Here is a 56,629-nt window from a genome sequence, read left to right on the forward strand (position 1 = left end):
CGGATGGCTTCCAGTGCCACCTTTGCCTTGAACTCCGCAGAATAGCGCTTTCGTTTTGTCATCTCAGGTCGGTCCTTCGTCAGTCGCTAAAGCTTAGCAACTGGTCCGAATTCTTGCGACCACCTCTGTCCGACACGCCCTTGTTTCACTTCGGGCCGGTGCGGGACCAGTCGCTCTTGGATGGTCTGACACACCCATTGGTCGGCAGTCGCGACGCCAAGCTGTGCCTACTGACTGGCCCTTTCGATGACGAGATTGAAAGCGCTGACATCTATGAACCATTATTACAGGAAATGCGGGGCAATGCAGTCGATATGGTCTGCGCCAACCCTGACTTGGTCGTGAAAAGCGGTCAGCGCATGGTGATCTGTGCGGGATCAATTGCGCAGCTATACGCAAAAATTGGCGGCAAAGTCACCTATGCAGGCAAGCCAGAAGCACCAATTTATCAAGCGGCCATAACGCAGATGACCATCGCTGCGGGGCGAACGCTGTCAAAAAGTCGCATACTTGTTGTGGGTGATGGCTTGCCGACAGATATCAAAGGGGCTGCCCAAAACGGGTTTGCCGCGTACTTTGTTGCGGGGGGCATTCATGCCATCGACATGGGTGACATGAAAACCCCCGAGACGTTAGCGCGTACTTATGGCCTGATTAGACATCAGTTTGCCGACCTCAAACTTGCCGGTATTTGCGACCATCTGCACTGGAATTGAACGAAGAAGCTAGAACCGCGATCACTCTTGCTAGCCGTAGTCGCAAGAGGTTTCACCTTGTTCACTTCGGTCGCAATGTGACGAAACCCGCCGTTGGTGCAACAGGAGCGAATTCACACCTCGTCCGCTGACCGACGTTTCAATTGCTAAGACGCCGCCAAATCAACGAATGGCGGCAAAACGAAAGCTGTAGTGCGGCGTTGAGACCGTTGTAGAAAGGCCGGAGAGGGCGGTTCATGCAGTGAAAGCCGTGGCCAGTCCGGATGCACACGCTGCATTGCGGAAGGCGGCAGTAAGCCCAAACCAAGCCACCGGATGCTGCGGTTCTGACTAACTTCCGCTATGCAGAAACAGTTCGAATGCGCACCTTGCTGTCGCTGGTTCGCTCTTCGTGTAAACCTAGAAACAATGATCGTGCACTTCAGATGATCGCAGACCTCGCTCTGTGACGCCTGTTGAAACGCCCGCGCAATTGTTTCGCACAAACGCAGATCACCAATACATCTGCGGGCCAACTCCTCTACGTCACTCCGGCGTCTAGCAAGCGTATGCATGTAGTATCGGCATTGATCTCAACGCGAGCACCGTAGGGGAGGGTCAGGATCGGATCCGTATGTCCAATGTCGAGGTCCGCAAGGACGGGCATGTCGGACAGTCCGGCTTCGGCCAGCCCGCGACGCACCGCAGCTTTCTGCGCCTTGCGTTCAAGATCGGTCATGCGTCCACCTGGGCGCGCAAGCAGGATTGCAGAGAGGCGATGGAGGATGCCCTGCGCTGCGTAGTTGCGCAACCAGCGTAGCACGAGAGACGCATCCGGCGCTTCCTCGGAGGTCTCGTAAAACAGGACCGCACCATCCCAGGCATGGAGGGGCGGCCACCAGGGCGTGCCCTTGAGCATCTCCATCACCTCCGCACAGCCACCGAGCAATCGCCCCGTGATTACCCCGTTTCCTTGCAATACCTCCAATCCTGTGGAGGGGATGCGCGTGCGCGGCCGCTTTTGCGAAGTCGCATCCTGCCATTGGCATGCTTCGACGGTCCATCCTACGGAGTTCGTCGGCAGAAGCCCGATCGGCTCGGGGTCGAAAGTGGCTCGTTCGAAGGAGGTGGCTGCCAATTCGGTCATGCCCGCGTTCTCTGCAAAGCCGGACATGATCGTCGGCCCATGGAAGCTGCCCAGCCCGGCCCGAAGGCAGGCGAAATGCAAAACCGTCACGTCCGAATATCCAATGAACACCTTCGGGTTGGATCGGATCACGTCCAAATCGAGATGCGGCAGCAACCGGATCGCGTCGTCTCCGCCGATACTGGCTACGATCCCACGAATGCTTGGGTCGGCAAAAGCCTGCATGAGGTCGGCCGCACGTGCTTCGGGATGGCAGTCGAGCCAGTCGGCATCGTGATGAGTATGGGGCATATCCACCACCTCCAGACCGAACCTCTTAGTCAGATAGGCCTTTCCGGCCTCGAAACGCTGTGGAAAGCACGACGGTCCACCCCAGCACGGGGTCACTGCCGCAAGCCGATCTCCCCACCTCAGACGCGGCGGGCGCACGAGTGTCATAGGCCAGCAGTCCCGAAGTTGGTGCAGGTCGCTCATAAGTCCTCCGATAGCTTGGGAACGTTTTGCTGTTCCAGCGAGTAGGCTCGTAAAGCAACTATATGCTCGGTCGGCAAAGCGGACCAGTAAACTGGGTCGCAGAACGGCAGTAAGGTCCGCAGCCCGACGATTAAGCCGCGTTGGTTTGGCTTGATCCGGCATGGTCTGGCACGCAGAGAAGTCCGCGCGGTCGCGTTCACGCCGATCCGTCAGGGCGACGGTCCCCTGTTGCCGGAGTTGCTGGCCCAAATCCCGCCCGACGAGCCGATCAAGACCGTAGCGGCGGATGGCGCTTACGATACGCAGCGATGCCATGGCGCGATCATCGAGCGCGGTGCCGAGGTGTTCGGGCGTTCCTTCGGACCGGTGGCCGTCATGCCCTCACTGCCCATCCGCCGCAATGGGCGGGCCTGAATAGAGAACTGCCCTGCGGCCAGCGCAGGAAACGCGATCCTGCGCGCCATCCAACGGTGGGGGCGGGCGCTTTGGACGAAATGGGCGAGAGACCATGTCCGAATCAGGGGCGAGGCTAAGATAAAAGGCTTGAAGCTGTCCGGCGAAAGGATCATGTCACGAGACCCCGACCGCCAAACCGCCGAAACCCAGATCCGTATCGCACTCATGAACCGCTTCTCGGCCCTCGGCAGGGCCGAGATCGCAGCCGTCGTCTGAACTCAGGCGGGAATGGGGGTGCTTAAGTCAAAGCCCGCATGGCGCAACATCGCCGTTTCGACATCTTCGATCCGCTCAATGGTGAAGATCAGCAGACAGCAAATCAATGCTTACGTCAGTGTCCAGCTTTCGAGGATCACCTCACCTCTGGCAAGACCAGCGCCGTTCACAACTGACACCGGGGGAAATATGAAGTAGGTTCGTGAAACGGCCTCAAAAGCTCTAATGTAACGAGACACTGTTGAATGAATACTTCTTCTAAGGCCCACGATTTTCAGGATGATATCGACGCGATTGGGCGCAGCACAGTTATTCCGACCCTACTTGAGACGATCGTGCTTGCGACGGGCATGGGTTTTGCGGCTGTGGCACGGGTGACGGAAGCCCGCTGGGTAACATGCAGGGCTGTTGATACGATCTCATTCGGTTTAACGCCGGGCGATGAGCTTGATGTCGAGAGCACGCTTTGCCACGAGGTTCGGCAATATGATCGGGAGATCGTAATCGATGATGTGAACAGCGATCCGATCTACGTCAACCATCATTGCCCCGCTCGCTACGGATTCCGCGGCTATATCTCTGTCCCGATCCGACGCGCGGACGGATCGTTCTTTGGTACGCTCTGTGCCATCGATCCTCAACCTCACAAGCTTACGGATGAGCGGGTCTTGGGAATGTTTCGTCTGTTTTCCAAGATGATCGGAGAAATTTTGGATGCCGATGAAATCCTTGCAGAGAGCAAGGGAGCGCTGTCGCACGAGCGCGACCTTGCTGAGGTGCAGGAGCAGTTCATTGCCATTTTGGCACATGATCTACGCAACCCTGTCAGTGCGCTGGCCTCTGGACTGCGGATGATAGAGCGCCGGGATATTGACGCTGCGACGGTTGAGCTTGTTGGTTTCATGCGCGCCTCTGTCAACCGGATGGGGCTTCTGATCGAAAACCTTCTGGATCAGGCACGTAAACGCAGCGGTGGCGGAATCGTCATTGAGCGAAGCCAAGCCGAGGACTTGGGGACATCTTTGGCGCAGATTGCGACCGAGCTTCAGGCCATAACGCCAGAGCAACCGATCAAAATGACCATTGAGTTGCCAACTCCGGTGCTCTGCGATGCCGCACGCATATCGCAGTTGTTTTCCAATCTGTTGGGAAATGCAGTCACCCACGGTGCTTCAGGAAAACCCATTAAGGTTGCAGCCCGACTTGTCGATGGTGACTTCGTTCTGACTGTGGCCAACAGCGGTGACGCCATACCCGAAGATCTCCTTCCGACGATATTCATGCCATTCGAGAGCACAAGCAACCGTCCCAGCCGCGAGGGGCTTGGGCTTGGGCTTTTCATCGCTATGGAAATCGCGAAGGGACACGGGGGGACGCTGTCAGTGGCGTCGAATGATGTCGAAACCGCATTCACCTTCCGGATGCCTAATCCACCCAGCAGCGCCGCAGATAAATAGCCCATTCGGGGAGTGTCATGACACGCCCTCTGACAATGGACGTTGGCATCCATGTCTCCAATGGCTGGCTATGCCGTGTTCGACGCTTCGGCTGACAAAGGGCTGCACGATCCATGACTGAGCGCTTCGCCCGGATGCGGCGCAGCGCTGTATCCGGTGTTTGGCCAGCTTAAGCCAAACACCAGATATTAACCGCACAGTGTCGGACGGAACGACGTCCAAAAATGGCGGGGACGTCGTTATGGAATTCATCATTTTAAACTGTTGCAGCGTCGTGCATTCCCAATCCGAAGGTGCCGACACCCCTCGTTAAGGTGCCAGCGGCATTACGATTTAAAATCGTCTTTATTCGGCGCCCACAGAGAAGTTGTCCGGGAAGTCTTTGGTCAACTCCCTCAGTGCGTCAGAGTCTAATTTGGTTGCGCCCTCGGGGATCGCGATTGCCAATTCATCTGGATCAACGGTGTTGCGCCAGTTGTTGATTTGAACTGTGTATCGCGGTTCGAGCGCCACGTCCCGTGTTGACAAAACATAGCGACACGGCCTCGGCATCTCGCCCTGTGCGATCCAGATTTGAATATCAAGTTCGGAATTGCGCAGCACAATATGATCACAGTTCTGACCGCCGATCACACCGACGCCAAAATTCTCCACGTCGGTTACACCCTCCATCAACGTACTTACCGGATCTTCCATCAGCAAGTTCGCTGCCGGAAACACCAGGTCATAGTCCGTGTGCAGGGTCTCGATCATCGTTCTGATCGTACCCTCAATGGGAAGTTGCGAATAGATGTTTGCCTGGCGGCCAATCAGCGTGACGGTCTCGCCGTCAAAGCCCATCTCGATATCGGCAAACCCGCCTCGGCGTGCCGCCCTGATGTGTCCGGGACGGTCAACGGCGACTGTTCCGGAACTTGTCAAACTAATGATCCGTCCTTCAATGGTGATAACGTCCAGTGTCGAGTCGAAGTCGAAGGCAAAGTTTTGTTGCTCTGTCATGTAGTCGGACATCGCAGCGAGGATCGCTTTCGCATCCGTTTCGTCAGCCGAAACCGGACTTGCCAGTGCCGAAACGACAAGCGCGCCAACCAGAGCAGCACGGCCCTTGCCATCGTGGTTTTTCGTTCGCATCAGATTGGATTCCATTCGTTCTTCCATTAGCCGGAACAGAGTTTCAGAAAACACGTCGTGTGTGCTGCCTAAGGCATATAATCATTCACTGATTTTCGGAACCGTATTCTACGTTCTGCCGACATTGATTTCGGGCGATTGTGATGGTTCAGGCTCCGTGAGGGGGCCCGTTTTATGGGCACCCTGTTTGGCTCGCTCAAGGCGCTGTACAATCGATGAAGGCGAAGGTGCCCCATGGGGGGGGCTCGCTAGGATCATGGTGTCGTGGCCGCGGGCCCCGAGCATAGGACCCATAATTCGTCGAACATAATCGACGCAACAGATCTCAAGGTCCACTGAAGGGCGCCCGGCTTGCGGCAGAAAACGAAACGGCATGCGGTCACCGGGGCGTGAGCGGTGATAAGCAGCCTGCCATTGGCCGATCGGCTTCTGGGAATTCGAGGATAGAATGCGGATTGGCGCCGCGTGGTAACCCGGTGTGATGGATGTCCAAAGGACGTCCTGTCCACAATCGCCCTTGCAGAAACTGTCCTGTTTTGACTCTAAATCAATGAGCCGTGAGCCTGCGGTAAATCCATGAATAGACCGGCTGGAGGGCAGGTCAGCAGACATGACGCGACCAGAGACTTGGCTCTCTATGCGTCATTTCGGAAGGTGAAACCCAACGAGGAAATCTAAGAGGAGCGGATTATGACATCCCGTGGGGAACTTTTGGACAAGCTGGATGTCGAACGCAATTTTCCCACTCTTAACGGACGTTCGCCACGTGCAAGAAGAAGGCTGCGGCTGTTTTCGCGGCCGACGAGGCCGTCGTTCGCGTCAGGAAGCGAACCCAACGGTGTCGATCTATTCGGCAGCCGAATATCTCGCGGACGCTTCCAACATATCCGGGCCAGCCCCGAGCGCGCAGGTGGTACCGCGTCGTGGAGGGGTCTTATGACCAGCACAGGAGGGTTTGAACGCATACCACGCCCGACTTTAAGGGTGTGGTATGCGTTCAAGGGTGAGGGGAGGCTGGCCTACGACGATTTGTTTTTGGCTTTCTTGCCGGTCGCAGCCCCGGAATGCTGGCCAGCCGCGCCATTCAGCGCTTGGTAGAAAGGCGCTTTTTGAGCCGGGTTTGCACCTGGCCGCTTAACTTTTGGTTTTTTAGATTTCGGCATGTGGGTATCCCATAAAGATTTCGGATAGCCATAGAGGGTCTTTGGTCGAATAGATACTGGGCAATCTGCATTTCGCAGCCCAAGGACACACGAAGAAGATATTGCCCGTCGACCGGCCCAGTTGGACATTCGCGCTCTGTCACAAGCCCGGCAGGACAGGAACTTAGCTTTGACGGCTGCTACGCGCCGATCGTAACTGACGCAAAATTTCGGTCATTGGCATGCTTCCAGCGGTCGTTCTGGGCGATGGGTGGAGAGCCTGAATGCACGCATCAATCTTGTCGATGCCCGTGCAAGATGTCGTGTTGTGCGCTGCGGCGCGAAAAATGGCACCGCAGCGTGACGTTATCTGCCTTACGGCGTGACGATGTTGAACCAGAATTCGAATCCGTCAAGCAAACCAACGAATTCTTCAACCTTGCCAGAGTCGCCGTCGACCGTGACAGAGCCATCGGTCATTGCATCCATCAACGTGGTTTGACCCAGATTGACATTATCAAGCACCGCACGGTCCATGGTGACAGTGGCGTCAACAGTGTCGGCTTGGTTGCCGATCGTGTAGTTCATCACGCCATTGGTCACCGTCAACGAGAATTGCTCGTCAACGTCGGGCATCACGAAGTTGAGGGCAATTTCCTTGCCAGCAGCTTCGGGATGGTTGAGGCGAACCGCCAGATAATCCAGATAGATATCGAGTGGCAGGCCGCGCACAACATCGGCTGATCCGGTGTCAGGTGTTGCGGCTTTTACCACGCCGTCCCGCAGTTCCTTCGCACCCGAGAGGTAGAAGTTGCGCCACGGACCGCTTTCCGCCTGATAACCCAACTGGGTCAGCGTGTCGGCCAACAGACCTTTCGCGGCTTGGTTGTCCGGATCGGCGAAGACCAGATGGTTCAGCGCCGTCGCAACCCAACGGTATTCGCCAGCATCAAAATCTGCTTGGGCTTTTTCTAGAACCGCATCGGCGCCGCCAGCATATTCAACGAACTTGATGCCTTCTTCGACGGGGGGAAGTTCATCCAGTTCCGAGGGGTTGCCCGAGAACCAGCCAAAATACAGTTGGTACTGGGCTTTTGCGTTGTGGCTAACCGACCCGTAATAGCCGCGGTTGTAGAAATGCTGGGCCAAACTGTCGGGCAGGGTCAGTTGCTCGGAGATTTCGATCATCGTCTCGCCTTTATTAGCAAGGCGCAGGGTTTCGTCATGGATATAGCGGTAGAGGTCGCGCTGACCTTTCCACAGTTCCACGATGTTCTCATTGTCCCAGGTCGGCCAATGGTGGCTGCCGAAGCTGACCTCGACATCGTCGCCCCAACGGTTGATGACATCGTTGATATACTTGGCGAACTTGTCACCGCTCCGGACTTTTGCGCCGCGCAGCGTGTAGAGGTTGTGCAAGGTGTGGTTGATTTCCTCAGCCTGCATCAACGCCTTAAACTTGGGGATGTAGAACATCAGTTCCGCAGGCGCTTCGGCGCCCGGGGTGTTGAGGAACGTCATGTCGATGCCGTCAACCGCCATCTCGGTGGGCGATTCCGAGATCGTCACGGTCGGTTCCACGATGGTCACGGTTCCAGCGGCGGTCGTTGTGCCCAGCCCGGACCCCAGCGATCCTTCTGGGCCTTTTTCGATGACGTTGCCGTACATAAAGGACGCCCGGCGGCTCATCGTATTCCCGGCAATCAGGTTTTCGCTAACGGCTTCTTCAAAGAACCCTTCTGGCGCGATGATCGGCACATTGCGCTCGGCGATTTCTTCGGGGGTGATGATGCCTTTGACACCGCCGAAATGGTCGACGTGGCTATGGGTGAAGATCACGGCGCTGACCGGCAGGTCTTCGACGTTTTCGCGCAGCAGTTTTAGGCCGGTGGCGGCGGTTTCATTCGCCGTCAGCGGGTCGATCACGATCCAGCCGGTGTCGCCCCGAATGAAGCTCATCACCGCAAGGTCGAACCCACGGACTTGGTAGATGCCGCCGGGGACAACTTCGAACAGGCCGTTCACCGCGTTCAAACGGCTCTGGCGCCACAGGCTGGGATTGGCTGTGTCGGGCGCGTCACCTTCCAGAAAGTCGAACTGGGCTGTGTCATAGACGACAGTGCCGTCCGGCAATGTGATCTCTGCCTCATCCAGCGTTGCGATCAATCCCCGCGTCGCATTTTCGAAATCGGTTTCATCTTCGAAGGGCAGATAGTCCTTCAGCGCTTGGTTTGCGGCGATCGTCGCCTTGCTGGCGTCCTGTGCGTAAGCGGGAAGAGCCGCTGCAAGCACGCCGGTCAAGATCAAAGCTGTGTGTCGCATCTCGAGTCCTTTGAGATTTCTGCGGAAGACAAGGCTCTTCCGCTCGAGGGCGATTTTACAGTAAGTTAACCTGAAAAACTCCATCACCTGATTGGTTAGAGCCATTTTATCTGTAGGAATTTGATTACGTGTCAGTCAGAACTCGGAATGAAGCCATCGCCGTCGCCACGTCCTCAGGTTGGTTCTCTACGCGGTCGCAGCACACGCGCGACCGGCTATCAAATATTGCAAAGCTTCACGTCTTTGATGCAGGACAAAGCATTTACCGCTTCGGCGACCCGGCCAACGGGATTTTCGGGCTTGTGTCTGGCTCGTTCGAAATCATGATCCCACGGGCCGACGGCATGGATATCACGATTTACAAAGCAGACCCAGGTTACTGGATCGGGGACCTTGCCCAGTTTTCTGGCGAGACAAGGCTGGTCTCGCTTGTTGCAGCTGAACTCACCCAAGTTTTGCACTTACCACAACCCGAATTGGTCCAATTGTTGGCCGAGGATCCGCGCCTTTATGCCGATTTCTATGAGCTTAGCCACGTCAACGTGGCACTTGGCCTGCGTCTGATCGCCAACCTGGCTATCGCCCCATCCGATGCGCGAATTGCGGCCCACCTTGCGATGCATGACAAAACCCGCGCGGATGGGGCTTACGAAGTGCAGCTGTCGCAAACCAAACTTGCCGAGCTCGTGGCGCTTTCCGTCCCGACTGTAGAACGGGTTCTGCGACGCCTGCAAAAGGAGGGGATCTTAGAGCTTGGCTACGGACGCATCCGTGTCATCGACCGCTTGGCGCTTCTTGGTCTCATTGATGGCAAGCGCGAACAGTAACCCTGAGTCATTGCTCCAACGATTTGATGAAGCGCTTTGGCGCAACCCACCCCGATACGTGGGCGCCGTTCCCACGTGTCGGGGTGGCCCGTCCTGCTAGATGTCGCGCGGCGTCGTCGCCCGCAGCGCCGGAAGGCCGACGCCGGTGGATTCAAACCCGCCGTCTGCGGCCACGACTTGCCCGGTCACATAGCTGGCTTTTTCACTGGCCAGAAAGGCGATGACTTCCGCGATCTCTTGCTCGGACCCGTACCGGTTCAGCGGGATCGCATCGTGGTATGCGGCGCGGATCTCGGGTGAGTGGACCGCGAGGGCGAGCTTGGTGTTCACCGGGCCGGGGCAAACGCAGTTGGCCCGAATGCCCAACTCGCCCAGTTCGGCGGCCTGCTGTTTGGTCAGATGGATCACCGCCGCCTTGGACGTGCCATAGGCAATCCGCAGGGTGGAGGCCCGCAGCCCTGAGATCGAGGCGATGTTTACAATTGCGCCGCCCTGACGGGACAGCAGCGGCAGGCAGGCTTGGCTCATCAGGAACACACCGTCCAGATTGACATCCATGACCCGCCGCCAGCGGGCAAAATCGGTGTCTGCCATCGGGCCGAAGTCGGCGATGCCGGCGTTGTTCACCAGAATGTCCAACCGCCCCATGGTCTGGGTGATCTTGTCGACGGTCTGGGCAACCTCTTGCGGACGAGAGATGTCGCAAGTGACGGCCATTGCGCCGGGCAGGGCGCTGGCGGCAAGTTCAAGTTCTGGTCCATCGGCGTCCAGCATTACGACCCGGCGTCCTTCGCCGTGAAACAGCTTGGCGGTCGCAAGTCCGATGCCGCGCGCGGCTCCGGTGACAAGGGCAACGGTGTCGTTCATTTCAGGAACCTCGGCAAAAACAGGGACAGGCTGGGCAACGCCGCGACGACGGCGAGGCCGATCAGGCTAACCAGCAAAAAGGGAACAGCGGCCCGTGCAATCCGTTCGATGGGCAGCCGGGTGACATTGGCGGCGACGTAAAGATTGATCCCCACGGGCGGCGTGATCAGACCGATGGCAAGGTTGACCATGACCAGCACCCCAAACCAGACCGGATCCCATCCCAGTTCGCGCACCACCGGCATAAAGATCGGCAGCGAGATGAACATCACGGTCACCGGGTCCATGAACATGCCGGCGATCAACAAGATCAGCATGATCACCAGCAGGATAACGGCGGAATTGTCGCTCAGGCCCAGAAGCTGGCCGGAATACTGGCCAACCAGATCCTCGACGGTGACAACCCAGCCAAACAGGCTGGCATAGGCCACCACCAGCATTACCACTGCCGATGATGCCGCCGCATCGGACAGGGAATCGTAAAGCCCGCGCCACGTCAGGGTGCGATAGGCAAAGGCCCCCACTGCCAGGGCGTAAACCGTCGCGACCAGTGCGGCTTCGGTTGGGGTGAAAATGCCGGAATAGATGCCGCCCAAGATCAATACTGGGGTCATCAAGCCCCAGAACGACTCGCGGAAGGTGCGGCCCAGATCGCGCCAGTAGCCCGCGCTTTCAGGGGCCGGGGACAGGTCGTCAAGGGCGTCGCGCCCCTTGGCTTTGATGAAGGGTAGGACCACCAGCATCAACAAGCCCATGAACAGGCCCGGGAAAATCGCGGCGGTGAACAGCGCGGAAATCGATGTTTCTGCGATCACGCCATAGATCACCAGACCGATGGAGGGGGGGATGACGATTGAGAATGCGGCGCCGGTACAGACAAGGGCGGCGGCGGCGGCGCGGGGATAGCCGTCTTCCTCCATGCCCTTGATGATCATTGGGCCGATTGCGGCGACAGAGGCAGGGCCCGAGCCGGATACCGCGCCCCAGAACAGGCAGACGACCGTGCCGACCACGCCCATGCCGCCGGGCAGGTTGCCGATCAGGACGCGAAAGAACCGGACCATGCGCTCTGCGATGCCCAGCGATCCCATCAGGGTGCCGGCCAGAATGAAGAAGGGAATGGCCAGCAGGGCATATTTGCCGATGCCAGTGGCGATCAGGTCACCGGCCAGTTCAAAGCCGAAGCCGATGCGCCACATGGCGTACATGGCCGACAGGCCAAGCGCGAAGGCGACCGGCACCCGCAGAGCGATGAACAGGAAAAAGACAACAATCATCTGGGTACCGGCGCCCATGCCGAAAAGCTCAGACATTGGGGGTGGCCGGTGGCGCAGTGCGGGCCGATTGAATATGTTCGGCGGCATGCTGAAGGTAGCGGATGATCACCAAGGCAAATCCGAACGGCAGGGCCACCTGATACCACCATGCTGGCACACCAAGCGCATAGCTGCGCATGCCACTGGTCATCAGGTTCATGAGCGACGCCCAAGAAAACCAAGCCGAGGCGGCCAGCAGGCCGATGCTCAGCAACACCGACAGTAGATACACCATCTGGGCCAGCGGTTTGGGCAAGGATTCCTGTACCAATGTCACCGCCAGATGTTCGCCGCGTCGCGCGGCAATGGCGGCTCCGAAGACGGTCAGCAGAAGAAAGCCATAGGTCAACAGTTCTTCCGTCGCGGCGAAAGAAAAATTCGTGCCATAGCGGACCACGACATTCGCAAAGCCAAGAAGCGTCATGGCGAGAAACAGCACCGCACAGACGATTTTTTCAAATTCCCGCAGAATAAACCGCAAGGTGTTCTCCTCTCGTATAGGCGCGGCCCCTCCCAAGGGCCGCGCCGACAGGCTTTAGCTGCCGTTGCCGGTTTCGTCGATGGCTTTGCGGAAGGCCCCAACTATATCTTCTCCGACTTTGTCGGCCCAAACGTCAAAGGCGGGCTGTGTGGCGTCGCGGAACGCCTGCAGTTCTGCCTCGGACGGTTCATAGACCTCCATGCCCTGTTCGCGCAGGAAGGCGACGCCCTCTGCGGTGCCTTCGCGCGTGATCTCGCGCTGATAGGCCATGGCTTCTTCGGCCGCTTCGCGCATCTGGGCTTGAGTCTCGGGATCAAGTGCATCCCACCGCTTTGTCGACACGCCTAGGAAAATCGGGTCATAGGAGTAATGCCATGTGGTCAGGTATTTTTGGACCTCATAGACCTGCTGCGGAATGATCACGGCCCCGATCGGGTTTTCCTGACCATCTACCACGCCTTGTTGCAGGGCGGTCATCGTCTCGCCCCATTGCATCTGCTGGGGGTTGGCACCAAGGGCGTTCATCACGTCGATATACATCGGACCCGCGACCCGCATGTTCAGACCTTGCATGTCGTCGGGCGACATGATCGGGCGGACATTGTTGGTGACTTCACGGAAGCCGTTTTCGCCCCAAGCCAGGACTTCGATGCCCTTGTCGCGCAGGATCTCTTCCAGCAGTTCAGCAGGTGCGCCTTGGGTCGTGGCGTCGACCTGATCGTATCCGGCATAAAGGTAGGGCAGAGAGAAGACCGCCATCTCAGGCACCAGCGGTGTCACGTTGATCGCCGAGGTCACCACCAGATCAAGCGCGCCGCGCCCCACCATTTCGGCCTGACGCATCTGATCGCCGCCCGCCAGCTGGGCGTTCGGGAACACGCGGACATCGTAGGCACCGCCGGTTTTATCCGACAGTAACTCGCCAAACTTTTCAGCGCCTTGTTGCCACGTGGTCGTATCGCCAGTGTTGTGCGACAGGCGTAGCGTCTCTGCTAGGGCCGCGCCCGACAGCATTGTTGACACCAGGAGCCCGGCCAGTCCGGCCTTCATAACTTTATTCACATCAAATCCTCCCTTAAGACGGCACGATGTGGAACAGACATTGGCGCAGAGGGCAAGATATTTCTTGCAATACAGCCGTAAATGCGCAGTTTTCGTGAGACCGCTGAATGGCGCTGCGAAAAGGTGGAATTATTGGTCCATATTGTGAAAGGCCATGACGACATGCCGCAGGCCAGCGGAACGCAGGCCGTGGATCGCGCGCTGGCGCTTTTGAAGATCGCCGGACGCGCCGGGGCAAAGGGCGTGTCACTGACCGGGTTAATCCAGCAGACGGGGCTGGGCAAGCCGACGGTGCGGCGGCTGATGCTGGCGCTCATGCGGAGCGGGCTGATCGAACAGGATACCGAGAGCCGACTCTATTACCTTGGCGAAGAAAGTTACGTGCTTGGGACGCAGGCCACAGCGCGGCACGGATTGCTGGAGGTTGCCGCTGACGCAGTGGTTCGACTGGCGCGGCGCAGTGGCGACACGGCGTTCGTGAATATGCGGCGCGGCGCGTCGGCGGTCTGTCTGCACCGCGAGGAAGGGGCCTTTCCGATCCGGACCCACGCCTTGACGGCGGGGGCGCAGCACCCGTTGGGGGTTGGTGCGGGATCGCTGGCAATCCTTGCCGCGCTGCCCGATGCCGAGGTCGAAACGGTCCTAGCCGACAATGCAAGCCAGCTTGCCACAGATTTTCCCGAGATCACGCCAGAGGTCCTGCGCCGCGAAGTTGCCACTTCCCGGGCCCGAGGGTTCGCGTTGAACCCCGGCCGGGTGGTGCCCGGCAGTTGGGGGGTGGGCGTTGCGTTGCGCCGCGCGGATGGCACCGTAGTCGGGGGGCTGTCCCTCGCGGCGATCGAAAGCCGGATGCAGCCGCCCCGCGATGCGGAACTGGCCGCTATATTGCACCATGAGGCGCGGGAAATTGAGACACGACTGGCGCGGCGCCTGACGCACGCCCCATCTGAGGAGGAAACGACATGACCGATCCCCACATCGTAGGCTGGGCACACAGCACCTTTGGCCGCAGCGATGCCGCCGATACAGAGGCATTGATGGCAGAGGTCACCGGACCGGCGCTGGACCATGCCGGAGTGTCGCCTGAAGACGTGGATGGGATCTTCGTCGGCGTCTACAATAACGGCTTCTCGGATCAGGACTTTCAGGGCGCGCTTGTCGGCATGGGCAATGACGGTCTGGCCCGGGTGCCAGCCACGCGGTTCGAGAACGCATGCGCAACCGGGTCTGCGGCCCTGCACGGCGCGATGGATTTCATCGCGAGCGGCCGGGGCAAGATCGCGCTGGTTGTCGGGGCCGAGAAGATGACTGCGACCCCGGGTGCCGAGGTGGGCGAGATCCTACTTAGCGCGTCCTACCGGAAAGAGGAAGGCGGCGTTGGTGGCGGCTTTGCCGGTCTGTTTGGCACCATTGCTGCGAATTATTTTCAGAAGTACGGCGACCGTTCGGAAGAACTGGCCATGATCGCCGCCAAGAACCATCACAATGGCATGGCCAACCCATTTGCCCATATGCGCCGTGATTTTGACGTGACGTTTTGCAATACCATCTCGGACAAGAACCCGTATGTGGCCGGGCCGTTGCGCCGTACGGATTGCTCGCTCGTCTCAGACGGGGCGGCGGCGCTGGTGTTGGCGGCACCCGAGGTGGCCGCAGACCTGCACCGGGCGATTGCCTTTCGCGCCCGCAGCCACACCAATGAACCTTTGGCGCTGTCCCGCCGTGACATGACCCGTTTCGATGGCGCCCGGCGTGCATGGGACGCCGCCTATGCGGCGGCAGGGGTGGGCGTGACTGATCTGAGCTTGGTGGAAACGCATGATTGTTTCACCATCGCTGAATTGCTGGAATATGAGGCGATGGGGCTGGCCGAACCGGGCCAAGGCGGGCGCGCGATCCGCGAGGGCTGGACGGCCAAGGGCGGGCGACTGCCAGTGAACCCCTCGGGTGGGCTGAAATCCAAGGGGCATCCCATCGGGGCAACAGGCGTGTCGATGCATGTCATGGCAGCGATGCAACTGATGAATGAGGCCGGCGAGATGCAAATCCCCGGCGCGACGCTTGCCGGTGTCTTCAATATGGGCGGGGCGGCTGTTGCCAATTACGCCTCGATCCTCGAGCGGGTGTCGTGATGCGCCCTGTATCCACTCGGGTGATGAACCTATCGCATTTCTTGACCCAAAGCGCACGGCGGCACCCTGACGAGATCGGTTTGGTCTGGGGCGAGGCGCAATGGACCTGGGCCCAGATGGAGGCGCGGTCGACCGCCTTTGCCGCAGCCCTCCGCGACAAGTACGGGATGGAAAAGGGGGACCGACTGCTCGTCCAGTCCAGCAACTGCAATCAGATGTTCGAGGCCGCCTTTGCCTGCTGGAAACTGGGCTGCGTCTGGGTGCCTGCGAATTTTCGCCAGACACCAGACGAAGTGGCGTGGCTTGCCCGGTCATCTGGCGCGAAGGGTCTTTTGGTCGGGGCCGAGTTCGCGGACCACATCGCCGCCTGCGCCGATGCCGACACGATCGCCTTTACCGTCACCATCGGGGGCGAGGGGGCGGATGACTATGATGCGCTGGTCGCCGCTCACGGCGGGGTGCAAGTAGAGCCAGCAACGGTCGACCGCGATGATCCAGCTTGGTTTTTCTTCACTTCTGGTACGACAGGCAAGCCGAAGGCCGCGGTTCTGACTCATGGCCAGATGGCTTTTGTCGTGACCAACCACCTGTGCGATTTGATGCCGGGCACCGGGCCGTCGGATGCTTCGATCGTGGTCGCGCCGTTGTCGCACGGCGCAGGGATTCACCAATTGTCGCAGGTCGCTCACGGGGTGAAAACCATCCTACCCGGCGGGACGCGCTTTGATCCTGACGACATCTGGCGCCTTGTCGAGACATGGCGGGTGACCAACGTCTTCACCGTGCCTACCATCGTCAAACTGCTGGTCGAGCACGAGGCCGTCCATGCCTATGACCATTCCAGCCTGCGCTATGTGATTTATGCGGGCGCGCCGATGTACCGGGCCGATCAGGTCCGGGCGCTGGATATCCTTGGCCCTGTGCTGGTGCAATATTTCGGTCTGGGCGAAGTGACGGGCAATATCACCGTCCTGCCCCCGGCGCATCATTCGGCCGAGGATGACGCCATGCGGATCGGCACCTGCGGCTTTGCCCGCACCGGGATGCAGGTTCAGGTTCAAGACGCGACGGGCCGGGACTGCGCCCCCGGGGAAACCGGTGAGGTCGCGGTGATCGGGCCGGCGGTCTTCGCGGGCTATTTTAACAACCCGGAGGCAAACGCCAAAAGCTTTCGCGATGGTTGGTTCCTGACCGGCGATCTGGGGCATTTCGACAGCGAGGGGTTTCTGTACCTGACCGGGCGCGCGTCGGACATGTACATTTCGGGCGGATCCAACATCTACCCGCGCGAGATCGAAGAGAAAATCCTGCTGCATCCCGACATTTCCGAAACGGCGGTTCTGGGTGTGCCGGACCCTATTTGGGGCGAGGTCGGCGTGGCCGTCTGTGTTGCTCGTGGGGCGGTCCCGGACACCGAAGCCGTGCTAGAGTGGCTCAGCACGCGATTGCCGCGCTACAAAATGCCAAAGACGGTAGTGTTTTGGTCCGAAATGCCAAAATCCGGATATGGCAAGATCACCAAGAAGATCATCCGGGCCGAATTGGTGGCGCGGGGGGATATCCCGGATGTCTGATCCGCGCCGGATCACCCATCCCGGCCCGCCCGCAGCAGTGCGGTTCTGTGCGGTGCCCTGTCGTGCGACGCCGCAAAAGGCAACCTTCCGGGCCGGCGCATCGCTGCTGGAGGCGATGGTGGAAGCCGGGGGCGCGGATGCCGCTTGGTTTGATCTGTCAGGCGTCACTGTCCGTCACTTGGCCTTTGTCCGTCCAGCCCCCGCCCCGGGCGACGGTCATGCGGCGTGGTACAGTGCCACGACGACGCTTGAGGATGCCCGGATCATTCGGGCCGGGGCGCATCTGGGTCGCCGCAATGGCCTTCCGTTCGCCCATGTTCACGGCATTTGGTCCGACAAGGCGGGGCAGATGCATATGGGGCATTTGCTGTCAGACGTGACGATCATTGGCCAGACCGTCGATGTGGACGTGCAGGTGCTGGACGGCGCGCGCATGGAAAGTGCAGATGACCCTGAGACCGGGTTTTGCCTGTTTCGTCCGGTCAGCACGGGCATGATCACCACCCCCAATGCGGTCCTTGCGACCGCGCGGCCCAACCAAACGATTGAGCCCGCCATTGCAAACATCGCCCGTGACGCCGGCATCGCAAGCGCCACGATCAAAGGCATTGGAAGCCTTGTGAGGACGGAATTCTCGGACCGGGATGGGATCGAAAGTTATGCGACAGAGGTTTTGCTGACCGCAGGCCACCTGTCAATCAGCGGGGTTGATTTGACCGCGGCCTCAGTCGGCTTTGATGGTCGTTATGCGGACGGCCAACTTGCCCGGGGGAAGAACACGATCTGCGTCACCTTCGAGCTTTTGCTCAATTATAACTAGGCGTGAGGCTTTGAAACGGCCTTGCGGAATGTGCCCGGCTCCGTCCCTTCGCGGATAGCATCCAAGGCACCGATCCCTTAAACTTCGCCAAATAGCGGTTCCGTTTCATCATCTCAGGGCAGGCCTTCCTCTGTCGCGAGGCCTTTGCAACAGGCGCGAATTCCTGCGACCACCTCTATCATTTCAGCCAGTATCGCGTATGGGGAAGTCCTGTTCGTAGGAGAGAGATCGATGGAACCGTCACAGAGCGTACCAGAACTGGTCACTGCAGCACAGGCCAGTGCAAAAGCGTCCCTAGATCGGGTGTCTGAGAGCCTCCGACTGATGGACGGCTCGACCGCTCAACAAGACGATCTTCGCGAGGCCACTGCTGCGATTGAAGCCGCGGCCGTTGATATCTTCTCAGTTTTTGAAGCGCGGATGCAGCACCACTTTAAGCGCGGTCCGTTCTCACGAAAATTGACTGCAATGTTGAAGCAATCTGGAAAGACTGATTTAGCAAAACGCGTCCACCACTATTATTTGTTGGTCAACGTTCTGAAGCATGGAAAAGGCGCGAGTTATCGCGAGTTACTCAATGCTCCGAACTGCCCATTTATTGTGACGCAGTCGGATGATCCTGCTGCCACTGAAGCAGGGTCCAGCGTGGCCTTGGTTGATGTGACCGTGCCGGGATTTTTTGACGGGCTGACGGCGACAATTCTTGAGGCCTATGAATTTCTCGAAGCGAACTAGCGGTCCTTAGCCCCATTGAAAGGCTGACGCGCGGGCATCTTCCAAAATGGTCGGCATTGCGCACGGCACGGGCGCGTCTGACACCTCCGCCGCGCCGTTCACGCGGGCCTGACAATGTCGTCATGTTGGGCACCCTGCGCTGGTCTCGGGCACATACTGCGATAGGGTGTGCGAGGTGTCCAACAGGAGTGTCCCATGCGCCTTGCAATTTTACTTGCCGCCACTGTCGGCCTGACCAGTGCAGCGACCGCAGGGCCGGTCAGCTTTGCGGAAGGCTGGAAAGAGCAGAAACTGTCGCTGTTCAGCTCCAACGACTACACGTTTGGACAAAATCTGTCTTTGGTTTCGGACGGGGCCGTGTCGATCGCCTGGACCCGGTTGGGTCGGGCTGATTGGGGCGCGTCCGGTGCGTCATGGCGGTGGACAGTAGACCAGTCCGTTCCGGCGACCAACCTTGCGCTGAAAGGGGGGGACGACCGAAATATTTCGGTGTATTTTGTCTTTGTGGCACAAGAGGCGGCGCCGGGTCTTGAGGGTGCCAATATCCGCAGCCTTCTGGGCAACGACAAGGTTCGGATCATCCAATACGCTTGGGGCGGCAGCCATCCGCGCGGGCAAGTCATGCCGTCGCCCTACGGACCCTCCGGCCAAGGTGTGACGATTGCCCTACGGCCAGCGGGCACGGGCACATATGATGAACGGGTCGACCTTGTCGCGGACTACGCCCGTGCGTTTGGGGGGGAGAGAGGCGCGCTTGTCGGCTTGGCGGTGTCTGGCGATAGCGATGATACAAACTCTGTGATCAGAGCCGCGATCGGAAACCTAAATCTGCAATAGCCGATCGTTTTTTTGGGGGGGCCAATATTGGCGGCCCGATAGATCAGGCGGTAAGGCACGTGCTTCCATCCACTGAAATTTCCCTCAGATCGGGCGCTGAATCTGGTCCGAGGTGCGGCTGAACGCAGCGTGGCGTCCCAGCCCCGGTCCCATTTGGCAGCGACCATCTGTTGACAGGTCTTTCGTCAAAAGCAGGGCGGGGCGGTGTCCTTCGGCTTGCAGGCGGGCTGAGGGGGCGCTAAAGCGGCGGCATATTCACGGATCTGACGAACGGAGAGTGCTGATGTCGATTGATACCGACACCGCGGCCCGGGTGGCCAAACTGGCCCGGATCAGGGTGGAAGACCAAGATCTCCCCGCGCTGGCCAACGAATTCAACGGCATTCTCGGGTTTATCGAGCAACTTGCCGAGGTTGACGTTGATGGGGTCGAACCGATGACGTCGGTGACGCCGATGCGTCTGAAGCGGCGCGATGACGTGGTCACCGATGGCGACCAACAACCTGCAGTTCTGGCCAATGCCCCGGATGCGCGGGAAGGATTTTTCGCAGTGCCGAAGGTGGTTGAGTGATGTCTGAACTGTCCAAACTGACCCTTGCCGACGCCCGTGACCGGTTGCGCGCCAAAGACGTGACGTCGGCAGAACTGACCGAAGCCTGTTTGACTGAGATCAGCGGCGCAGGCGCCCTGAATGCGGTGGTGCATACCACGGCCGAGATCGCCCGCGCTCAGGCTGCTGCTGCTGATGCGCGGCTTGCGGCTGGAGACGCGCCAGCCATGTGCGGCATTCCCATCGGCATCAAGGACCTGTTTTGTACCAAAGGTGTGGCCAGTCAGGCCGCCTCGGCCATTCTGGACGGGTTCAAGCCGGAATATGAATCGACCGTGACGAGCCAACTTTGGTCTGCCGGTGCTGTGATGCTGGGCAAGCTGAACATGGATGAGTTTGCCATGGGCTCCAGCAACGAGCATTCCGTCTATGGTGCGGCGATCAACCCGTGGCGGCGCGATGGCGATGAAACCCGCCTGACGCCGGGCGGCTCGTCCGGGGGATCGGCCTCGGCCGTGGCGGCGGACTTGTGTCTGGCGGCGACGGGCACCGATACCGGTGGCTCGATCCGGCAACCGGCGGCCTTCACCGGCATCACCGGTTTGAAGCCAACCTATGGCCGTTGTTCCCGTTGGGGCATCATCGCTTACGCCTCCTCGCTGGATCAGGCCGGGCCGATGACCAAGACCGTCCGCGATGCGGCGATCATGCTGGGGGCGATGGCGGGCCATGACCCCAAGGACAGCACCAGTGCCGATCTGGCCGTGCCGGATTTTGAAGCTGCGCTGACCGGCGATATTCGCGGCCAGAAGATTGGCATTCCGCGCGAGTACCGGGTGGAGGGGCTGAACCCCGAGATCGACAAGCTTTGGGCGGACGGAGCCGAGATGCTGCGCGATGCGGGGGCTGAGATCGTTGATATCTCATTGCCGCATACCAAATACGCGCTGCCGGCTTATTACGTGATTGCTCCGGCTGAAGCGTCGTCCAATCTGGCGCGCTATGACGGGGTGCGGTTTGGCCACCGCGCCAAGCTGGCGCATGGCGATGGCATCACCGAGATGTATGAGAAGACCCGCGCCGAAGGTTTCGGCAGCGAGGTGCAGCGGCGGATTATGGTCGGCACCTATGTGCTGTCGGCAGGGTTCTACGATGCCTATTACAATCGGGCGCGGAAAGTTCGGACACTGATCAAGCGCGACTTCGAGACGGTGTTTGCCGACGGGATCGACGCGATTCTGGCTCCGGCGACGCCATCGGCGGCCTTTGGGCTGGGCGAAATGAGCGATAGCGACCCGGTGCAAATGTATCTGAACGATGTCTTTACCGTCACGCTGAACTTAGCCGGGTTGCCGGGCATCAGCGTGCCCACCGGCATCGACAGCACCGGCCTTCCCTTGGGGCTGCAACTGATCGGCCAGCCGTGGCAAGAGGGCGCGTTGCTGAATCAAGCGCTTGTTTTGGAACAGGCGGCTGGCTTTTCCGGCAAACCGGCGCGATGGTGGTAGCCAAGACAGGGTCGGAACGGAGACAGATATGCGATTGATGTGGGCATTGGCTGCGGCCGGACTAGTGGCGGGATGCAGTGGGTCGGTTCCGGATTCGGGAAGTCCGGTTTTTCTGGAGCCGGTCTCGCCCGAGGCCCGCGCCCAACGTGATGTGCTACTTCAAGGCGGCGGTGCGTCATCCGGGACCGTCGGCTTGCAGCCGTCCTCTGTTCCCAGTGAGGCCGCGGTCAATCCTGCGGCTCAGACCGCAGGCGTCAGTCCGGCCCAAACCGCTGGTGTCAGCCCGGTTCAGACCACAACACTGACGTCCACGGCGACGGCGGCATCGACCGCGGCGCCCAGTTCATATCAGGTCGTGTCGCCCAAGCCGGTGCCAAGCCGGCCGTCAGGCAGTGCCCCCAGCGTGGCAGGATATGCCCTAGAGACCACCCATGCGCCGGGGACCACGGTCTATCAGCGCAACGCCAGCTCAACGGAACGCAGCGACCGAGCTTGCGCCCGCTATGCGTCTGACGATCTGGCACAAGCCGCGTTTCTACAAACCGGCGGTCCGGCAGAGGATGGGCAGGGGCTGGATCCCGATGGCGACGGATTTGCCTGTGCTTGGGATCCCGAGCGGTTTCGTCAGGCCATTAAGTGACACGCGAAGGGGCGGTTTGGCATCCGTCACCGAATTTTGGGCCGCGGCGGCAAGCCGTCAGGCCGGATCTGATTGTCATCCATTACACCGCCATGGCCAGCGCCGAGGCTGCGCTGGCGCGCCTGTGTTCTGATGCGCATGAGGTTTCGGCCCATTTCCTGATTGGCCGCGATGGCACCCTGTGGCAGTTGGTCGATGATGACCAACGGGCTTGGCATGCTGGGGCCGGGTCGTGGGGGGCGGTGACGGACGTAAATTCGCGCTCCATCGGGATCGAGTTGGATAATTCCGGTCAAACTCCGTTCTCGGCGCCGTTGATGGCGCGGCTCGAACCACTGCTGGCCGGGCTGATGTCAGACTGGCGCATTCCGCCCGAGCGGGTGATTGGCCATTCAGATATGGCGCCAACGCGAAAATTTGACCCCGGTGCGCGATTCGATTGGCGCCGTTTGGCACGGCAAGGGGTGTCGATTTGGCCCGAGTTGGGTCACGGCGATGCCGGGCAGGCGGACTTCCCCACCATGGCGGCCGCGTTTGGATACCCAATGGCGGCCTCACAGGCGTGCCTGACGGCGTTCCGGTCGCGCTTTCGCCCTTGGGCGTGTGGACCCGAAGATGCCGTGGACAGGGCGCTGATCACGGCGCTGGCGCGGCGCTATCCCGTTGACGGCGGCGGCGCGAGCGCCTAGATGGCCCTCATGTGCGGATGGCTGGGTGACTGCGGGCGGTAACGTCCGAGGAAAGTCCGGACTCCATGAAGAAACGGTGCCGGGTAATGCCCGGCCGGGGCAACCCGAGGGAAAGCGCCACAGAAAACAAACCGCCAGCGGCGGGTCGGCGTCAGTCGATACCACCGCGGGTCAGGGTGAAACGGTGGGGTAAGAGCCCACCGCGGGACTGGCAACAGAACCGGCACGGCAAGCCCCACCGGGAGCAATGCCAAATAGGGACCTTGCGTTTGCCCTTAGGGGCGGCAGGCATCTTCAGCCCAGAGGTCCGGGTTGGCAGCTAGAGCGCGTCGGCAACGGCGGGCCAAGATGAATGGTCATCCAAGGGGGCAACCCCGGGACAAAATCCGGCTTACAGGCCATCCGCACAATTTTCCCAGCAAATTTCCGCCACGGCGGGACGCAATTGGGCTGTGCTACGCGCGAATCGTGCTACCAATTCGACGGGTCCGTCCTGAGGCCTTCGGAAGGGAGATACTCAATGAGTTTCATGAAGACACTTGCCACTTTGGCTGCTGGAGTCGCTGCGGCAAAGGGCATGGACAAGTACAAGCAGATGGGCGGGATGTCCGGCATGCAAGAGATGTTCAAAGGTATGAGCGGCCCGGGTGGCGCAGGCGGTATGACTGACCAGATCGGCCAGATGGCCGAGAAGCTGGGAATCCCCGGCGGAAGCAAAGCCGTCTCTGATATGTTGGCCTCCTTCGGTTTGGGCGGTGCGTCCACAGGCGGGACGTCCCAGCAGGCCGGGGCAGCCGGATTGGGCGGCTTGATGTCCGCGATGACCGGCGCCGCAGCGGCCGGTGGGCAGCAGGCTGATAACCTTTTGGACGGTCTATTCAAGAATACGCCGGTGTCCATGGCGGCCGAAGACAATGCCAAGCTGATGATCCGGGCGATGATTCAGGCGGCCAAGGCCGATGGCGAGATCGACAAAGACGAGCAGGCTAAGATTCTAGAGGCTCTGAAAGACGCGCCCGCCGATGAAGTTGCCTATGTCAAAGCGCAACTGGCAGCGCCGGTGGATGTGATGGCGCTGGCCAAGGATGCAACCGGGGCGGCGAAGGCCCAAGTCTATTCCACCTCGCTTTTGGCCATTAAGGTCGATAGCCCGGTCGAGGTTGCCTATCTCAAGCAACTTTCGCAGGCTTTGGGTCTGAGTGATGAGGCTCGCAATCAGGTGCACGCCGCCATGGGGCTGCCGCCGCTGCCAGCTTAATTCTACAGATACACCGCTGACGTTTCTTATCCTCTTGACACCCGCGCCCTAATCCTTAAAACGCGGGCTTCAAGGATTTTTACGGGTGGTCTTTCCGCCCGGTTGAGGAGCACGACTATGGCGAAGCCTACCACAATCAAGATCCGCCTGAACTCGACCGCGGGAACCGGCCATTTCTATGTGACCAAGAAAAACGCCCGCACGATGACCGAGAAGATGGCGGTTAAGAAATATGACCCCGTTGTGCGCAAGCACGTGGAGTATAAGGAAGGCAAGATTAAGTAAATCTTGCTGATCCAACGATCTTAAAAGGCCGCGCAATTTGCGCGGCCTTTTTCGTTGGTCAATGGCAGTGTGGCTTATGGTTTTCGGAAACGCGGCAGGGGGTCTTTCGGAACCCCTCGGGCGCGTCATTGCGGACGCTGCACCCGAGAGTGGATGGAAGGGGCGGTCGCCCTGTGCTGGTCGGTCAGAGGGCAGGGCGGCGCCAGAGCGGCCCGCCGCATCGATCAGGCGACGGCAGGGCCGTTTTAGCGCCCGGTCATAAGTCCCATGTGCAGCGGTGCGGCCCCGCGGGTCTCTGCAACGAAAAAGGCCAGCCCGAAGGCTGGCCTGATCCAAGGTCTTTGGCGTCGCGATTAGTTGCGGTTGCCCATAAATTGCAGCAAGAACATGAACATGTTCAGGAAATCGAGGTAGAGGCTAAGCGCGCCCATGATCGCCGATTTCCCGAGCCATTCCTGATCGCCCGTCGCAGCCATCTGCAGGTAGGTGTTCTTGATCTTCTGGGTGTCATACGCGGTCAGACCAGCAAAGATCAGCACGCCGATCACCGAGATCGCGAAAGACATGGCCGAAGACGCCACGAACATATTGATGATCATCGCGACGAACAGGCCAACCAGACCCATCATCAGGAAGGTCCCCATCGCGCTGAGGTCTTTCTTGGTCGTGTAGCCGTACAGGCTGAGCGACGCGAAAGCGATCGAGGTCACGACGAATGTTGTCACGATCGACATGCCGGTGAAGACAAGGAAGATCGAACTGATCGACAGGCCCATGACGGCGGCAAACGCATAGAACACGGTCTGCGCGGTCGCAGCCGACATCCGGTTGATACCGGCGCTAAAGCCAAACACGAAGGCCAGCGGCGCGAACATGATCACCCATTTCAGCGGCGACATATAGAGCGCAGCGCCAAGGCTGGTCAGATAGGTGTCCGCGCCCATCTGCGCGACGGCACCGGTCGGATCACTGGTGACCGCAAGCCCGGACACCGCCCAAGAGACCAGCGCGGTGATCAGCATGCCGATCGACATGGTCGCGTAGACTTTGTTCATGTAAGCGCGAAGGCCTACGTCGATTTGCGCTGTCCGGGTGCCTGCACCTGCGCCAGCCCGGATCGTTTGAAAATCAGCCATTAATTCCCTCCTGAACATTCCTATGAACGGAGCACAAAACGGCACCGTACTTGTCTTTGAATATCGGGAACCAGACCGCCTTTTTCAAGCAAGTGTTGTCGGAAATTAGATGAATTTACACGATTCTGCATGGTTTTTGGTGCCTTGCGTGGCGGGGTGTCTCAGAAGTGACCGCTCCCGTCAGCAGATGCGCCCTGAATCGTTTGGTTTTTGCGGGGCAAAGCATGCGGTCCATGGGCGATAAAGCCCGGGGTTTGCGCCAGCATGTTGTGGTTGCGGCGCGGACGGTCCGCAGGTGGGCTGCGCTCTTGTGCCCGAGTGGCAGCGAAAGTGGCACGGGCGGCATCTGTAAACCCTTTCTTTTTTGTGATGTCACGACTATCACCAATTGGAAATGGTGATACCTTCTTTGCCTTGGTCTGAAAGGCAACGGCGTGTGACATGAGACGATAGGACCGGTGATATGGTGCGTGCCCTTGATTTAACTGCCCTAAAATCCTTTGTGGCCGTTGCCGATGCCGGTGGGGTCACCCGGGCGGCGAATCTGCTCAATCTGACGCAATCGGCGGTCTCTATGCAGATGAAGCGTCTGGAAGATTCGTTGGGTGTGGCGCTGCTCGACCGCACGGCGCGGACGGTCAGCCTGACCACGGCAGGCGAGCTTTTGCTGAGCTATGGCCGCCGGATGCTGGAAATGAACGATGAAATCGTCAGCCGTCTGACCGATACCCATTTTGAAGGAGAATTGGTTCTGGGCGTGCCACATGACCTGGTCTTTCCGCACATCCCGGCGATCATGCAGCGGTTTAACGCCGAATTTCCGCGCATGCGGGTGCAACTTTTGTCGTCCTACACCCGGTTCTTAAAGGAAAAGTACGCGCGTCGGGAATGCGACGTGATTCTGACCACGGAAGAAACCTATGGTGAGGATGGCGAGACGCTGACGCATTTGCCGCTGGTCTGGGTGGGAGCGCCGGGCGGATCGGCGTGGAAGACCCGGCCGTTGCGTTTGGCGTTTGAGAAAGCCTGCATTTTCCGTGCGCCGGTTCAGGCGGCGTTGGATAAGGCTGGAATCGGCTGGGAAATTGCGGTCGAATCGGATTCTACCCGCACCATTGAGGTCAGCGTCTCGGCCGATCTGGCGGTTACCGCCATGATTGCGGGTATGGCCGCCACGTATCTCGAAGAGATCCCTGTTAAACACCATCTTCCGACGCTGCCGACCCGCCAAATCAACCTCTATGTGTCGCGGCGGGACAAATCGCTGCCGCGGGACCGGATGGCTGACCTGTTGCGTCAGGCCTATACCTCGGCGGGTCAGTCCTTGGGGCGGGTGGCCTGAAGCGAAACCACCACCTTGCCGGTGGAGCGGCGCGTGCGCAGCATCTCCATTGCCTCAGCAGCACGGTCCAGAGGCAACACCGCGTGAATCTGCGGCGACAATGCCCCGTCCTGATACCAAGCCAAAAGGGTGGTCAGGCTGTCCGTCACGACCTCAGGCGCGAAGGCGAGATAGCCGCCCCAGTAAAGCCCATGCACTGTGATGTTTTTGACCAGAATGTAATTTGCCGGGATTTGTGGGATTTGCCCGGCGGCAAACCCGATGACCAGATACCGCGCCCCGGGATTGCAGGCGCGCAACGCGGTGCTGAACAACGGATCGCCAACGGCGTCATAGACAACGTCGACACCGCCGAGCGCCTTTAAGGCGGTGCGCAAATCCGTGCGGTCGCTGTCCAGAACCTCGTCGGCCCCGGCAGCCTTGGCGATCTCTAGCTTGGACGCGCCGCGGGCGCAGGCGATCACGCGCGCGCCCATCTTGTGCCCGATTTCGACCGCGGTCAGGCCAACGCCGCCAGCGGCCCCCAATACCAGCAGGGTCTCACCGGGCAACAGAGCGGCGCGATGCGCCAGCGCAAGGTGTGAGGTGCCATAGGCAATCTGAAACGCTGCGCCATGCTCATAGCTCATGTTTGGCGGCAGGGTGACGCAGCGGTCGGCGGGTACTGTGGCGTATTCTGCCAAGCCGCCATGTCCGGCCACGACCGCCACCCGGGTGCCGGGTGCCGGACCCGAGACTGCGGAACCCCCTTTCGTCACTTCGCCCGCGAATTCCATTCCCAAGGTAAACGGGACCGGCGGTTTTTCCTGATAGGTCCCCTGAACCATCAGTAAATCTGCGAAATTCAAGCCGCAGGCGGCGACCCGAATTTGCACCTCATGGGGGGCGGGCTCGGGTCGGGGGCGCGTGACCAGTTGCGGGGGACTGCCGATTTTGTCCAATTCGAACGCGCGCATGATGGTCCCTCTTTGTCCTCACTGATCTCAGTATAGCCTCTGGGAGACTATGGAAAAGGCTGCATGCTGGACCGGCGTTAAAGACGTTGTGCCGCGCAGCATGATTGTCGGGCGTGACATTGCGTCGGCTCAGCTTTAGCGTCCGGGCCAAACCAATCAGACGGATCATGGTATGACTGAACAGGATGTGCAGGCTCAAAGCTTGCGGCGCACGGCGTATCGGCTTGCGGATGTGGCGCGCCGAATTTCGCTGGAATATTTCCGAAACCCGGCGCTGGTCGCAGATAACAAGGCGGTTGGCGGCTTCGATCCGGTCACACAAGCGGATCGCGCCTGCGAACTGGCCATGCGTGAGGTTCTGGCGGCAGACCGGCCCGACGATGCAATTGAGGGCGAAGAATTCGGCCCCAAGTCAGGGACGTCGGGGTTGCGCTGGGTGCTGGACCCAATTGACGGAACACGGGGGTTTCTTTCCGGCACGCCGACATGGGGCGTGCTGATTGCGGTTTGCGATGACACGGGTCCAATATTCGGTGTGATTGATCAGCCTTATATCGGCGAGCGCTTTGAGGGGGGCTTCGGCGGTGCACGTCTCAGCCGCGGCGCGGTCGAGACACCTTTGCGCACCCGAAACACCCAGAATTTGGCAGATGCGATCCTGTTTTCGACCTTTCCCGAAGTGGGCACCAAAGACGAAGGGGCCGCCTTTGCCACAGTTGCCCGGGCAGTCAAGTTGACGCGCTATGGCATGGATTGTTACGCCTATGGGCTGATGGCTTTGGGACAGATCGATCTGGTCATTGAGGCCGGGTTGCAGCCCTATGATGTGCTGGCCCCGATCGCGGTGGTTGAAGCCGCGGGGGGGATTGTTACCGACTGGCAGGGTCGACCGGCCCATGGTGGTGGGCGGGTACTTGCCGCGGCAAATCCGGCGATCCATACGCAGGCGCTGGCCATGTTGTCGACCTGCCCAGAGGCCGCAGCATGAGCGATTTGCTGATCCGGCGTGCACGCTGCGTTGTGACGATGGATGATGCGCGGCGCGAGCTTTCCGATGCCGATATCCTGTGCCGGGACGGCGTCATCGTCGCCATCGGGCAGGGGTTAGAGGCGGGGACCGCGCAGGTGGTGTCTGCCGAAGGCTGTCTGGTCACGCCGGGGTTGATCAACACCCATCACCATCTGTTCCAGACCCTGACCCGGGTCGTCCCGGCCGGGCAGGACGCATTGTTGTTCGGCTGGTTGAAGACTCTCTATCCGATCTGGGCACGGTTTGGGCCTGATGAAATCCGGACCTCGGCCCTGATTGGGCTGGCCGAATTGGCCTTGAGCGGCTGCTCGTTAACGTCTGATCACCTGTATCTCTTTCCAAATGGCGCGCGTTTGGATGACAGCATCGATGCGGCGCAGCAGATCGGTGTTCGGCTGCTGGCGACGCGGGGTGCCATGAGCATCGGCGAATCTGACGGTGGGTTGCCCCCGGACAGTCTGGTCGAGGCGGAATCCGCCATCCTGAACGACTGTATCCGGGTGATCGACCGCTATCATGATGCGGCACCGGGGGCGATGATCCAAGTCGGGGTGGCGCCCTGTTCGCCGTTTTCGGTCAGTCGCGAGTTGATGCGCGATGCGGCGATGCTGGCGCGGGATAAGGGCGTGCGGTTGCACACGCACTTGGCCGAGAACGACGAAGATATTGCGTATAGCCTTGCCAATTTCGGCTGCCGTCCCGGCCAATATGCCGAGGATCTGGGCTGGACCGGCGATGACGTCTGGCACGCGCATTGCGTTAAACTGGACGCGCATGAGATCGACTTGTTCGCCCGCAGTCGCACCGGTGTGGCCCATTGCCCCTGTTCGAATTGTCGGCTGGGGTCGGGCATTGCGCCGGTTCGCGCCATGCGAGACGCCGGCGTTCGGGTCGGTCTGGGCGTGGATGGATCGGCCAGCAACGATTCCGGCAACCTGTTGTCCGAGGCGCGGCAGGCGATGTTGCTGCAACGGGTGGCCAATGGCGCCGATGCGATGTCGGTGCGGGAAACTCTTGAGATCGCCACGCGGGGTGGCGCTGAGGTTTTGGGGCGGCAGGATTTGGGGCAGCTCAGTCTGGGGATGAGGGCCGATATCGCGGTCTGGGACATGACCGGCATTGAGGCGGCGGGGGCGTGGGACCCGGTGGCAGCCTTGCTGCTGTCCGGGCCGCTGCGGGTCCGCGATCTCTTTGTCGAGGGGCGCGCTGTGGTTTCCGGCGGTCAGCTTATGACGCTGGATCTTGCCCGCACGATTTCCGACCAAAACCGGCTAGTTGCCCGGTTAATGGACAACTAATCTCCGCGAAAGGCGGTTTTTGGGATTTCACGTCGATACCCCAAAACCGCCAGACGACACTGGTGTTAGCTGGACCAAGTCCGAACCGGGCCGGAATCCATATGTACGAAATTGGATTTGTAGTACCGTCCGACACCGCCGGCAGACACGGCCGCTGCGGCCTTGGCCATTTGCGACACGCTGCGATTCTTCAGGCGTAAATCGGCGGCTTGGCCGTTCATGTGCAGCGATTTTTTCGCAACCCGGCTTGAGTTGCCGCGCAACATCGCATTGGTATGCGGCGTGCGGTACCCGGACAGAAGCAGATAGGGCTCGTCCACTTCCAAAAGCTTATGCGATGCGGCCATAATGTCGATGGCCCGGGGGTCGATGGCGATGGCCTTGTTCTCGCGCCAGTCGCGCATGAAATAGTTCACCTCGGCCAGCGCATCTTTCACATATTTGCCGTCGACCCAGTAAATCAGGTCAAGCGATTCTCCGGTTCGGCCGGAATACATGTTGATGCGTCGGATATCTCCTGCACCGCGAAGGAACCCGAATGCGTTGGCATACGTTGGGACTGCAACAACGGCGCTTGCCGCGAATGCCCCAAGAATGCCACGGCGTCGTAGGTCTGGCTGCCCCGCCTGACTTGAACGTTTCATATCCTGACTGCCTCTTTTATTGGCTGAGTTTCCAGCCTTTATTAAGTTTCTGTCCCACCGCATCTTCCGTCGCACAAGATCCGTATTCCGCCAACGAGTATACTGGGCCGCCGCCGCGAGAGTGGAAACTCGGCAAGAATTTGCCTATATGCTGCTTAAAATTGAGGCATTCGGTAACCATCTTTCGTTACCATCTTTCGTTGCAGATTTGAAACAGGGCGGTTTCGATCGTCACGTTGGCATTTTGTTTGCAGTACAAAGCTAAGAAGGAGTGAGACTACGGTGTTTGTGTGCCGACATTTCAAGGGACGACCATGACTGCATTGTTTCCGAAAACCAGCATATTTCGTATCGTTGCGGCGTTTGTTTTAAGCCTTTCTTCGATGCCGGCGTTTGCCCAAGGTGCCGATGTGGCGCTGCGACAGGCGATTGCCGCTGAAGTGTCCTCCGATCCCGTCTTGACAACATTTTATGAGGGGCGCGGCTATGCGCCGTTCTGGGTCGGTGACGCCCCGGTCGATGAGGTCAGGCTGCGGGAACTCATGATCGCATTGGACGGTGCTGGCTATCACGGTCTTCCGGTCGCTGCATATGACCCCGGCCGCTTGAGCAATATGGTGCGGTCGGCGCGCACAGTTGCGGACCAAGGCCGGGCCGATGCGATCCTCAGTCGGGCGTTTTTGGATTATGCGCAGGATGTCCAAAGTGGTGTTCTGAACCCGGTCCGGGTCAATGACGAAATCAAAAGAACCGCTCCCCGACGCGATCCACTGACCACCCTCACGGCCTTTGAAAGCAGCGTCCCAAGCGCGTTTCTCAAGGCATTGCCGCCGCAATCGGCCAATTACGCCCGATTGATGGCTGACAAAATTCGTCTTGAGCGGCTCATTGATGCTGGCGGCTGGGGGGAAACTGTTCCCGGAACCAAGATGGAATATGGCCAATCCGGCCCGCAGATCGTTGCGCTGCGCAATCGTTTGATTGCTATGGGCTATGCAAACCGAAGCCCCTCGGCCAGTTTTGACGATGCCTTGCGCAGCGCGGTTGCGGCATTCCAGGGCGATCATGGGTTGTTGCAGGATGGGGTGGTCGGCCCCGGCACGCTGGGCGAATTGAACACAAGCGCCGAAGCGCGGTTGCAGCAGGTCATCGTCGCGATGGAGCGGGAACGGTGGATGAATTTCCCGTTGGGGGACCGGTACATCTGGGTGAATATCCCCGATTTCCATGTTCGAATTATCGATAACGGGCGCACGACCTTTGAAACCCGCTCTGTTGTTGGGCAAAACCAATCGACGCACCGCACCCCTGAATTTTCGGATGTGATGGAATATATTGTCGTCAATCCAACGTGGAATGTGCCTCGCTCAATTACGACACGGGAATACCTGCCGATGCTGCAGGCCAATCCGAACGCGGTGTCGCATTTGCAACTGCTCGATACTAACGGCACCCCGGTGGATCGGACGTCCATCGATTTTACCAGCTACACTGCGCGGACCTTTCCGTTTCGCCTGAAAGAGCCACCAAGTGATGGAAACGCCTTGGGCAAGGTCAAGTTCATGTTTCCAAACGCGAACAATATCTATCTGCATGACACCCCGTCCAAATCCCTATTTGCCCGTGAACAGCGCGCCTATAGCCACGGGTGTATCCGGCTTGGGGACCCGATGGATTTTGCCCATGCGCTGCTGGCGCGCCAGAGCGATAAACCCGAGGCGTTGATGCAGGCCAAGTTGAACACCAACCGCGAAACGGTGGTTAACCTTGAGCAATCGGTGCCAGTGCATCTGGTCTATCAGACCGCATTCACCCAAGCGAAAGGGCCGATTCAATTCCGTCGCGACGTCTATGGCCGCGATCAGCAGATCTTTGATGCCCTTGCACGCGCCGGGGTTTCCCTTCGTGCCGTCGGAGGGTAAACCTTCGACGATCTATGCGTCGCATGCGGGGACCCGATGACCTTTAGTCTGAACGAGATTGCCACGGCTCTTGGAGCCCGGATTGAGGGCGACGGCAGCTTGCGTATTTCTGGCGCGTCCGAGCCGGCATCGGCTGGCGCGCAGGACCTTGCCTTGGCGATGGACCCAAAATACGCTGCGCGCCTGTCCGAAGGCGCCGCGCGGGCTGCCATCCTTTGGGACGGGGCTGACTGGAAATCCTATGGATTGGCGGCAGCGGTGTTCGTGCCGCGCCCCCGCTATGCCATGGCGGGTGTAACCACCTTGCTTGATCCGGGTCCGGAGATCGCCCCGGGGGTCCATCCGACTGCGTATGTCGATCCAAGCGCGGTGCTTGGTGAGGGTGTTGCCATCGGTCCGAACGCCGTCATCGGTGCGCGTGTGAGGCTGGGGAAGGGGGTGCGGATCGGGCCGCTTACTTCGGTTGCTGAGGATGCGGTTCTGGGCGACGCGGTGCTGCTCTATGCTGGTGTTCGGGTCGGGGCACGGGTGCGGCTGGGCAACCGGGTGATTTTGCAGCCGGGCGCGGTGATCGGCGCGGACGGGTTTTCCTTTGTGACGCCTGAAAAATCCCGCGTCGAAGGGGTGCGCGAAAGTCTTGGCGCAGAGAAGGCCAATTTGGCGCAATCTTGGACCCGAATTCATTCTCTGGGCACGGTCGAGATCGGTGATGACGTGGAAATCGGCGCGAACTCCACCGTAGATCGCGGCACGATCCGCGCAACCACAATCGGTCGCGGGACCAAACTCGATAACCTCGTGCAGATCGGCCATAACGTCCAGATCGGCGAAGATTGCCTTTTGTGTGGTCTTGTCGGCGTCGCCGGATCGACGCGGATCGGGAACCGTGTGGTGCTTGCGGGACAATGCGGTGTGAATGACAATATATTCATCGGAGACGATGTCGTGGCGGGCGGCGGGACGAAAATTTTCACAAACGCCCCGGCTGGGCGGGTTCTTTTGGGCTATCCGGCAGTGAAAATGGCGACGCATATCGAATCCTACAAAGCGCTGCGCCGATTGCCGCGCTTGTTCCGAGAGGTTGCTGCTTTGCAAAAAGCGGTTTTAAAAGGTGACCAAACCAACTAAGGGACCACTGGATGCGGTCCGAGGGTGCAGGCATGAGCGTTAAGACCAAAGTGATGGAGATCATTGCCGAACAGGCAGTTCTTGATGTGAAGGACGTGACTCCGGAAAAAACCCTTCAGGAACTGGGGATCGACAGTCTGGGACTGGTCGAAAGCATCTTCGCAATCGAAGAAGCGTTCGACATTCAGGTGCCTTTCAACGCGAACGACCCGCACGCGGGTGAGTTTGACGTGTCCTCCGTGGCTTCTGTTGTTCAGGCGGTTGAAAACCTGGTTGCAGCACAATCGCAATGAAGCGGGTTGTCATCACCGGTCAGGGCAGCATCAATGCACTTGGCAATACTGTTCCCGAAACCCTTGAGGCTATGCGCGAAGGTCGGTGCGGCATCGGCCCGCTGGATATTCGCGATGTCGACCGTCTGTCGATCCAGATTGGCGGACAAGTTCGCGGCTACGATCCCGAGGCGCGCTTCAACCGACAGCAGATCGCATTGTACGACCGGTTCACGCAATTTACTTTGCTGGCGGCGGAAGAGGCGATCACCCAGTCTGGTTTGACCTTTGCGGGTGAATTGGCGGCGACCTCGGGCGTCGTGCTGGGCACCGCCGGTGGCGGGGTTAACACGTGGGATGACAATTACCGGACCGTCTATGAAGACGGAAAAAACCGGGTGCATCCCTTCGTCGTGCCTAAACTCATGAACAACGCGGCGGCCAGCCACGTCTCCATGCGGTATAATCTCAAAGGGCCGAGTTTTACTGTCGCCACCGCCTGTTCGTCATCCAATCATGCGATGGGCCAGGCCTTTCAACTGATCCGCTGCGGTGCGGCGAAGGCGATGGTGACGGGCGGGTCGGAATCGATGCTGTGCTTTGGCGGGATCAAGGCTTGGGAAGGGCTGCGCGTGATGTCGCGTGATGCCTGCCGCCCATTTTCCGCCAATCGCAACGGCATGGTTCAAGGGGAAGGCGCGGCCCTGTTCGTGTTCGAGGAATACGAGCATGCCCGGGCGCGCGGTGCAGATATTCTGGCCGAAGTGATCGGCTTTGCCATGACGTCGGATGCGTCCGACATCGTGATGCCGTCCAAGCAAGGCGCGGCGCGGGCCATTCAAGGGGCGGTGACGGACGCGCGGATTCCGCTGGATGCCGTTGGCTATATCAACGCGCACGGCACCGGAACCGCGGCGAATGACAAAACCGAATGCGCGGCGGTGGCCGATGTGTTTGGTGCTCATGCGGATCGGTTGATGATCTCGTCCACGAAATCGATGCACGGTCACGTCATAGGTGGCACCGGCGCGATTGAGCTTTTGGCCTGTATTATGGCGGTGCGGGATGGGGTCATTGCCCCCACCATTGGCTATGAAGAGCCCGACCCGGAATGTGCGCTGGACGTTGTTCCCAACACTGCACGCGATGCCCATGTTGAGGTCTGTCTGTCCAACGCTTTCGCGTTTGGCGGGTTGAATGCTGTTCTGGCGCTGAAACGTATCTGAGAGACGCGCCTGCCATTGGCAAGGCGCGCCCCATTTGGGTTATTTCGACAGCGAATTGAAGCCTGCGGTAAACCCCGCCAGTGAGACGTTCACGGTCACTTGTTGGTTCGGCGCAGCAACGGGCACGATTGTGATTTTCGCTTCTTTACCGCCCCGGAATGCAGCCAGTTCTTCTGCCGATAGCCCGATTTGCGCCACGCAGCCGATCTGGCTGCAGAACGTGTAAGGATAGACGCGTGCTTCAGCCCCATCGATGGACAAGGTCAGGTTGCGCGTCAGTAGCGTTTCCAGCGGGGTGATGATGGATGCGCCCGCGGCGATACCGGGCCGGTCCAATGGGAAAATGTTGATTTCGGCGGTGCGGGTGCCTTGCGCGTCCATCAATGTCTGGTGAATCTCGCACGGGTCAGGGGCATCGTCGACGCGAATGCAGCGATTGACCCAGTCGGTGAAGCTGTCGCCGCCATAGGTCTCGCCCGGCTGGACGTCATCACGGCTGCGCGGACCGGCGGCCACAGGGGCCTCGGCGGGGGCTGCGGCAGGTTGATCTACCGGCGCGGCGTCAGGGGTGGTGTCTTGTGCAGAGGCCGGCAGCGCGACGGCGCAGAGAATACCGGATAGCAAAAGGGCGGCAGGCAAACGTGACATGCAAGGGGCTCCCAAAGGTTCTTGTCTGTTGCTCGGGTACCACGTTGCCGTCGGGCTGTCAGGTCGAAAGATTTGGGGGTTTCAAATGAAATAAAGGGCCCCGATGAGGCCCTTTATCCCTTAGTTTTCCCTGTCGGACTGGCCGACTTATCGTTGACGCGAACGCTAATGTGACTCGATTGAACGGTCAACAGCGGAATTGTGCCGAAAGGCATCGCGCAGAAAAAGACCGCGCCTTTCAGCGCGGCCAGTCAACAGGGAGGAACGATCCCAGCGCACGAGACGCTATGGATCCTGCTGTGATCATGGCAAAAATAGGTTAACGATCGATGTGCGGCGCTGATGACCTGTTGGTCAGGTCCGGGTGGTGCTTGAAACCGGAGACAGCTTGATCTGGGTGATCCGGTTGTTTTCTCGTGCGACTACCTCAAATCGGAAGCCGTGGAAGATAAAGACCTGCCCAACCACCGGGATCATCTGCGCTTCGTGGATGACAAGGCCCGCAACCGTGTTGGCTTCGTTGTCGGGCAAAGACCACTCTCGCGCACGGTTGACGTCGCGGATCGTCATCGCGCCATCCACGAGGTACTTACCGTCGGGGGCGCGTTCGATGAAATCTTCAACACTGGTGTCAAATTCATCGGTGATTTCGCCGACAATCTCTTCAAGGATATCTTCGAGGGTAATCAGCCCCTGCAAATCGCCATACTCATCCACCACCAAGGCAAAATGGGTATGCCGTTTCAGGAATTGCCGCATTTGATCGTCGAGGGTTGTGGTTTCGGGTACGAAATACGGCTTTCGCGCCACCGCCATCAGATCGAAATCCCGCAACTGATCGCCTGTGGCGCCTGACTGCTCCCGTTCTTCATGTACAGCGCGCAGAAGATCTTTGGCATGGATGACGCCGATGATATTCTCGGGATCGTCCTTGAACACTGGCAGACGCGTGTGGGGCGACTGCAATGCTTGGGCCAGTATCTTTTCCGGCGACAACGCCGCATCGATCATTTCAATGTTAGACCGATGCCGCATGATTTCTTCGACGGTCCGTTCGCGCAGGTCCAACGCCCCCAGAAGGCGATCGCGGTCTTCCTTTTCGACGATGCCTTCGGAATGTCCAAGGGTCAGGGTGCCGACAATTTCTTCGCGCACCGACAGGATTTGGCTGTCGGGGTCCACATGCAGACCAAAGAGCCGCAGCATGCCGCGCACCACGAACCGCACCATCCCGACCACCGGCGACAACACGGCAACTACGACGCTGATCAGCGGCGCCGACAGGGAGGCCGCCTTTTCGGGGCTTGAAATGGCATAGGTCTTCGGCAGGACTTCGGACAGAACCAGCACGAGGATTGTCATGACCAATGTGGCAATCGCAACGCCGGAATCGCCAAAAACCCGGGTAAACAACGCGGTGGCAAGCGATGTTGCCATGATATTGGCCAAATTGTTGCCCAAAAGGATGCTGCCGATCAACCGTTCTGTGTCTTCGGTCAGCTTCAAAGCAACACCGGCCCCGCGGGATCCGTTATCGGCCATCGTGCGCAATTTTCCGCGCGAGGCTGCGGTTAGTCCGGTTTCAGACCCGGAAAAGAATCCCGAGCAGACAAGCAGCAGCACAATTACGGTTGCCGTGCCCCAGAATGCCAGATCCAGCTCTGCCACGATGAACTCCATTCTGCTTTTGTTTGTACAATCCAAGCTATGTTATGAAGGCGCGGACAGGGCACTGCAAGGGAGGCGCGCATGAAACAGCGTTGGATCGATTTGGGCGATTTGGGCGCACGCGCTTTGGTTTTTGGCGGCGCGTGTTCCAATTTTCAGGCCACGCAGGCGCTTTATCGGTGCGCGGCGGAATTGGGGTTTACGCCGTCTCAGATTATTTGCACCGGCGATACAGTCGCCTATTGTGCTGACCCGGTGGCAACCGTGGGTTTGATCCGGCAATCTGGTGGGCCGGTGATTGCTGGCAATTGCGAGCGTCAGCTTGCGGACGGGGCCGGAACCTGCGGATGCGGGTTTGCGCCGGGATCGACCTGTGACCGGCTATCGATGGGCTGGTTCGCTCATGCGGATCGCTTGATCGACGCGGATACCCGCGACTGGATGGCGGCGCTGCCTGAATTTTTGGTGATGACGGTTGGCGGGCGGCGCTGTGCCGTGCTGCATGGCGGCGCGACTGACATCAGCCGATTTTTGTGGCCTGATAGTTGTGATCAAGATTTTATGTGCGAAATAGACGCTATTCGCGCGTTGGTTGGGCCAGTGGATACGGTTCTTGCTGGCCATAGCGGTGTCGCGTTCCACCGGCGGGTTGAGGGGATTGACTGGATCAATGCCGGGGCGATTGGCATTCCGCCGCATGACGGGGGCCCCGACACGCGATACGCAAGTATCAGCGCCGACGGCCCGGTCTTTCACCGACTGTCCTATGATGCACGAATTGCGGCTATGGCGATGACGGATGCGGGTTTGACGCAGGGCTATGAAGCCACACTTATGTCAGGAATTTGGCCCAGTGAAGAGGTCTTGCCCGCGTCGTTGCATAGGGATGCAACAATTCAGAGAATTTGGTGTTAAAATTGCCGTTTTGTTCAAGAATTTTATTGCTTGAGCGGGGCGCGTGCGTAGTATCGACAGACGATATAAGCATCGGCCGGTAATGAGCCGATCACAAAAATCTGGGAGGATACTACCACATGGATCGACGTTCATTCTTACGGAATTCGGCGCTTGGCGGATCGGCCGCTGCGGCGTCAGCATTGGCGGCTCCGGCCTATGCGCAAGGTTCGGCAAAAACGCTGACCATGGTCACCACGTGGCCGCGCGGTTTGGCAGGCGTTTGGGATTCCGTAGAACGGTTTTCGGACAATGTTGCTGGAATTACCGGCGGTTCGCTAATCATTGACGCCAAGGGTGCCGGCGAACTGGTCGGCGCGTTGGAATCCTTCGATGCCGTGGCGTCGGGTCAGGCCGACATCTATCACGGGGCGGATTACTACTGGGTCAACCAAAGCCCGGCATGGGCGTTTTTCACCGCAGTTCCCTTCGGGATGACCGCGCCAGAGCTAATGACGTGGTATTACGGCCAAGGCGGTATGGCCAAGCACCATGAACTGGGCGAGATTTTCGGAATTCGCCCATTCCTCGCGGGTCAAACTGGTGCTCAGGGTGGCGGATGGTTCCGAAAGGAAATCAACTCTCCAGAGGATTTCCAAGGTCTTAAGTTCCGGATGCCCGGCCTTGGCGGCAAAGCCATGGGCGAATTGGGCGCATCGGTTCAAAACCTTCCCGGCGGTGAGATTTACCAAGCCCTTGCCAGCGGCGCGCTTGACGGCACCGAATGGATCGGGCCGTGGTCGGACGAACGCCTTGGCCTTCAGGAAGTGTGTAAATACTACTATCCTGCCGGTTTCCATGAACCGGGCGCGGGCCTGTCGGTCGGCTGTAACTTGGATGTTTTCAGCGGTCTGTCGCCCGAACATCAAAAAGCGATCGAGATCGCAGCTGCAGAGGCGCATCAGCACAACTATGCCCTGTTCATTGCGAATAACGGCCCTGCAATGAAGCGGCTGGTGGCAGGCGGAACCAAAGTTCAGGAATTCTCGCCTGAGATTTGGGACGCGTTTGGGGCGGCCTCAGTGTCGGTCCTGCAAAGCTTCATGGATGACGAGATTTTCGCTGACGTCTTTGAAAGCGCCATGAACGGCATGACTGAATCGTCGGACTGGATGCAGAAATCCGACAGCCTCTACACCTTACAACGCAACCGCGTTCTCGCGGCCATGTGATAGCACCACTGGTCCCGGTTTTTCCGGGACCAGTGGTATGTGGATTATCCGTGTCGCGATGGGTGCGACGCGGTTAATTCCCTATCGGTGTGCGGACGAAAGGACCTCCGATGTTCGACGGTATCCTGTGGATTCTGACTCAATTTGTCATGGCCTTCTACAATTTCGCCTATGCGGTCCTGCATCCGGGTCTCTGGTTAAATTGGGGGAATCCTGAGGCCATCATGAGGTTTGCCTATTACGGCGGCTCGGTTCAGCTTTTCTTTGTCTTCTTCGCGTTCTTTGTCGTTCTGACAGTCGTTGGATTGTGGCGAAGACAGGTGCTTTGGGGCTTCGTTCGCTGCGGGGAATGGTTCGGAAATTCAGTCGGCCGCGCGGCAGCTTGGGTCGGGCTGGTGATGGTGCTGCAACAGACCATCATCGTATTTCTGCAGCGGGTGTTTCTGGTTTCAGAGATTTCGGTAGGCCCGTTCGGAAAGGTGTTTACCAAGGATCTCAGTTGGTTCAGCGAAGAACTTAAACTCTACAATGCCGCGATCGTGGCTCTGTGCTGCGCCTATACCTTTATTCAGGGCGGCCACGTTCGGGTTGATCTGGTCTATGGCGCGGTGTCGCGGCGGGCAAAGAAGATCATCGATATGGTGGGGTGTTTGGTGTTCATGATCCCCGTGCTGGTACTGACCTGGCTTTACGCCTGGTTCTTCCTGTGGCGGCACCTGATCACACCGAATATTTCCGCGTCGGACAAGATAGAGCTTTTGATGCGCAAGGCACGGATTGTGAAATGGAATGTGGAAACCATTGGGTTCTCGCCCAATGGGTTCAACGCCTATTTCCTGTTCAAAATCTTGATCGTCGCCTTTGTGTTCATGATGGTGATTCAGGCCATGACCTTCTTCTATAGGAATTTGTTGGAACTGCTGGAAGGTGAACAGGCTGACGGGCGCTATCATGATCCCGACACGCTGGACGATGACATCGCCGAGCAAGTTGCCAGCATTCATTAAAAGGGACGGGGACTATGCTTTTTGGGCTTGATGGGGTCGAGGCCGGCCTTCTCATCGTCGTCCTATGCCTATTCGGCGGGATTTTGACCGGTTTCCCGGTCGCATTCGCCATCGGTGGCGCAGGTGTATTGTCGTTTGGGATCATCGCAGCGCTGGATAGCGCCGGCGTGCTGGTGCATCAGGCGGTGGATACGTCCAGCGCTGCGTATCAAGGGCTGGTGGACAGCGGTATCTCTCGATTAGATATTTCGCATTTCCGATACCCTGAGTTGCCGCGCTATCAAGAAGCGTTGTTCCCGGACGGCTGGCAGGTGGCGATTGACCGCAATTTGTCGTTTATCGTCAACCGGATGAATGAGCGCGTGTTCGCCGGGCAATCCATTGAGACGCTGTTGGCGGTCTTGATGTTCGTGATGATGGGGATCACGTTGGAACGCTCGCGTATCGCCAACGATTTGTTGACCACGATGGCCCGGGTGTTCGGCCCGATGCCCGGCGGTCTGGCTGTGTCGGTGGTGGTGGTGGGGGCGTTTCTTGCCGCTTCGACCGGGATTGTCGGCGCGACCGTCGTGACCATGGGGTTGCTGTCATTGCCGACGATGCTGCGGCACAACTATTCGCCGGAACTGGCCACCGGCGTCATCGCGGCGTCGGGCACGCTGGGGCAGATCATTCCGCCCTCCATCGTGATTGTGCTGCTTGGGACGTTGGCGGGCGATCTGTATGCGGCGGCGCAAGAGGTCCGCGCCCAAGCGGCGGGCTGTACCGACGCGCTGACCTATCTGGGACAGGCGGCGGTGGTGTCGGTTGGGACATTGTTTCAAGCAGCGATCCTGCCGGGAATTTTGCTGGCTGCGCTGTACGCGCTGTATGCCCTTGCCTTTGCCTTCTACGATCCGCGCCATGCGCCGCCGGTCCATACCGAAGCGTCATCGGGGGGTGAGGTCATCACCCGCAGCGACGGGCTGACATGGTTTCTGGGCATGCCAGTGGCACTGATCGTCGGCGCGATGCTGCTTGCGCAGGTGGGGGTGATTGGGTCACAGAACCTGACCGTAGACAGCCAGTCGGACGCGTCGAAAGCCGCATCGCTGCGGACCAATGTCTCTGCGACTTGTCAGGCATCGATGATCGAATTGCACGGTCAAGACAAATGGGATCAGGCGATTGCGCAACAGCAGGCCATTGAAGCCTCGGGCGGTGCTGTTGCCAGTCACGCGCTGACCCCGGACGAGTTGCAACAGGCCCGTCTGGACAAAATCGATGCCGCGGCGCCGATCAGTTCTTCAATCGCCATCGGCTTTATTTTCCTCGCCTTGGTCCTGACCACGGCGCGGGGCGTTGCGCCAAGCGCCGATCCGCGGCCTTTGGCGATCGGTCTGCTGGGAGTTGCGCTTGCTTTCCTAGTTGACGCCTTTCTGATCGGTCCGACGATGTCCGAAGGCACCAGTGTCCTGCTGCTGGCCATTCCCTTGGCGTTGACGCTGTACGGCTGCAAGGAGGCCGCGATCCGGCTGGGGCGCAATGATCTGATCCGGGTGGTGTTTCCGCCGCTTGTGCTGATCGTTGCGGTGCTTGGCTCAATTCTTGGCGGCATCACCAACCCGACACCGGCGGCCGCATTAGGCGCATCGGGGGCCATTCTTCTGGCCGCTTACCGACGGCTGACCGATCAGGGCAGAAGTGGCAAGATTATCATTCAGGCCACTTTTTCGATCGTGATCATGATCCTCGTTGGGGTGAATTTCGACCTTCGGTTGGGCCGCGAACAGGTTCTACCCGAGGAATATTTCGCCTTTATCGTAGCCATCGCGACTTACCACTTTGCGGTTTTCGGCATTCTGTTCAGTTGCTGGATTCTGCTGCGGGATGGTGTCTTGGGTCCGGTGGTGCGGGAAACCGCCAAGGTGACCTCCATGGTATTCACGATCCTGATCGGATCGCAGGTTCTGAACCTTGTGGTGATTTCCTTCGGCGGCGAACATTACATTCAGCAATTCCTGCGCAGTTTCGACAACGAAATGGTCGTGTTCCTGATCGTGATGCTGGTGTTGTTCGTTCTGGGATTCGTTCTGGATTTCCTCGAAATCATCTACATCGTGGTGCCGATTGTCGGGCCGGTCATTTATGGCGGCACGATGGACCCGAAATGGGTGACCATCATGATCGCGGTGAACTTGCAGACGTCCTTCCTGACGCCGCCGTTTGGCTTTGCGCTGTTCTATCTTCGGGGCGTTGCGCCGCCCGAAGTCACCACGCAGCACATCTATCGTGGGGTCATTCCGTTCGTGATGATCCAAGTGGCCGGGTTGGGTCTGTTGTGGATGTTCCCGTCGGTGGTGACGATTGTGCCCAACCTGTTGAGCAACTGAGCCACGCGAACTTACCCCAAAGGCGGGCCGCTGGACGGCCCGCCTTGATCGCAAACTGCGCCTAGAAGCGGTGCGTGGATCACAGAGATGCGGTGGGGGTATCGGTCTGCGTCAGCGTGATGACATGGTGTCGGGCAGGCTGATGCGAGCGACTTGTTCGGCGATGGGATCGACGGACAAAGGGTGGGTTTCGTTGTCGTGGTCCCTTGGATCGCCAAGATCCTGCCACAGGCCATTCTTATAGATTTCAAGCGCGCTGAACTTGGCTTTATAGCCCATTTTCGGGCTGCCGGGCACCCAATAGCCCAGATAGACATAGGGCAGCCCGGCTTCGCGCGCGATCTGGATATGGTCCAGAATGACATAGGTTCCGAGGCTCTGTTGCACCAAATCCGTGTCGTAGAACGAATAGACCATGCTCAGCCCGTCATCGAGGACATCGGTCAGACAGACCGCGGTCAATTCAGCGCGGCTCAATCCCGGCTCTGGCGGGGTGGAGTATTCCACGATCCGCGAGCGGATTGGCGTCTCTTCCACCATAGCGGCAAACTCAAAGATATCCATGTCGGCCATGCCCCCCATCGCATGACGCGAATCAAGATAGGAGCGGAACAGTTGAAACTGATCCTCTGTCGCCCAAGGCGAGTTGGCGCGCCGGATCAAATGGCTGTTGCGGCGCATAGTCCGGCGCTGGCTTTTCGTGGGCTCGAAATCCGCGATGCGGATGCGGGCTGACATACAAGCGCTGCAATCGGCACAGGACGGGCGGTAGAGCACATTCTGAGATCGGCGAAATCCTTGTTTCGACAAGGAATCGTTCAGCGTTTCGGCATAATCACCTTGAAGCGCGGTAAACAATTTCCGTTCCATCCGTCCCGCAAGATACGGGCAGGGCTGCGGCGCTGTCACATAGAACTGCGGTGCAAGAGGAAGGGTGTGGCGCATCGGTTTCCAAGGCTGTTTGCGGCCAGCCTAGCAATAGCTGACCGTGCCGCCAACCCCTTCTGAAACTCCGGAAAAGGTTACCATTCCCGGGCTTGATTGATCGCCGCCGTGCCCAGCAGATGATCGTTCAGACCTTGGCCACGGGCACTGACCAGCATGGACAGCATGGACAGGATCTGAAGTGGGAACAGGGAGGTCATGATCAGGAACAGAACGGTGTGGGCCGAGGCTGTTGTCAGGTCGAACCGGTCGCCGCGGCCATTGCGAAACTCGATCGCCACTAAGCGCATACCGGGGGTTGCAGACCATGCCGTCAGACTGCTGATCCGATAGCACAACCCGATTGCAAGAAACAGTCCGGCAAAAAAGAATACGCCGACAAAGGCCGTAAATGGCAGGGCAAGAACGCATAGGACCAAAATCAGGATCGTATCGACGATCCAAGCGAGGAACCGTTTGACGACAGTCCCTGAATAAAATTCGGCGTGGCTGTCAGGGTCGGGCAGACCCCAAAGCGGTTCTGAAGATGTCATTTTGCTCCCTCCAATGCGCGGTCCGCGGCCCGGATAGGCCGCGGCGCAGTGGGTGTTGGTGATCACGTTTCTTGCGGTTCGATCGCTTGGGCCTTGCGGTCACGATCATCCATGAATTGGTCAAACTCGGCCTTGTCCTTGGCATCGCGCAGACGCTTCAGAAAAGACTGGAAGTTGTCCTGCTCTTCTTCGAGGCGGCGCAATGTGTCCGCTTTATAGGCGTCAAAAGCCGAATTTCCCGAAGATTTGAAGGCGTGGTGTTTCATGCGAGTGCGTTTTGAACAGGTTCCGAACATGCGTTTGCTCCAGATCATATAGGCAAGAAGGGCAAGGCCAACAGGCCAGAACAGAAAAAAGCCAAGGACCATTGCCGCGATCCAGGCGCCTTTACCGCGCTGATCGAGCCAGTTTTCGGCTTGGGATGGCCAGGTGGCGACAGTATTCATCGTGGTCTCCAATGTTGTTTCAGGGGCAATGTGAATGCGTTTCACATTGCCTAGATTGTCATTCCCCGGCCGTTGGTCAAGGGGGTATGTAAAATAGTTTTACATTTTTGGCGCGCATGGCCGCGGCCGGACATGCTGTGCGAAAAGCTGCCGCGGAGGTACGCATCGCCGTTGACCCCGGCCATGCAGATCCGCATGTTGAGCCATGACATTCAGCCAGAAAATCACTTGTACGCCTTTGCCATTTGATCCCGAAATGGCCAGCGAAGCTTTGCGTCACCTGCCATGGGCGACGGGGCCGACAAAAGACCTTCTCGCCGGGACGGCGGGATGTAGCCCCTATCTGGCTGGTCTGATGGCCCGGCATGGTGACTGGCTTGAAGAGGTCATGGACACAGACCCTGAGGCGGCCTTGGACTCTGTGCTGGATGGGGTAACGCCCGGATCCCATGCCGAGACACCGGTGGCATTGCGGCTGGCCAAGCAGAAAGTGTCGTTGTTGGTGGCACTTGCTGATCTGGGCGGAGTCTGGACGCTGGAGGAGGTGACGGGCGGGTTGTCTCGATTTGCGGACCGGGCGCTGGATGCCGCGCTGAAAACGGCGCTGTTGCCGGATTTGTCGCGCGGGAAGTTCCCCGGCCAAACTGCGGATGATATCAAAGATGCTGCCGGTCTGGTGGCCATTGCCATGGGAAAGATGGGGGCCGGAGAGTTAAATTACTCCTCCGATATCGATCTGATTTGCCTGTTCGATGACCAGCGCTTTGACCCGGAAGATGTGGGCACTGTTCGGACCCTGCAAGCAAAAGCTGTGCGGCGGGCGATGTCGTATCTGTCGGATCTGACCGGCGACGGCTATGTCTTCCGTACCGATCTTCGGCTGCGTCCTGATCCGTCAGCGACGCCGGTTGCAATATCGGTGTCTGCGGCGGAACGCTATTATGAAGCGCTTGGTCGAACATGGGAGCGTGCGGCCTTCGTCAAGGCGCGACCCGCCGCCGGGGCCATCGCGGTGGGACGGCGGTTTTTAAAAGACATCCGACCCTTCATTTGGCGCCGCCATCTGGACTTTACCACCGTGCAGGACATTCAGGATATCCTGCAAAAAATCCGCGATCACAAAGGCCAGTACGACACTGATATTCTGGACGGGCGTAATGTCAAACTGTGTCGCGGTGGCATTCGCGAAATTGAATTCTTCACCCAGACACAGCAATTGATCGCAGGCGGGCGGGATAAGAGCTTGCGAATGCGTGGCACCCGGGCCGGGCTGCAAGGACTGGCCGAGAAAGGGTGGATCACGTCTGAGATCGCCACTGAGCTGAGCCGTGACTATGGCCGACTGCGCGATCTGGAGCATCGGGCCCAGATGATTCAGGACACTCAGACCCACCATCTGCCGCAGACCGACGCGGGCTGGCAAAGGATGGCCATGTTCCTCGGCGCGGATGATGTTCCCGCTTTGCAGGCCGAGCTACGCGAACTGTTCCATCGGGTGCATGAGTTAACCGAGAGTTTCTTTACCCCCAGTCCGGCCCAGAAACCCGAGACAGAAATCTCAGAAACCACCAGCACATTAATCGCGCGTTGGCGGGCGTATCCGGCATTGCGGTCACGACGGGCGCAGGGATTGTTCGACCGGGTCTTGCCGCGGCTGTTGCAGGGCTTTGAAAAGGCCGCCAACAAAGATGAAGCAATCGTACAGTTTGATGGCTTTCTCAAAGGCTTGCCGGCCGGAGTTCAAGTGTTTTCTCTGTTCGACGCCAATCCTCAGTTGATCGATCTTATGGTTGATATCTCGTCCACTTCGCCGGCGCTTGCGGTCTATTTGGGCGCGCATCCGGAAGTCTTGGATGCGGTTATCGGCGGGGCATTCTTCCAGCACTGGCCGGGGCGTGAGGCTCTGACTGCCGACTTGACCGCGCGACTGTCCGACCCGGATCTGGATTTTGAGCGTAAGTTGGATACCGCCCGGGCTTGGAAGAAAGATTGGCATTTCAGGATCGGGGTCCACCAATTGCGCGGCTTAATCGGAACCGCGCAAGCGTTCGAGGAATATTCCGATCTTGCCGAGGCGGTGCTCGCGGCGATGTGGACGGTCATTTGCGACGAGTTCGCGCGAAAACACGGCCCGCTTCCGGGGCGTGGTGCGGTAGTGCTGGGCATGGGGTCCTTGGGGGCCCGGCAACTGAATGCCCGCTCTGACCTTGATCTGATCATGATTTACGACGCGCCTGCCGATGCGGAATCGGTGGGGCCGAAACCGCTGCCATCACGCACCTATTACGCCCGCCTGACCAAAGCGCTGGTGACGGGGCTGAGTGTGCAGACCGCGGGCGGGACGCTGTATGAAGTGGATATGCGCCTGCGTCCGTCTGGGCGGCAGGGACCGGCGGCCGCATCGTGGACTGCGTTCCAGTCCTATCAGCAGACAGACGCTTGGACGTGGGAACATCTGGCCCTGACCCGCGCCCGGCCAATGGCGGGCGATGCATCCCTCGCGGCCGATATTGACGCGTTCCGCGAGACGGTTCTGGCGGCCCCGCGTCTGCGCGAGGATGTGTTTCGTGATCTGTCCGAAATGCGGGCACGACTGGCGGCGGCAAAGCCTCGGCGCGGCAACTGGGATTTCGCCGCCGGAGCGGGCGGTCTTCAGGATGTAGAACTGTTTGCTCAGGCCATGGCGTTGTTGGCAGGCTCGCCCTGCCGGACTGTTGAGGATCAACTTGCCTTGGACTGTGAGGGTGTCTCAGCCGAGGATCGCGCGGCCTTGCTGAGTGCGCATCAGATTTTTTCGGCCATCAAGTTGTCGGCGCGGTTGCTGACGGATCAACCGTTAAACCCTGATGCGTTGGGACAGGGGGGACGGGATGTCTTGCTGCACGAAACCGGTCAAGACAGTCTCGCAGCGTTGGAGGCGATGTTGACGGAGCGGACAGAGGCGGCCGCTGCCGTCATCAATCGGGTCTTGGCACCGCCATCCTGATCTAAGGTCAGAACGGCGGCGCAAGAATTCAGCGCACTGAACGGATCAGCGTGCGATCAGCTTGGAGGCTTCAGAGGCCAGCTTGGTGATGCCCTCCCAGTCGCCGCTGTTAACCATGTCTTTCGGCGCGACCCATGACCCGCCCACGCAAACCGTGTTGGACAAGTCGAGATAGGACTGCGCGTTGGCAAGAGACACGCCACCCGTGGGGCAGAAGGTGATCTGCGGCAGGGGTGCACCGATGCCTTTCAGGGCCGGAACCCCGCCATTGGCCTCGGCCGGGAAAAACTTCATGAAGCTATATCCACGGGCGAGCAGGTGCATCCCTTCGCTGCAGGTCGCGATGCCGGGCAGCATCGGGAAATTGGCAGCTTCGCAAGCGTCGAGCAACGTATCCGTACTGCCGGGAGAGACGGCAAAGGTCGCGCCCGCATCCATGGCGCGGCTGGCGTCGTCCGGGGTCAGGATGGTGCCTGCGCCAATGATCGCTCCGGGGACATCGGCCATAGCGCGGATGGCATCCAGCGCTTGCGGGGTCCGCAACGTGATTTCCAGCGCAAAGAGACCGCCCGCGACCAGTGCCTCAGCAAGATCGCGCGCGCGACCAGCATCGTCGATCACCAATACGGGAATGACCGGCGCCTTGCGGGCGACTTCGAGCAATTGCTTGCTTGCAGATTCAGGGGTCATGTCGTCAACCTTTTTCTAAATTCTGAAGAACTTGATAATCTTTGTCAGGCTGGCAGAGCGGGCGCAACTGCGACACCAGCGCCTTCGCTGGCCGGGCCGACCGTCCGACGAAAGACTTCGAACAATTCGCGGCCCATGCCGAAACTGTTGGCCGACAGGTCGGGGGTGACGGCGGGTCGGTCGTCGACCCCGTCGGTCAAAACCTCAAGGACGCCGGCGGTTGCATCGACCCGGATCAGATCGCCGTCGCGCAGCTTGGCTAGAATGCCGCCTTCGGTGGCTTCGGGGGCGACGTGGATGCAGGCTGGCACCTTGCCCGAGGCACCGGACATCCGGCCATCGGTGACCAGTGCGACCCGCAGGCCCCGGTCCTGCAAGACCGCAAGCGTCGGGGTCAGCCCGTGCAATTCGGGCATTCCGTTCGATTTTGGTCCTTGAAATCGGACCACAACCACGGTGTCCGAGGTAAACTCGCCCGCCTTGAATGCGGCTTTGACCGACTCCTGATCGTGGAAAATCCGCGCAGGGGCCTCGATCACATGGCGTTCTGGTGCCACGGCCGACACCTTCATCACGCCGCGTCCCAAATTGCCGACCAGTTGTTTCACGCCGCCGCTTTTCTGAAACGGGTCCGTGGTCGGGCGGAGGATCCGGTCGTTTTGGGATTTGCCTGCGCCTGCGGTCCAGTTGAGCCCGTCGTCGCCCAATTTGGGTTCTTGGGTATACAGGTTCATCCCGTCGCCCGCGACAGTCTTGGTATCGGGATGCATCAGGCCTGCGTCCAGAAGTTGGCCGATCATATAGCCCAGACCACCGGCGGCGTGGAAATGGTTCACATCGGCCAATCCGTTTGGATAGACTTTTGCCAGAAGCGGGGTCACCTCAGACAGATCCTCGAAATCCTTCAGGTCCAGAATGATCCCGGCGGCGCGGGCCATGGCGGGCAGGTGGATGACCAGATTGGTCGAGCCGCCGGTGGCCATCAGGCCGACAATGCCGTTGACGAAGGCGCGTTCGTCCAGCACGTCGCAGACGGGCGTGTACTCATTGCCAAGCCCGGTGATTGCCAGCGCCCGTTCGGTGGCGGCGCGGGTCAGGGCCTCGCGCAGCGGTGTGCCGGGATTGACGAAAGAGGCGCCGGGCAGGTGCAGGCCCATAAACTCCATCAACATCTGGTTTGAGTTGGCTGTGCCGTAGAAAGTGCAAGTGCCGGGGCCGTGATAGCTGGCCATTTCGGCTTCCATCAGCTTGTCGCGTCCGATTTCTCCGGTGGCAAACTGCTGACGCACTTTCGACTTTTCGTCATTGGGCAATCCGCTGGTCATCGGACCGGCAGGAATGAATATCCCCGGGATATGCCCGAAGGCTGCCGCAGCGATCACCAGGCCGGGGACGATCTTGTCGCAAACTCCCAGATAGGCCGCTGCGTCAAAGGTGTTATGGCTCAGCGATACCGCCGCCGCCAATGCGATCACGTCGCGCGAAAATAACGACAGTTCCATTCCTGGCTGGCCTTGGGTGACGCCGTCGCACATGGCTGGAACGCCGCCCGCCACCTGCGCGGTTCCGCCCGCAGCACGGGCCGCATCGCGGATCACCGCCGGATAGGTTTCAAACGGCTGATGCGCCGACAACATGTCGTTATAGGCTGTGACGATGCCGAGATTGGGTTGCCGTCCGCTCGCCAGTGCCTCTTTCTCGGCTCCCATGGCCGCATAGGCATGGGCCTGATTGCCGCAGCTTAGATGCGATCGGGCCGGTCCGGCCTCGCCCGCGGCCCGCATCCGCGCCATATAATCTGAGCGGGTTTTTTCACTGCGGGCACGAATCCGATCCGTTACCCGGTCAACTTCTGGGTTAAGCGCCATGTCATCACCTTCGTTGGTCCGGTTCTCTTTGCAGACAGATTAGTCCGTTAGCGGTACCAGCGCCACCAGAATTCCGGGGGCCATCCGCGCAGGCATCGACAATTCGGCTCTGTTCGCGCCTTTCGCCCGCGCGCAGGCCGCATTACAGTGGGTCCGAAGCCTGAAAGGAACCTTACCTGTGACCACCTCCGCCACCGTCCGATTGATGCCGCGTACCGATGCCCGTCGGATCCGCTTTGGGTTTCCTTGGGTCTATGACAACGAGATGGTGGTCGACCGACGCACCAAATCGCTGGAAGCGGGCAGCCTTGCCGTACTCCAGGATGCCGAGCGTACGCCGTTGGGTCTGGTTGCCGTGTCGCCGGGTTCGAAAATCTTCTGCCGGATGTTGGATCGCAACCCCGAGGCCGAGATCGATCAGACGTGGTTTGCCGCGCGTCTGTCGGTGGCACAGGCGATGCGGGCGCGGCTTTACGATACCCCGTTCTATCGGTTGGTTCATGCCGAAGCTGACGGTTTGCCCGGGGTCATCATTGACCGCTTCGGCGATGTTGCGGTGATTCAGCCGAACGCAGCTTGGGCCGAAGCGCGCCTCGATCTGTTGGTCGCGGCTTTGCAAGAAGTTACCGGCGTCAGCCATGTTTTCAAGAACGCGGCGGGCCGGGCCCGGACCTTGGAAGGCTTAAGCGATATCAGTCAGGTTCTGGTGGGCGCAATTGATGCGCCGGTGCCTGTGCCGATGAACGGGGCGACGTATCTGGCCGACCTGACCGGTGGTCAGAAGACCGGGCTGTATTTCGACCAACGTGATAACCATGCCTTTGCGCAGCGTTTGGCCTCGGGCGCGCGGGTGCTGGATGTGTTTTCCCATGTCGGCGGCTTTTCCCTAGCCGCGCTTGCGGGCGGTGCGGTGCATGCCCTTGCATTGGATGGGTCCGAGCCTGCGTTGGACCTTGCGCGGCAAGGCGCAGATGCTAGCGGCGTCGCAGACCGGTTCGAAACCCGGAAGGGCGATGCCTTCGATGCGATGACGGCCCTTGCTGAAGAAGGGCAAAGCTTTGATCTGGTGGTCTGCGATCCGCCGGCATTCGCCCCGTCGAAAAAGGCGCTGGATGCAGGATTGCGCGCCTATGAGCGGGTGGCACGGTTGGGCGCGGCTTTGGTTGAGCCGGGTGGATATCTGGCCCTGTGCTCGTGCTCGCATGCCGCGACGTTGGATAAGTTCCGTATGGCCTCGATTCGCGGCATTGGCCGGGCAGGGCGCCAGTGTCAGCTGATCCATTCCGGGACGGCGGCCCCTGACCACCCGCTGCACCCGCAATTGGCGGAAAGTGGCTATCTGAAGGCGTTGTTCTTCCGGATTCTTTGACATGCGCGTGGTTCTGGACGCCTGCGTCCTATACCCGACGGTGCTGCGGCAAATCTTGATCGGGGTGGCTGAGGCTGGCCTGATCGTGCCGCTGTGGTCCGAGCGCATTCTGGGGGAATGGCGGCGCGCCGTCCTGCGTACCCATCCCGCAGATGCGGCTCAGGCGGGCGTCGAAATTGCCTTGCTTCAGGCGCAGTTTCCGGCTGCCTGTGTGGCGGCCGATCCCGATATTGAGGCGCGGTTGTCCTTGCCCGATGACAACGATCGCCATGTTCTGGCGACGGCTATCGTGGCCGAAGCCGACGCATTGGTCACCCTGAATATGCGCGATTTTCCCGGGCGGACCTTGGCCCGGGATGGCATCCTGCCGCGCCACCCCGATGGGCTGTTGCTGGAACTTTATACCGACGAACCTGTCCGGGTTTTGGCGGTGGTGGCAGGGGTGATGGCGGCAATGCCGGATCGTGAGCAGCCGGACCAACAGCGGCGGCACATTCTGAAGCGGGCCGGACTGCCCCGGTTCGGCAAGGCCTTGGCGCAAACCTTCGCTTGATCGGGATCGTCGGGCGCCTTTGCTGGGGCGTGCCGCGCAATGCTGCTATGCAGCATCGGGCCTTGTTGCGACGACCCAGCACCATAAATAGGGACATCGGGGGGAGCCGTAGTAACGAGTAAGAGGGTTCCAATGGCACAAGTACGCCGCCTTGAGGTGACAATTCCGTCGGCGTTTGATCCCAAGATCGACCCAGCGCTGGCAATGGTCGGGTTCGGGTTTAATCCGGGCGAGCGATCCGGGACGTGTTGGGGCGAGGCGGGACGCCTTCAGTCGAAATCCGGCGCCGAGCTTCGGATGATGGGCATTCGGCGTGACCAGATTGCCGCACATATGGTGCAGGCCACCTGTCCCCGCGTTCCGATCTGATTTAAGTAAACGATCCCTGTAAACGGCAAACGCCCAGAGATGATCTCTGGGCGCTGTCATATGTTGGGGTGGGGGCAATGCCCCCGATGGGTTGGCCTTATGCGCCGGTTTCGGTCGGCGTCTCGTCGGTCACCGAGATGGCGTTCACATCGCTATCCGAGGCCTCATTGGCGGCCCGAACACCGGCCGCATAGTCGGGATGGACCCGGGCCAGCACGGCGTACCAGCGTTCTTTGACCTCAGCCGAGCAGGGCCCCATCGCCGCCGCATAGTTGCTGAACAGGCGCTTTTTCTGATCGTCATCGAACAGATTGAACAAGGCGCGCGGCTGGACGTAATCGGCATCGCTGTCCAGCTGGGTATAGCGGGCAGCGTCGCCATTGATCCGCAGCGGCGGTTCAGCAACCGACGGATCTGCGACCGGACCGCCATGCTGGTTCGGCTCATAATAAGCATCAGCATTGCCGAAGTCGTTGGTGAAGAACCGCATGGAGCCGTCTTTATGATAGTGCTGAACCTTGGCGGCTTTGGCCACATTGGCTGGCAGCATCTCATAATGGGTGCCCAGACGATAGCGGTGCGCATCGGCATACGAGAACACGCGCGCTTGCAACATCTTATCCGGGCTATAACCGATGCCCGGCACAACGTTGGACGGGCTGTAGGCCGCGTTTTCAACCATCTGGAAATAGTTTTCCGGGTTGCGGTTCATTTCCAACTCGCCCACCTCGATCAAGGGGTAGTCGCCGTGCGGCCAAACCTTGGTCAGATCGAACGGATTGTAGGGCACTTTCTCGGCATCGGTTTCCGGCATGATCTGTACGAACAGCGTCCATTTCGGGAACTCGCCGGAGTCGATGGCGGTGTACAAATCCTCTTGATAGGATTCGCGGGTCTTGCCAATCAGGGTTTCAGCTTCCTGATTGGTGTAATGCTTGTGGCCCTGCTGGGTCTTGAAGTGGAACTTCACCCAAAAGCGCTCGCCGTCCGCGTTGATGAAGCTGAATGTGTGGCTGCCATAGCCATTCATATGCATCGGGTTGGTCGGGATGCCGCGATCCGACATCAAGATGGTGACCTGATGCACACATTCCGGCTGCGCGGCCCAGAAGTCGAACATCGCTTCGGGCGAGCGCAGGTTGGTCTTGGGGTGCCGTTTTTGCGTCCGGATAAAGTCGGGGAATTTATAGGCGTCCCGAACAAAGAACACCGGGGTGTTGTTGCCAACCAGATCCCAGTTGCCGTCTTCAGTATAGAACTTCAGGGAAAAGCCGCGCACGTCCCGTTCAGTATCGGCAGCACCGGATTCGCCGGCCACGGTCGACCAACGGCTCAGAACTTCGGTTTTTTTGCCGATCTCGGAAAAGATCGCCGCTTTGGAATATTTGGTAATGTCATGGGTCACGGTGAAAGTGCCCTGCGCGCCCCAACCTTTGGCGTGAACAACCCGCTCGGGGATGCGCTCGCGGTTCTGGTGGGCCAGCTTTTCGATCAGTTGATAGTCCTGCAACAGAACCGGTCCGCGCTCGCCTGCGGTCATCGAGGTGTCGTTGCTGGGCACGGGGGCCCCGGCGCTTGTGGTCAAACGGGGTTTGTCGGTCATGGCGTGGTCTCCTTCACTGCTGGGCGCAAGATGACCTGAGTTTGGAATAATTAAAAGTTGTATTTTCTTCAAATAACGATAAGTTTTTCTGATGAATATTACACTGCGCCAAATGACCTACTTTGAGGCCCTTGCCGAGACCCGGAACTTTGGTCTGGCTGCGGCGCGCATGCATATCAGTCAGCCCGCCCTGTCGATGCAAATCAAGGATCTGGAGGCGGCATTGGGCGGGGCGTTGGTCGAACGTCTGCCACGGGATGTCGGTCTGACCCGCAAGGGGCGTGCAGTTCTGGATCAGGTGCGGACCATTCTGACATCGGTGCGCGAGTTGGAATCGGCCGCCCGGCGTGATGCGTTGGGTGGCCAGCTTAATCTGGGCGTGATTCCCACCGTGGCCCCCTATCTCTTGCCAACGGTCTTGGAGCAATTGCAAAGCCAGCACAGCCTGGCCGGCATGCGGATCCGCGAAGCCCAGACCGACCTGCTGATGGATGAGTTGATGGTGGGAAAGCTGGACGCCATCGTAATTGCCCGCCCGGATCCGAATGCCCGGTTGGTGATCGCGGATCTGTTCTGGGATCAATTTCTTCTGGCCGGGCATGAGCGCAGATTGGCGCGGATCGGGTCCGGGGTCGATGATCTGCGCCCGGTGGATGTCGACCCGGACCAGTTGCTGCTGCTGGACGAAGGCCATTGTCTTGCCGATCAGGCGTTAGAGGTCTGCGCGTTGGATCGTCGGCAAATGCAGATCAACCTTGGGGCGTCATCCTTATCGACCCTGTGTCGGTTGGTGGCTGCTGACCACGGGCTGACGTTTCTGCCTGAATTGGCGTTGGAGGCCGAAGCGAACGCGGCGCCGGGCTTGGCGGTGCGGCGTTTTTCCGCCCCAGCGCCGGGGCGGCAGTTGTCGCTGGTGCGCCGCGCCACCAGTGCCGAAGATGGCTGGTTCGCGTCGCTGGCCGCAGTGTTTCAGACGGCAGGCGACCGTCTTGTCGCACGGACGCGCTGACCGTGACCGATAAGACCCCGTTTCCTTTTGGCGCAAAACGCTGCACATAGGATGCAACCCTGCCATGTGCCATTCTGCGATGACAGGCCGCGACCGTCGAACTATAACGCCGCCCAGAGGAGAAACTTATGCGCGATTTGAAAATCCCCGGCGAGCGACACCCGGAAAAGGCCAAAAAGGCCGATAGCCCGCAGCCCCGCAAGCCGTCCTGGATCCGGGTCAAAGCCCCGGGGTCCGAAGGCTATCGCAACACGCAGAAGATCATCGCTGAACACAAGCTGACGACCGTGTGCCAAGAGGCAGGCTGCCCTAATGTCGGGGAATGCTGGAGCCAAGGCCACGCCACCATGATGATCATGGGCGAGATTTGTACGCGCGGATGTACCTTCTGCAATGTCGCCACCGGGCGCCCCGACACTCTGGATGTGTTTGAGCCGGGCCGGGTTGCTGATGCGGTGCAAAAACTTGGGCTGAACCATGTGGTCGTCACCAGCGTTGATCGCGATGATCTAGACGATGGCGGGGCTGACCATTTCGCCCAAACCATCCGTGCGATCCGGCACCGTTCGCCCGGTACGACCATCGAAATTCTGACGCCGGATTTTCTGAAATGCGCCCCGTCTGTATTGGAAACCGTCGTGGCCGCGCGCCCGGACGTCTTCAACCACAACCTTGAAACGGTGCCGGGGCTGTATCCTGAGGTGCGGCCCGGTGCCCGTTATTTCCATTCTCTGCGGCTGTTGCAGCGGGTCAAGGAACTGGACCCGTCCATGTTCACCAAATCTGGGATCATGGTAGGCCTTGGCGAAGACCGTCAGTCGGTCTTGCAGGTCATGGACGACATGCGCGCTGCCGATGTGGA

At 59.5% G+C, this 56,629-nt stretch carries 51 protein-coding genes, 1 other RNA gene and 1 pseudogene (1 of these 53 cut by a window edge); 34 read left to right on the forward strand and 19 right to left on the reverse strand.

What is annotated here, in order from left to right:
• The first annotated feature begins 467 nt into the window (after positions 1-467).
• Positions 468-716 (forward strand): HAD hydrolase-like protein, encoded by a 249-nt coding sequence (locus BV911_RS20370; protein ID WP_371587995.1) that lies wholly within the window; start codon positions 468-470, stop codon positions 714-716.
• A 520-nt stretch (positions 717-1,236) separates the two neighbouring features.
• Here the strand turns inward: BV911_RS20370 and BV911_RS08195 are convergent.
• The gene (locus BV911_RS08195; RefSeq protein ID WP_371587978.1) at positions 1,237-2,478 is read right to left on the reverse strand and encodes a S66 peptidase family protein; all 1,242 of its coding nucleotides are present in this window, start codon (positions 2,476-2,478) and stop codon (positions 1,237-1,239) included.
• A gap of 6 nt (positions 2,479-2,484) precedes the next feature.
• Here BV911_RS08195 and BV911_RS08200 point away from each other — a divergent pair.
• Both BV911_RS08200 and BV911_RS08205 read left to right on the forward strand, forming a co-directional pair.
• Positions 2,485-2,988, forward strand: a pseudogene (locus tag BV911_RS08200) (transposase); the annotation flags it as partial.
• 245 nt (positions 2,989-3,233) lie between these two features.
• Positions 3,234-4,445 carry a GAF domain-containing sensor histidine kinase gene (locus tag BV911_RS08205; RefSeq protein WP_086053123.1) on the forward strand — a complete coding sequence of 404 codons (1,212 nt, stop codon included), beginning with the start codon at positions 3,234-3,236 and terminating at the stop codon, positions 4,443-4,445.
• A gap of 345 nt (positions 4,446-4,790) precedes the next feature.
• Here BV911_RS08205 and BV911_RS08210 read toward each other — a convergent pair whose 3' ends face one another.
• The 3 genes from BV911_RS08210 to BV911_RS08215 all read right to left on the reverse strand — a co-directional run bounded on the left by BV911_RS08210 (position 4,791) and on the right by BV911_RS08215 (position 9,040).
• Positions 4,791-5,591: a DUF2092 domain-containing protein gene (locus BV911_RS08210; protein ID WP_168184018.1), complete on the reverse strand. Its 801-nt coding sequence runs from the start codon at positions 5,589-5,591 to the stop codon at positions 4,791-4,793.
• Between the two features lie 1,004 nt (positions 5,592-6,595).
• A complete protein-coding gene (locus tag BV911_RS19560) occupies positions 6,596-6,739 on the reverse strand; it encodes a hypothetical protein (RefSeq protein ID WP_168184019.1) in 144 nt (47 codons plus the stop codon).
• A 354-nt stretch (positions 6,740-7,093) separates the two neighbouring features.
• Positions 7,094-9,040: an alkyl/aryl-sulfatase gene (locus tag BV911_RS08215; RefSeq protein WP_086053125.1), complete on the reverse strand. Its 1,947-nt coding sequence runs from the start codon at positions 9,038-9,040 to the stop codon at positions 7,094-7,096.
• Between the two features lie 128 nt (positions 9,041-9,168).
• On the opposite strand from BV911_RS08215, the gene BV911_RS08220 reads away from it, so the two are divergent.
• Positions 9,169-9,867 carry a Crp/Fnr family transcriptional regulator gene (locus BV911_RS08220; protein ID WP_086053126.1) on the forward strand — a complete coding sequence of 233 codons (699 nt, stop codon included), beginning with the start codon at positions 9,169-9,171 and terminating at the stop codon, positions 9,865-9,867.
• Between the two features lie 96 nt (positions 9,868-9,963).
• Here BV911_RS08220 and BV911_RS08225 read toward each other — a convergent pair whose 3' ends face one another.
• The 4 genes from BV911_RS08225 to BV911_RS08240 are packed head-to-tail and all read right to left on the reverse strand — an operon-like array spanning position 9,964 to position 13,593.
• Positions 9,964-10,734 (reverse strand): SDR family NAD(P)-dependent oxidoreductase, encoded by a 771-nt coding sequence (locus tag BV911_RS08225; RefSeq protein WP_086053127.1) that lies wholly within the window; start codon positions 10,732-10,734, stop codon positions 9,964-9,966.
• Positions 10,731-12,047 (reverse strand): TRAP transporter large permease, encoded by a 1,317-nt coding sequence (locus tag BV911_RS08230; RefSeq protein WP_086053128.1) that lies wholly within the window; start codon positions 12,045-12,047, stop codon positions 10,731-10,733. Before BV911_RS08230 ends, BV911_RS08225 begins: the two co-directional genes overlap by 4 nt.
• A complete protein-coding gene (locus tag BV911_RS08235; protein WP_086053129.1) occupies positions 12,040-12,531 on the reverse strand; it encodes a TRAP transporter small permease in 492 nt (163 codons plus the stop codon). The genes BV911_RS08230 and BV911_RS08235 overlap by 8 nt, the downstream gene beginning before the upstream one ends.
• Before the next feature lie 54 nt (positions 12,532-12,585).
• Positions 12,586-13,593 carry a DctP family TRAP transporter solute-binding subunit gene (locus tag BV911_RS08240; protein ID WP_240512196.1) on the reverse strand — a complete coding sequence of 336 codons (1,008 nt, stop codon included), beginning with the start codon at positions 13,591-13,593 and terminating at the stop codon, positions 12,586-12,588.
• A gap of 132 nt (positions 13,594-13,725) precedes the next feature.
• Between BV911_RS08240 and BV911_RS08245 the strand changes: the two genes are divergently transcribed.
• The 13 genes from BV911_RS08245 (at position 13,726) to rpmG (ending at position 24,621) form a co-directional block, all read left to right on the forward strand.
• Positions 13,726-14,559: an IclR family transcriptional regulator gene (locus BV911_RS08245; RefSeq protein ID WP_371587981.1), complete on the forward strand. Its 834-nt coding sequence runs from the start codon at positions 13,726-13,728 to the stop codon at positions 14,557-14,559.
• Positions 14,556-15,725, forward strand: a complete 1,170-nt coding sequence (locus BV911_RS08250; RefSeq protein ID WP_086053131.1) for an acetyl-CoA acetyltransferase — start codon at positions 14,556-14,558, stop codon at positions 15,723-15,725. The genes BV911_RS08245 and BV911_RS08250 overlap by 4 nt, the downstream gene beginning before the upstream one ends.
• Positions 15,725-17,299 (forward strand): acyl-CoA synthetase, encoded by a 1,575-nt coding sequence (locus BV911_RS08255; RefSeq protein WP_086053132.1) that lies wholly within the window; start codon positions 15,725-15,727, stop codon positions 17,297-17,299. Before BV911_RS08250 ends, BV911_RS08255 begins: the two co-directional genes overlap by 1 nt.
• On the forward strand, positions 17,292-18,119 hold the full coding sequence (locus tag BV911_RS08260; RefSeq protein ID WP_168184020.1) for a hypothetical protein: 828 nt from the start codon (positions 17,292-17,294) through the stop codon (positions 18,117-18,119). The genes BV911_RS08255 and BV911_RS08260 overlap by 8 nt, the downstream gene beginning before the upstream one ends.
• Before the next feature lie 231 nt (positions 18,120-18,350).
• A complete protein-coding gene (locus BV911_RS08265; protein WP_086053133.1) occupies positions 18,351-18,854 on the forward strand; it encodes a hypothetical protein in 504 nt (167 codons plus the stop codon).
• Positions 18,855-19,049: 195 nt separating this feature from the next.
• Positions 19,050-19,691 (forward strand): DUF3047 domain-containing protein, encoded by a 642-nt coding sequence (locus BV911_RS08270; protein ID WP_086053134.1) that lies wholly within the window; start codon positions 19,050-19,052, stop codon positions 19,689-19,691.
• Between the two features lie 283 nt (positions 19,692-19,974).
• Positions 19,975-20,262, forward strand: coding sequence for an Asp-tRNA(Asn)/Glu-tRNA(Gln) amidotransferase subunit GatC (gatC, locus tag BV911_RS08275; protein ID WP_086053135.1), 288 nt, complete (start codon positions 19,975-19,977; stop codon positions 20,260-20,262).
• Entirely contained in the window at positions 20,262-21,749 is a 1,488-nt protein-coding gene (gene gatA, locus BV911_RS08280) for an Asp-tRNA(Asn)/Glu-tRNA(Gln) amidotransferase subunit GatA (protein WP_086053136.1), read from the forward strand. The genes gatC and gatA overlap by 1 nt, the downstream gene beginning before the upstream one ends.
• Before the next feature lie 28 nt (positions 21,750-21,777).
• Positions 21,778-22,389, forward strand: a complete 612-nt coding sequence (locus BV911_RS08285; RefSeq protein WP_086053137.1) for a hypothetical protein — start codon at positions 21,778-21,780, stop codon at positions 22,387-22,389.
• On the forward strand, positions 22,386-23,078 hold the full coding sequence (locus BV911_RS08290; RefSeq protein WP_086053138.1) for an N-acetylmuramoyl-L-alanine amidase: 693 nt from the start codon (positions 22,386-22,388) through the stop codon (positions 23,076-23,078). The genes BV911_RS08285 and BV911_RS08290 overlap by 4 nt, the downstream gene beginning before the upstream one ends.
• A 13-nt stretch (positions 23,079-23,091) precedes the next feature.
• Positions 23,092-23,488: RNase P RNA component class A (gene rnpB / locus BV911_RS08295), an RNA gene on the forward strand.
• Between the two features lie 110 nt (positions 23,489-23,598).
• Entirely contained in the window at positions 23,599-24,336 is a 738-nt protein-coding gene (locus BV911_RS08300) for a DUF533 domain-containing protein (RefSeq protein ID WP_086053139.1), read from the forward strand.
• Between the two features lie 117 nt (positions 24,337-24,453).
• The gene (gene rpmG / locus BV911_RS08305) at positions 24,454-24,621 is read left to right on the forward strand and encodes a 50S ribosomal protein L33 (protein WP_047995749.1); all 168 of its coding nucleotides are present in this window, start codon (positions 24,454-24,456) and stop codon (positions 24,619-24,621) included.
• Between the two features lie 353 nt (positions 24,622-24,974).
• On the opposite strand, the gene BV911_RS08310 is transcribed toward rpmG, so the two are convergent.
• The gene (locus BV911_RS08310) at positions 24,975-25,757 is read right to left on the reverse strand and encodes a Bax inhibitor-1/YccA family protein (RefSeq protein ID WP_086053140.1); all 783 of its coding nucleotides are present in this window, start codon (positions 25,755-25,757) and stop codon (positions 24,975-24,977) included.
• 463 nt (positions 25,758-26,220) lie between these two features.
• Between BV911_RS08310 and BV911_RS08320 the strand changes: the two genes are divergently transcribed.
• Positions 26,221-27,099 carry a LysR family transcriptional regulator gene (locus BV911_RS08320; protein WP_086053142.1) on the forward strand — a complete coding sequence of 293 codons (879 nt, stop codon included), beginning with the start codon at positions 26,221-26,223 and terminating at the stop codon, positions 27,097-27,099.
• Here BV911_RS08320 and BV911_RS08325 read toward each other — a convergent pair.
• Positions 27,075-28,055, reverse strand: a complete 981-nt coding sequence (locus BV911_RS08325) for an NADPH:quinone oxidoreductase family protein (protein WP_086053143.1) — start codon at positions 28,053-28,055, stop codon at positions 27,075-27,077. The genes BV911_RS08320 and BV911_RS08325 overlap by 25 nt on opposite strands.
• Positions 28,056-28,227: 172 nt before the next feature.
• Here BV911_RS08325 and BV911_RS08330 point away from each other — a divergent pair, with 172 nt between their 5' ends.
• Positions 28,228-29,043, forward strand: a complete 816-nt coding sequence (locus tag BV911_RS08330) for an inositol monophosphatase family protein (protein WP_086053144.1) — start codon at positions 28,228-28,230, stop codon at positions 29,041-29,043.
• Positions 29,040-30,383 (forward strand): 8-oxoguanine deaminase, encoded by a 1,344-nt coding sequence (locus BV911_RS08335; protein ID WP_086053145.1) that lies wholly within the window; start codon positions 29,040-29,042, stop codon positions 30,381-30,383. The genes BV911_RS08330 and BV911_RS08335 overlap by 4 nt, the downstream gene beginning before the upstream one ends.
• 65 nt (positions 30,384-30,448) lie before the next feature.
• On the opposite strand, the gene BV911_RS08340 is transcribed toward BV911_RS08335, so the two are convergent.
• Positions 30,449-31,027 (reverse strand): DUF882 domain-containing protein, encoded by a 579-nt coding sequence (locus BV911_RS08340; protein ID WP_086053146.1) that lies wholly within the window; start codon positions 31,025-31,027, stop codon positions 30,449-30,451.
• Positions 31,028-31,341: 314 nt separating this feature from the next.
• Here BV911_RS08340 and BV911_RS08345 point away from each other — a divergent pair, with 314 nt between their 5' ends.
• From BV911_RS08345 to BV911_RS08360, 4 genes are read left to right on the forward strand one after another with little or no spacing between them, the layout of a single operon-like run.
• On the forward strand, positions 31,342-32,949 hold the full coding sequence (locus BV911_RS08345) for a murein L,D-transpeptidase (RefSeq protein WP_086053147.1): 1,608 nt from the start codon (positions 31,342-31,344) through the stop codon (positions 32,947-32,949).
• A 36-nt stretch (positions 32,950-32,985) separates the two neighbouring features.
• Positions 32,986-34,077: a UDP-3-O-(3-hydroxymyristoyl)glucosamine N-acyltransferase gene (gene lpxD / locus BV911_RS08350; RefSeq protein ID WP_086053148.1), complete on the forward strand. Its 1,092-nt coding sequence runs from the start codon at positions 32,986-32,988 to the stop codon at positions 34,075-34,077.
• 32 nt (positions 34,078-34,109) lie between these two features.
• Positions 34,110-34,370, forward strand: coding sequence for an acyl carrier protein (locus tag BV911_RS08355; RefSeq protein ID WP_086053205.1), 261 nt, complete (start codon positions 34,110-34,112; stop codon positions 34,368-34,370).
• The gene (locus tag BV911_RS08360; RefSeq protein ID WP_086053149.1) at positions 34,367-35,575 is read left to right on the forward strand and encodes a beta-ketoacyl synthase; all 1,209 of its coding nucleotides are present in this window, start codon (positions 34,367-34,369) and stop codon (positions 35,573-35,575) included. Before BV911_RS08355 ends, BV911_RS08360 begins: the two co-directional genes overlap by 4 nt.
• Before the next feature lie 39 nt (positions 35,576-35,614).
• Here the strand turns inward: BV911_RS08360 and BV911_RS08365 are convergent, their stop codons facing one another.
• On the reverse strand, positions 35,615-36,223 hold the full coding sequence (locus tag BV911_RS08365; RefSeq protein ID WP_086053150.1) for an invasion associated locus B family protein: 609 nt from the start codon (positions 36,221-36,223) through the stop codon (positions 35,615-35,617).
• Between the two features lie 354 nt (positions 36,224-36,577).
• Positions 36,578-37,903 (reverse strand): HlyC/CorC family transporter, encoded by a 1,326-nt coding sequence (locus BV911_RS08370; protein WP_086053151.1) that lies wholly within the window; start codon positions 37,901-37,903, stop codon positions 36,578-36,580.
• A gap of 69 nt (positions 37,904-37,972) precedes the next feature.
• Here BV911_RS08370 and BV911_RS08375 point away from each other — a divergent pair, with 69 nt between their 5' ends.
• The 4 genes from BV911_RS08375 (at position 37,973) to BV911_RS08390 (ending at position 43,396) form a co-directional block, all read left to right on the forward strand.
• Positions 37,973-38,806, forward strand: a complete 834-nt coding sequence (locus BV911_RS08375; RefSeq protein ID WP_086053152.1) for a metallophosphoesterase — start codon at positions 37,973-37,975, stop codon at positions 38,804-38,806.
• 119 nt (positions 38,807-38,925) lie between these two features.
• On the forward strand, positions 38,926-40,017 hold the full coding sequence (locus tag BV911_RS08380) for a TRAP transporter substrate-binding protein (RefSeq protein ID WP_086053153.1): 1,092 nt from the start codon (positions 38,926-38,928) through the stop codon (positions 40,015-40,017).
• 110 nt (positions 40,018-40,127) lie between these two features.
• Positions 40,128-41,024: a TRAP transporter small permease subunit gene (locus tag BV911_RS08385; protein ID WP_086053154.1), complete on the forward strand. Its 897-nt coding sequence runs from the start codon at positions 40,128-40,130 to the stop codon at positions 41,022-41,024.
• Positions 41,025-41,038: 14 nt separating this feature from the next.
• The gene (locus BV911_RS08390) at positions 41,039-43,396 is read left to right on the forward strand and encodes a TRAP transporter large permease subunit (protein ID WP_086053155.1); all 2,358 of its coding nucleotides are present in this window, start codon (positions 41,039-41,041) and stop codon (positions 43,394-43,396) included.
• 111 nt (positions 43,397-43,507) lie between these two features.
• Here the strand turns inward: BV911_RS08390 and BV911_RS08395 are convergent, their stop codons facing one another.
• The 3 genes from BV911_RS08395 to BV911_RS08405 all read right to left on the reverse strand — a co-directional run bounded on the left by BV911_RS08395 (position 43,508) and on the right by BV911_RS08405 (position 45,320).
• A complete protein-coding gene (locus BV911_RS08395; protein ID WP_086053156.1) occupies positions 43,508-44,341 on the reverse strand; it encodes an arginyltransferase in 834 nt (277 codons plus the stop codon).
• A 77-nt stretch (positions 44,342-44,418) separates the two neighbouring features.
• A complete protein-coding gene (locus tag BV911_RS08400) occupies positions 44,419-44,874 on the reverse strand; it encodes an RDD family protein (RefSeq protein WP_086053206.1) in 456 nt (151 codons plus the stop codon).
• Between the two features lie 62 nt (positions 44,875-44,936).
• Positions 44,937-45,320, reverse strand: coding sequence for a DUF2852 domain-containing protein (locus BV911_RS08405; protein ID WP_086053207.1), 384 nt, complete (start codon positions 45,318-45,320; stop codon positions 44,937-44,939).
• A gap of 205 nt (positions 45,321-45,525) precedes the next feature.
• Between BV911_RS08405 and BV911_RS08410 the strand changes: the two genes are divergently transcribed.
• Entirely contained in the window at positions 45,526-48,306 is a 2,781-nt protein-coding gene (locus BV911_RS08410) for a glutamine-synthetase adenylyltransferase (protein ID WP_086053157.1), read from the forward strand.
• A 45-nt stretch (positions 48,307-48,351) separates the two neighbouring features.
• Here the strand turns inward: BV911_RS08410 and BV911_RS08415 are convergent, their stop codons facing one another.
• Entirely contained in the window at positions 48,352-48,996 is a 645-nt protein-coding gene (locus BV911_RS08415) for a bifunctional 4-hydroxy-2-oxoglutarate aldolase/2-dehydro-3-deoxy-phosphogluconate aldolase (protein ID WP_086053158.1), read from the reverse strand.
• A gap of 44 nt (positions 48,997-49,040) precedes the next feature.
• Positions 49,041-50,864 carry a phosphogluconate dehydratase gene (gene edd, locus BV911_RS08420; RefSeq protein ID WP_086053159.1) on the reverse strand — a complete coding sequence of 608 codons (1,824 nt, stop codon included), beginning with the start codon at positions 50,862-50,864 and terminating at the stop codon, positions 49,041-49,043.
• Between the two features lie 205 nt (positions 50,865-51,069).
• On the opposite strand from edd, the gene BV911_RS08425 reads away from it, so the two are divergent.
• The 3 genes from BV911_RS08425 to BV911_RS08435 all read left to right on the forward strand — a co-directional run bounded on the left by BV911_RS08425 (position 51,070) and on the right by BV911_RS08435 (position 53,155).
• Positions 51,070-52,233, forward strand: a complete 1,164-nt coding sequence (locus BV911_RS08425; RefSeq protein ID WP_086053208.1) for an RSP_2647 family RNA methyltransferase — start codon at positions 51,070-51,072, stop codon at positions 52,231-52,233.
• A 1-nt stretch (position 52,234) separates the two neighbouring features.
• Positions 52,235-52,786: an RSP_2648 family PIN domain-containing protein gene (locus tag BV911_RS08430; RefSeq protein ID WP_086053160.1), complete on the forward strand. Its 552-nt coding sequence runs from the start codon at positions 52,235-52,237 to the stop codon at positions 52,784-52,786.
• Positions 52,787-52,918: 132 nt separating this feature from the next.
• Complete coding sequence (locus BV911_RS08435) at positions 52,919-53,155, forward strand: hypothetical protein (RefSeq protein WP_086053161.1); 237 nt, start codon at positions 52,919-52,921, stop codon at positions 53,153-53,155.
• 97 nt (positions 53,156-53,252) lie between these two features.
• On the opposite strand, the gene BV911_RS08440 is transcribed toward BV911_RS08435, so the two are convergent.
• The gene (locus BV911_RS08440) at positions 53,253-54,758 is read right to left on the reverse strand and encodes a catalase (RefSeq protein WP_086053162.1); all 1,506 of its coding nucleotides are present in this window, start codon (positions 54,756-54,758) and stop codon (positions 53,253-53,255) included.
• A 91-nt stretch (positions 54,759-54,849) separates the two neighbouring features.
• Here BV911_RS08440 and BV911_RS08445 point away from each other — a divergent pair, with 91 nt between their 5' ends.
• Positions 54,850-55,767 (forward strand): hydrogen peroxide-inducible genes activator, encoded by a 918-nt coding sequence (locus BV911_RS08445; protein ID WP_168184021.1) that lies wholly within the window; start codon positions 54,850-54,852, stop codon positions 55,765-55,767.
• A gap of 128 nt (positions 55,768-55,895) precedes the next feature.
• On the forward strand, positions 55,896-56,629 hold the 5' portion of the coding sequence (gene lipA, locus BV911_RS08450; RefSeq protein ID WP_086053163.1) for a lipoyl synthase. It continues 217 nt past the right edge of the window; only the first 734 of its 951 coding nucleotides appear in the window; the start codon lies at positions 55,896-55,898; the stop codon falls past the right edge of the window.

It is taken from the genome of Pseudoruegeria sp. SK021 (genome assembly GCF_002119405.1).
In the GTDB taxonomy this organism is placed as follows: Bacteria; Pseudomonadota; Alphaproteobacteria; order Rhodobacterales; family Rhodobacteraceae; genus Meridianimarinicoccus.

What these genes read in the sequence shown, in the direction of transcription:
- BV911_RS20370 (WP_371587995.1), top strand. Translation starts at nt 468, where the DNA reads ATGACCATCGCTGCGGGGCGAACGCTGTCAAAAAGTCGCATACTTGTT.
- BV911_RS08195 (WP_371587978.1), bottom strand. Translation starts at nt 2,478, where the DNA reads ATGCCGGATCAAGCCAAACCAACGCGGCTTAATCGTCGGGCTGCGGAC.
- BV911_RS08205 (WP_086053123.1), top strand. Translation starts at nt 3,234, where the DNA reads ATGAATACTTCTTCTAAGGCCCACGATTTTCAGGATGATATCGACGCG.
- BV911_RS08210 (WP_168184018.1), bottom strand. Translation starts at nt 5,591, where the DNA reads ATGGAATCCAATCTGATGCGAACGAAAAACCACGATGGCAAGGGCCGT.
- BV911_RS19560 (WP_168184019.1), bottom strand. Translation starts at nt 6,739, where the DNA reads ATGCCGAAATCTAAAAAACCAAAAGTTAAGCGGCCAGGTGCAAACCCG.
- BV911_RS08215 (WP_086053125.1), bottom strand. Translation starts at nt 9,040, where the DNA reads ATGCGACACACAGCTTTGATCTTGACCGGCGTGCTTGCAGCGGCTCTT.
- BV911_RS08225 (WP_086053127.1), bottom strand. Translation starts at nt 10,734, where the DNA reads ATGAACGACACCGTTGCCCTTGTCACCGGAGCCGCGCGCGGCATCGGA.
- BV911_RS08230 (WP_086053128.1), bottom strand. Translation starts at nt 12,047, where the DNA reads ATGTCTGAGCTTTTCGGCATGGGCGCCGGTACCCAGATGATTGTTGTC.
- BV911_RS08250 (WP_086053131.1), top strand. Translation starts at nt 14,556, where the DNA reads ATGACCGATCCCCACATCGTAGGCTGGGCACACAGCACCTTTGGCCGC.
- BV911_RS08255 (WP_086053132.1), top strand. Translation starts at nt 15,725, where the DNA reads ATGCGCCCTGTATCCACTCGGGTGATGAACCTATCGCATTTCTTGACC.
- BV911_RS08260 (WP_168184020.1), top strand. Translation starts at nt 17,292, where the DNA reads ATGTCTGATCCGCGCCGGATCACCCATCCCGGCCCGCCCGCAGCAGTG.
- BV911_RS08265 (WP_086053133.1), top strand. Translation starts at nt 18,351, where the DNA reads ATGGAACCGTCACAGAGCGTACCAGAACTGGTCACTGCAGCACAGGCC.
- BV911_RS08270 (WP_086053134.1), top strand. Translation starts at nt 19,050, where the DNA reads ATGCGCCTTGCAATTTTACTTGCCGCCACTGTCGGCCTGACCAGTGCA.
- gatC (WP_086053135.1), top strand. Translation starts at nt 19,975, where the DNA reads ATGTCGATTGATACCGACACCGCGGCCCGGGTGGCCAAACTGGCCCGG.
- gatA (WP_086053136.1), top strand. Translation starts at nt 20,262, where the DNA reads ATGTCTGAACTGTCCAAACTGACCCTTGCCGACGCCCGTGACCGGTTG.
- BV911_RS08285 (WP_086053137.1), top strand. Translation starts at nt 21,778, where the DNA reads ATGCGATTGATGTGGGCATTGGCTGCGGCCGGACTAGTGGCGGGATGC.
- BV911_RS08300 (WP_086053139.1), top strand. Translation starts at nt 23,599, where the DNA reads ATGAGTTTCATGAAGACACTTGCCACTTTGGCTGCTGGAGTCGCTGCG.
- rpmG (WP_047995749.1), top strand. Translation starts at nt 24,454, where the DNA reads ATGGCGAAGCCTACCACAATCAAGATCCGCCTGAACTCGACCGCGGGA.
- BV911_RS08310 (WP_086053140.1), bottom strand. Translation starts at nt 25,757, where the DNA reads ATGGCTGATTTTCAAACGATCCGGGCTGGCGCAGGTGCAGGCACCCGG.
- BV911_RS08320 (WP_086053142.1), top strand. Translation starts at nt 26,221, where the DNA reads ATGGTGCGTGCCCTTGATTTAACTGCCCTAAAATCCTTTGTGGCCGTT.
- BV911_RS08325 (WP_086053143.1), bottom strand. Translation starts at nt 28,055, where the DNA reads ATGCGCGCGTTCGAATTGGACAAAATCGGCAGTCCCCCGCAACTGGTC.
- BV911_RS08330 (WP_086053144.1), top strand. Translation starts at nt 28,228, where the DNA reads ATGACTGAACAGGATGTGCAGGCTCAAAGCTTGCGGCGCACGGCGTAT.
- BV911_RS08335 (WP_086053145.1), top strand. Translation starts at nt 29,040, where the DNA reads ATGAGCGATTTGCTGATCCGGCGTGCACGCTGCGTTGTGACGATGGAT.
- BV911_RS08340 (WP_086053146.1), bottom strand. Translation starts at nt 31,027, where the DNA reads ATGAAACGTTCAAGTCAGGCGGGGCAGCCAGACCTACGACGCCGTGGC.
- BV911_RS08345 (WP_086053147.1), top strand. Translation starts at nt 31,342, where the DNA reads ATGACTGCATTGTTTCCGAAAACCAGCATATTTCGTATCGTTGCGGCG.
- lpxD (WP_086053148.1), top strand. Translation starts at nt 32,986, where the DNA reads ATGACCTTTAGTCTGAACGAGATTGCCACGGCTCTTGGAGCCCGGATT.
- BV911_RS08355 (WP_086053205.1), top strand. Translation starts at nt 34,110, where the DNA reads ATGAGCGTTAAGACCAAAGTGATGGAGATCATTGCCGAACAGGCAGTT.
- BV911_RS08360 (WP_086053149.1), top strand. Translation starts at nt 34,367, where the DNA reads ATGAAGCGGGTTGTCATCACCGGTCAGGGCAGCATCAATGCACTTGGC.
- BV911_RS08365 (WP_086053150.1), bottom strand. Translation starts at nt 36,223, where the DNA reads ATGTCACGTTTGCCTGCCGCCCTTTTGCTATCCGGTATTCTCTGCGCC.
- BV911_RS08370 (WP_086053151.1), bottom strand. Translation starts at nt 37,903, where the DNA reads ATGGAGTTCATCGTGGCAGAGCTGGATCTGGCATTCTGGGGCACGGCA.
- BV911_RS08375 (WP_086053152.1), top strand. Translation starts at nt 37,973, where the DNA reads ATGAAACAGCGTTGGATCGATTTGGGCGATTTGGGCGCACGCGCTTTG.
- BV911_RS08380 (WP_086053153.1), top strand. Translation starts at nt 38,926, where the DNA reads ATGGATCGACGTTCATTCTTACGGAATTCGGCGCTTGGCGGATCGGCC.
- BV911_RS08385 (WP_086053154.1), top strand. Translation starts at nt 40,128, where the DNA reads ATGTTCGACGGTATCCTGTGGATTCTGACTCAATTTGTCATGGCCTTC.
- BV911_RS08390 (WP_086053155.1), top strand. Translation starts at nt 41,039, where the DNA reads ATGCTTTTTGGGCTTGATGGGGTCGAGGCCGGCCTTCTCATCGTCGTC.
- BV911_RS08395 (WP_086053156.1), bottom strand. Translation starts at nt 44,341, where the DNA reads ATGCGCCACACCCTTCCTCTTGCACCGCAGTTCTATGTGACAGCGCCG.
- BV911_RS08400 (WP_086053206.1), bottom strand. Translation starts at nt 44,874, where the DNA reads ATGACATCTTCAGAACCGCTTTGGGGTCTGCCCGACCCTGACAGCCAC.
- BV911_RS08405 (WP_086053207.1), bottom strand. Translation starts at nt 45,320, where the DNA reads ATGAATACTGTCGCCACCTGGCCATCCCAAGCCGAAAACTGGCTCGAT.
- BV911_RS08410 (WP_086053157.1), top strand. Translation starts at nt 45,526, where the DNA reads ATGACATTCAGCCAGAAAATCACTTGTACGCCTTTGCCATTTGATCCC.
- BV911_RS08415 (WP_086053158.1), bottom strand. Translation starts at nt 48,996, where the DNA reads ATGACCCCTGAATCTGCAAGCAAGCAATTGCTCGAAGTCGCCCGCAAG.
- edd (WP_086053159.1), bottom strand. Translation starts at nt 50,864, where the DNA reads ATGGCGCTTAACCCAGAAGTTGACCGGGTAACGGATCGGATTCGTGCC.
- BV911_RS08425 (WP_086053208.1), top strand. Translation starts at nt 51,070, where the DNA reads ATGCCGCGTACCGATGCCCGTCGGATCCGCTTTGGGTTTCCTTGGGTC.
- BV911_RS08430 (WP_086053160.1), top strand. Translation starts at nt 52,235, where the DNA reads ATGCGCGTGGTTCTGGACGCCTGCGTCCTATACCCGACGGTGCTGCGG.
- BV911_RS08435 (WP_086053161.1), top strand. Translation starts at nt 52,919, where the DNA reads ATGGCACAAGTACGCCGCCTTGAGGTGACAATTCCGTCGGCGTTTGAT.
- BV911_RS08440 (WP_086053162.1), bottom strand. Translation starts at nt 54,758, where the DNA reads ATGACCGACAAACCCCGTTTGACCACAAGCGCCGGGGCCCCCGTGCCC.
- BV911_RS08445 (WP_168184021.1), top strand. Translation starts at nt 54,850, where the DNA reads ATGAATATTACACTGCGCCAAATGACCTACTTTGAGGCCCTTGCCGAG.